This window comes from Paractinoplanes hotanensis (assembly GCF_023717965.1).
Classification (GTDB): domain Bacteria; phylum Actinomycetota; class Actinomycetes; order Mycobacteriales; family Micromonosporaceae; genus Actinoplanes; species Actinoplanes polyasparticus.
The window spans coordinates 114,560-172,104 of record NZ_JAMQOL010000023.1 but is presented as its reverse complement, the minus strand read 5'-3'; the positions used below and the strand labels follow the sequence as shown (position 1 = coordinate 172,104).

Annotated in this window: 49 protein-coding genes and 1 pseudogene (2 of these 50 running past the window's edge); 10 read left to right on the top strand and 40 right to left on the bottom strand. The window is 71.2% G+C overall.

Annotation, left to right across the window (positions count from 1 at the left end; genetic code table 11):
* From LXN57_RS19075 to iolC, 11 genes are all read right to left on the bottom strand, one after another.
* Positions 1-260, bottom strand: partial view of a sugar phosphate isomerase/epimerase family protein gene (locus LXN57_RS19075; protein WP_251799525.1) — the 5' end (the start) only. Its footprint begins 604 nt before the window's first position; the window shows 260 of its 864 coding nt (coding positions 1-260); its start codon is at positions 258-260; its stop codon lies beyond the left edge, outside the window.
* Between the two features lie 79 nt (positions 261-339).
* Positions 340-1,356, bottom strand: coding sequence for a Gfo/Idh/MocA family protein (locus LXN57_RS19070; protein ID WP_251799524.1), 1,017 nt, complete (start codon positions 1,354-1,356; stop codon positions 340-342).
* Positions 1,357-1,361: 5 nt separating this feature from the next.
* On the bottom strand, positions 1,362-2,177 hold the full coding sequence (locus LXN57_RS19065) for an ATP-binding cassette domain-containing protein (RefSeq protein WP_251799523.1): 816 nt from the start codon (positions 2,175-2,177) through the stop codon (positions 1,362-1,364).
* A 3-nt stretch (positions 2,178-2,180) separates the two neighbouring features.
* Entirely contained in the window at positions 2,181-3,248 is a 1,068-nt protein-coding gene (locus LXN57_RS19060; RefSeq protein WP_251799522.1) for an ABC transporter permease, read from the bottom strand.
* A gap of 13 nt (positions 3,249-3,261) precedes the next feature.
* Positions 3,262-4,254 (bottom strand): sugar ABC transporter substrate-binding protein, encoded by a 993-nt coding sequence (locus LXN57_RS19055; RefSeq protein WP_221381061.1) that lies wholly within the window; start codon positions 4,252-4,254, stop codon positions 3,262-3,264.
* On the bottom strand, positions 4,251-5,195 hold the full coding sequence (locus tag LXN57_RS19050) for a TIM barrel protein (RefSeq protein WP_251799521.1): 945 nt from the start codon (positions 5,193-5,195) through the stop codon (positions 4,251-4,253). The genes LXN57_RS19055 and LXN57_RS19050 overlap by 4 nt, the downstream gene beginning before the upstream one ends.
* 12 nt (positions 5,196-5,207) lie before the next feature.
* Positions 5,208-6,704, bottom strand: a complete 1,497-nt coding sequence (locus LXN57_RS19045) for a CoA-acylating methylmalonate-semialdehyde dehydrogenase (protein ID WP_251799520.1) — start codon at positions 6,702-6,704, stop codon at positions 5,208-5,210.
* An 8-nt stretch (positions 6,705-6,712) separates the two neighbouring features.
* Complete coding sequence (gene iolD / locus LXN57_RS19040; RefSeq protein WP_251799519.1) at positions 6,713-8,566, bottom strand: 3D-(3,5/4)-trihydroxycyclohexane-1,2-dione acylhydrolase (decyclizing); 1,854 nt, start codon at positions 8,564-8,566, stop codon at positions 6,713-6,715.
* A complete protein-coding gene (gene iolB, locus LXN57_RS19035) occupies positions 8,563-9,453 on the bottom strand; it encodes a 5-deoxy-glucuronate isomerase (RefSeq protein WP_251799518.1) in 891 nt (296 codons plus the stop codon). Before iolB ends, iolD begins: the two co-directional genes overlap by 4 nt.
* Positions 9,450-10,307, bottom strand: coding sequence for a Cgl0159 family (beta/alpha)8-fold protein (locus LXN57_RS19030; RefSeq protein WP_251799517.1), 858 nt, complete (start codon positions 10,305-10,307; stop codon positions 9,450-9,452). Before LXN57_RS19030 ends, iolB begins: the two co-directional genes overlap by 4 nt.
* Positions 10,300-11,226 (bottom strand): 5-dehydro-2-deoxygluconokinase, encoded by a 927-nt coding sequence (iolC, locus tag LXN57_RS19025; protein ID WP_251799516.1) that lies wholly within the window; start codon positions 11,224-11,226, stop codon positions 10,300-10,302. The genes LXN57_RS19030 and iolC overlap by 8 nt, the downstream gene beginning before the upstream one ends.
* Before the next feature lie 230 nt (positions 11,227-11,456).
* On the opposite strand from iolC, the gene LXN57_RS19020 reads away from it, so the two are divergent.
* Together LXN57_RS19020 and LXN57_RS47925 are read left to right on the top strand one after the other, a co-directional pair.
* Positions 11,457-12,212 carry a GntR family transcriptional regulator gene (locus LXN57_RS19020; protein ID WP_251799515.1) on the top strand — a complete coding sequence of 252 codons (756 nt, stop codon included), beginning with the start codon at positions 11,457-11,459 and terminating at the stop codon, positions 12,210-12,212.
* Positions 12,213-12,387: 175 nt separating this feature from the next.
* Positions 12,388-14,157, top strand: coding sequence for a serine/threonine-protein kinase (locus LXN57_RS47925; protein WP_285904639.1), 1,770 nt, complete (start codon positions 12,388-12,390; stop codon positions 14,155-14,157).
* Between the two features lie 49 nt (positions 14,158-14,206).
* Here LXN57_RS47925 and LXN57_RS19010 read toward each other — a convergent pair whose 3' ends face one another.
* The 3 genes from LXN57_RS19010 to LXN57_RS19000 are packed head-to-tail and all read right to left on the bottom strand — an operon-like array spanning position 14,207 to position 17,030.
* Positions 14,207-14,809, bottom strand: coding sequence for a GNAT family N-acetyltransferase (locus tag LXN57_RS19010; protein ID WP_251799514.1), 603 nt, complete (start codon positions 14,807-14,809; stop codon positions 14,207-14,209).
* The gene (locus LXN57_RS19005; protein WP_251799513.1) at positions 14,806-16,329 is read right to left on the bottom strand and encodes an APC family permease; all 1,524 of its coding nucleotides are present in this window, start codon (positions 16,327-16,329) and stop codon (positions 14,806-14,808) included. The genes LXN57_RS19010 and LXN57_RS19005 overlap by 4 nt, the downstream gene beginning before the upstream one ends.
* Before the next feature lie 50 nt (positions 16,330-16,379).
* Complete coding sequence (locus LXN57_RS19000) at positions 16,380-17,030, bottom strand: GOLPH3/VPS74 family protein (RefSeq protein ID WP_221381070.1); 651 nt, start codon at positions 17,028-17,030, stop codon at positions 16,380-16,382.
* Between the two features lie 543 nt (positions 17,031-17,573).
* On the opposite strand from LXN57_RS19000, the gene LXN57_RS18995 reads away from it, so the two are divergent.
* The gene (locus tag LXN57_RS18995; protein ID WP_251799512.1) at positions 17,574-18,575 is read left to right on the top strand and encodes a TerC family protein; all 1,002 of its coding nucleotides are present in this window, start codon (positions 17,574-17,576) and stop codon (positions 18,573-18,575) included.
* Between the two features lie 58 nt (positions 18,576-18,633).
* Here the strand turns inward: LXN57_RS18995 and LXN57_RS18990 are convergent, their stop codons facing one another.
* The 3 genes from LXN57_RS18990 to LXN57_RS18980 form a co-directional block, all read right to left on the bottom strand.
* A complete protein-coding gene (locus tag LXN57_RS18990) occupies positions 18,634-18,891 on the bottom strand; it encodes a hypothetical protein (protein ID WP_251799511.1) in 258 nt (85 codons plus the stop codon).
* A gap of 170 nt (positions 18,892-19,061) precedes the next feature.
* Positions 19,062-21,794, bottom strand: a complete 2,733-nt coding sequence (locus LXN57_RS18985; RefSeq protein WP_251799510.1) for a helix-turn-helix transcriptional regulator — start codon at positions 21,792-21,794, stop codon at positions 19,062-19,064.
* A gap of 115 nt (positions 21,795-21,909) precedes the next feature.
* On the bottom strand, positions 21,910-22,104 hold the full coding sequence (locus tag LXN57_RS18980) for a hypothetical protein (protein ID WP_251799509.1): 195 nt from the start codon (positions 22,102-22,104) through the stop codon (positions 21,910-21,912).
* 91 nt (positions 22,105-22,195) lie between these two features.
* Here LXN57_RS18980 and LXN57_RS18975 point away from each other — a divergent pair, with 91 nt between their 5' ends.
* Positions 22,196-22,579 (top strand): hypothetical protein, encoded by a 384-nt coding sequence (locus LXN57_RS18975; RefSeq protein WP_251799508.1) that lies wholly within the window; start codon positions 22,196-22,198, stop codon positions 22,577-22,579.
* Between the two features lie 139 nt (positions 22,580-22,718).
* Here LXN57_RS18975 and LXN57_RS18970 read toward each other — a convergent pair whose 3' ends face one another.
* The 7 genes and pseudogenes from LXN57_RS18970 to LXN57_RS18940 all read right to left on the bottom strand — a co-directional run bounded on the left by LXN57_RS18970 (position 22,719) and on the right by LXN57_RS18940 (position 30,016).
* Positions 22,719-23,246, bottom strand: coding sequence for a hypothetical protein (locus LXN57_RS18970; RefSeq protein ID WP_251799507.1), 528 nt, complete (start codon positions 23,244-23,246; stop codon positions 22,719-22,721).
* 9 nt (positions 23,247-23,255) lie between these two features.
* Positions 23,256-24,443 (bottom strand): ABC transporter permease, encoded by a 1,188-nt coding sequence (locus LXN57_RS18965; protein ID WP_251799506.1) that lies wholly within the window; start codon positions 24,441-24,443, stop codon positions 23,256-23,258.
* Positions 24,440-25,144 (bottom strand): ABC transporter ATP-binding protein, encoded by a 705-nt coding sequence (locus LXN57_RS18960; RefSeq protein WP_251799505.1) that lies wholly within the window; start codon positions 25,142-25,144, stop codon positions 24,440-24,442. Before LXN57_RS18960 ends, LXN57_RS18965 begins: the two co-directional genes overlap by 4 nt.
* Entirely contained in the window at positions 25,141-26,307 is a 1,167-nt protein-coding gene (locus tag LXN57_RS18955) for an efflux RND transporter periplasmic adaptor subunit (RefSeq protein ID WP_251799504.1), read from the bottom strand. Before LXN57_RS18955 ends, LXN57_RS18960 begins: the two co-directional genes overlap by 4 nt.
* Positions 26,279-27,870: pseudogene (locus LXN57_RS18950) on the bottom strand (sensor histidine kinase); the annotation flags it as partial. The gene LXN57_RS18955 and the pseudogene LXN57_RS18950, both read right to left, overlap by 29 nt.
* 1 nt (position 27,871) lies before the next feature.
* Positions 27,872-28,597: a response regulator transcription factor gene (locus LXN57_RS18945; RefSeq protein ID WP_251799575.1), complete on the bottom strand. Its 726-nt coding sequence runs from the start codon at positions 28,595-28,597 to the stop codon at positions 27,872-27,874.
* A 63-nt stretch (positions 28,598-28,660) separates the two neighbouring features.
* The gene (locus LXN57_RS18940; protein WP_251799502.1) at positions 28,661-30,016 is read right to left on the bottom strand and encodes an efflux RND transporter periplasmic adaptor subunit; all 1,356 of its coding nucleotides are present in this window, start codon (positions 30,014-30,016) and stop codon (positions 28,661-28,663) included.
* Positions 30,017-30,200: 184 nt separating this feature from the next.
* Here LXN57_RS18940 and LXN57_RS18935 point away from each other — a divergent pair, with 184 nt between their 5' ends.
* Complete coding sequence (locus LXN57_RS18935; RefSeq protein ID WP_251799501.1) at positions 30,201-30,794, top strand: hypothetical protein; 594 nt, start codon at positions 30,201-30,203, stop codon at positions 30,792-30,794.
* Positions 30,795-30,856: 62 nt separating this feature from the next.
* On the opposite strand, the gene LXN57_RS18930 is transcribed toward LXN57_RS18935, so the two are convergent.
* Both LXN57_RS18930 and LXN57_RS18925 read right to left on the bottom strand, forming a co-directional pair.
* Positions 30,857-31,333, bottom strand: coding sequence for a hypothetical protein (locus LXN57_RS18930; protein ID WP_251799500.1), 477 nt, complete (start codon positions 31,331-31,333; stop codon positions 30,857-30,859).
* A 93-nt stretch (positions 31,334-31,426) separates the two neighbouring features.
* Positions 31,427-32,422, bottom strand: coding sequence for a LacI family DNA-binding transcriptional regulator (locus tag LXN57_RS18925; RefSeq protein WP_251799499.1), 996 nt, complete (start codon positions 32,420-32,422; stop codon positions 31,427-31,429).
* A 33-nt stretch (positions 32,423-32,455) separates the two neighbouring features.
* On the opposite strand from LXN57_RS18925, the gene LXN57_RS18920 reads away from it, so the two are divergent.
* Both LXN57_RS18920 and LXN57_RS18915 read left to right on the top strand, forming a co-directional pair.
* A complete protein-coding gene (locus tag LXN57_RS18920; protein ID WP_251799498.1) occupies positions 32,456-34,834 on the top strand; it encodes a beta-glucosidase family protein in 2,379 nt (792 codons plus the stop codon).
* Positions 34,835-34,899: 65 nt separating this feature from the next.
* Entirely contained in the window at positions 34,900-35,562 is a 663-nt protein-coding gene (locus LXN57_RS18915) for an FHA domain-containing protein (RefSeq protein WP_251799497.1), read from the top strand.
* A gap of 6 nt (positions 35,563-35,568) precedes the next feature.
* Here LXN57_RS18915 and LXN57_RS18910 read toward each other — a convergent pair whose 3' ends face one another.
* From LXN57_RS18910 to LXN57_RS18900, 3 genes are all read right to left on the bottom strand, one after another.
* Positions 35,569-35,814 carry a hypothetical protein gene (locus tag LXN57_RS18910; RefSeq protein WP_251799496.1) on the bottom strand — a complete coding sequence of 82 codons (246 nt, stop codon included), beginning with the start codon at positions 35,812-35,814 and terminating at the stop codon, positions 35,569-35,571.
* Between the two features lie 68 nt (positions 35,815-35,882).
* Positions 35,883-37,265 carry an MFS transporter gene (locus LXN57_RS18905; protein ID WP_251799495.1) on the bottom strand — a complete coding sequence of 461 codons (1,383 nt, stop codon included), beginning with the start codon at positions 37,263-37,265 and terminating at the stop codon, positions 35,883-35,885.
* A 26-nt stretch (positions 37,266-37,291) separates the two neighbouring features.
* Positions 37,292-39,085: a LamG-like jellyroll fold domain-containing protein gene (locus LXN57_RS18900; RefSeq protein ID WP_251799494.1), complete on the bottom strand. Its 1,794-nt coding sequence runs from the start codon at positions 39,083-39,085 to the stop codon at positions 37,292-37,294.
* A 95-nt stretch (positions 39,086-39,180) separates the two neighbouring features.
* Between LXN57_RS18900 and LXN57_RS18895 the strand changes: the two genes are divergently transcribed.
* Positions 39,181-40,557: a serine/threonine-protein kinase gene (locus tag LXN57_RS18895; protein ID WP_251799493.1), complete on the top strand. Its 1,377-nt coding sequence runs from the start codon at positions 39,181-39,183 to the stop codon at positions 40,555-40,557.
* Here the strand turns inward: LXN57_RS18895 and LXN57_RS18890 are convergent.
* The 6 genes from LXN57_RS18890 to pgi all read right to left on the bottom strand — a co-directional run bounded on the left by LXN57_RS18890 (position 40,554) and on the right by pgi (position 47,510).
* Entirely contained in the window at positions 40,554-41,120 is a 567-nt protein-coding gene (locus LXN57_RS18890; protein WP_251799492.1) for a histidine phosphatase family protein, read from the bottom strand. The genes LXN57_RS18895 and LXN57_RS18890 overlap by 4 nt on opposite strands.
* A gap of 63 nt (positions 41,121-41,183) precedes the next feature.
* Positions 41,184-41,792 carry an FMN reductase gene (locus LXN57_RS18885; protein ID WP_251799491.1) on the bottom strand — a complete coding sequence of 203 codons (609 nt, stop codon included), beginning with the start codon at positions 41,790-41,792 and terminating at the stop codon, positions 41,184-41,186.
* A complete protein-coding gene (locus LXN57_RS18880; RefSeq protein WP_251799490.1) occupies positions 41,789-42,883 on the bottom strand; it encodes an LLM class flavin-dependent oxidoreductase in 1,095 nt (364 codons plus the stop codon). The genes LXN57_RS18885 and LXN57_RS18880 overlap by 4 nt, the downstream gene beginning before the upstream one ends.
* A gap of 463 nt (positions 42,884-43,346) precedes the next feature.
* Positions 43,347-44,681 (bottom strand): glycosyl hydrolase family 18 protein, encoded by a 1,335-nt coding sequence (locus LXN57_RS18875; RefSeq protein WP_251799489.1) that lies wholly within the window; start codon positions 44,679-44,681, stop codon positions 43,347-43,349.
* Between the two features lie 64 nt (positions 44,682-44,745).
* The gene (locus LXN57_RS18870) at positions 44,746-45,846 is read right to left on the bottom strand and encodes a winged helix DNA-binding domain-containing protein (protein ID WP_251799488.1); all 1,101 of its coding nucleotides are present in this window, start codon (positions 45,844-45,846) and stop codon (positions 44,746-44,748) included.
* 32 nt (positions 45,847-45,878) lie between these two features.
* On the bottom strand, positions 45,879-47,510 hold the full coding sequence (gene pgi / locus LXN57_RS18865) for a glucose-6-phosphate isomerase (protein ID WP_251799487.1): 1,632 nt from the start codon (positions 47,508-47,510) through the stop codon (positions 45,879-45,881).
* Between the two features lie 280 nt (positions 47,511-47,790).
* On the opposite strand from pgi, the gene LXN57_RS18860 reads away from it, so the two are divergent.
* Positions 47,791-49,827, top strand: a complete 2,037-nt coding sequence (locus tag LXN57_RS18860; RefSeq protein ID WP_251799486.1) for a glycosyltransferase family 39 protein — start codon at positions 47,791-47,793, stop codon at positions 49,825-49,827.
* A gap of 241 nt (positions 49,828-50,068) precedes the next feature.
* On the opposite strand, the gene LXN57_RS18855 is transcribed toward LXN57_RS18860, so the two are convergent.
* The 3 genes from LXN57_RS18855 to LXN57_RS18850 all read right to left on the bottom strand — a co-directional run bounded on the left by LXN57_RS18855 (position 50,069) and on the right by LXN57_RS18850 (position 54,489).
* A complete protein-coding gene (locus LXN57_RS18855) occupies positions 50,069-52,645 on the bottom strand; it encodes a putative bifunctional diguanylate cyclase/phosphodiesterase (protein ID WP_251799485.1) in 2,577 nt (858 codons plus the stop codon).
* A 114-nt stretch (positions 52,646-52,759) separates the two neighbouring features.
* Positions 52,760-52,885: a hypothetical protein gene (locus LXN57_RS47920; protein ID WP_285904638.1), complete on the bottom strand. Its 126-nt coding sequence runs from the start codon at positions 52,883-52,885 to the stop codon at positions 52,760-52,762.
* Positions 52,886-52,965: 80 nt separating this feature from the next.
* Positions 52,966-54,489: a CBM96 family carbohydrate-binding protein gene (locus tag LXN57_RS18850; protein WP_251799484.1), complete on the bottom strand. Its 1,524-nt coding sequence runs from the start codon at positions 54,487-54,489 to the stop codon at positions 52,966-52,968.
* Between the two features lie 161 nt (positions 54,490-54,650).
* Between LXN57_RS18850 and LXN57_RS18845 the strand changes: the two genes are divergently transcribed.
* Positions 54,651-55,829, top strand: coding sequence for a dipeptidase (locus LXN57_RS18845; RefSeq protein WP_251799483.1), 1,179 nt, complete (start codon positions 54,651-54,653; stop codon positions 55,827-55,829).
* A 147-nt stretch (positions 55,830-55,976) separates the two neighbouring features.
* On the opposite strand, the gene LXN57_RS18840 is transcribed toward LXN57_RS18845, so the two are convergent.
* Positions 55,977-56,633 carry a response regulator gene (locus tag LXN57_RS18840; protein WP_285904637.1) on the bottom strand — a complete coding sequence of 219 codons (657 nt, stop codon included), beginning with the start codon at positions 56,631-56,633 and terminating at the stop codon, positions 55,977-55,979.
* Positions 56,630-57,545 carry the 3' portion of a sensor histidine kinase gene (locus tag LXN57_RS18835; RefSeq protein ID WP_251799482.1) on the bottom strand. Its footprint extends 353 nt past the window's final position, so 916 of the gene's 1,269 nt are visible here — the last part of the coding sequence; its start codon lies off the right edge, out of view — the gene reads right to left on this strand; the stop codon is at positions 56,630-56,632. The genes LXN57_RS18840 and LXN57_RS18835 overlap by 4 nt, the downstream gene beginning before the upstream one ends.

The window sequence follows — 57,545 nt, the reverse complement described above, 5'->3', positions numbered from 1 at the left end:
ACCGCCGCCTGCCGCTCGTCCTCGTCGGGGCCGGACCATCGGTAGAGCGGCAGCACCGACGCGACGGTGACCTCGGCGGCGGCGAGCTCCTTGCGGAAGGCTGCCACGCCGGCCTTGTCCACGCGCGGGTGCAGGAAGAACGGCAGGAAGTCGTCGCGCGGCGAGAGCTCGATGTGGCGGTAGCCCAGCTCGGCGACCACGCGCGGCAACTCGAGCAGCGGTGTCCGGCGCAGCATGTACGGGTCGAGAGCGATCTTCATGCCGCCTCATCCCGATCGAGAAGCACGCCAGTCCGATCCAGGAGCACGCCGGTGTGCTGCGGGGAAACGAGAGCCCGGCTCATGCGGCTACCTCCATCCCGTACAGCTTCGGGCGCTCCGCCAGAACCACCGGCACTCGTTCCCCGCTCCGCAGGGCGAGCACCCCGGCGTCGGAAACCACGGCGGCGGCGTACCCGTCCCAAGCGCTCGGGCCCACCGGCCGGCCGCCGGACCGCAGCGCGTCGATCCACTCCTGGAACTCCACGTCGTACGCCGCCAGGAACCGTTCGCGCCAGTCGGCCGGCACCGGGTCGGCGGACAGACCGGCCCGCCGCACGTGCACGGGACTCAGGGAACCCAGGGCGGCCGTCCCCTCCTCTCCCACGATCTCGCCGCGGATGTCGTAGCCGTACCGGATGTTGACCGACGTCTCCACGTCGACCAGCACCCCGGAGGAGAGCTCGAACAGCAGCATCAACGGGTCCTGCAGGTCACCGCCGAGACTGCTGCGGCGCGGCGTCAGCACCCGGACCGCCGTGATCTCGTCGTCGAACATCCAGCGGACCATGTCGATCTCGTGCACCGCGGTGTCGGTGATCGCCATTTCCTTCTCGTAGAAGCCGGGCACGCTCGCGTTGCGGTGGGCACAGTGCATCATCAGCGGCGCCCCGATCTGACCCGTCCCGAGCACCGACTTCAACGCCCGGTACGACGCGTCGTACCGCCGCATGTAACCGACCTGCACGAGCCGGCTGCCGTGGGCCGCCTCCGCCTCGAGGATGCGCAGGCACGCCTCCTGGGTGGTGGCGAGCGGCTTCTCGCAGAAGACCGGCTTGCCCGCCGCGATCGCGGCCAGCACGTACTGCTCGTGGGTGGGCCCCCACGAGCAGACCACGACCGCGTCCACCCCGGATGAAGCGATCAGCTCCTCGCCGGTCGCGAAGACGGTGGCCCCGATGCGCTCGCCAGTTCTAAAGGCAACTGCCGGGTCGACGTCGGCCACGGCCGTCACCCGAACCCCGGCCAGCACCGACGTCATGCGCCGGATGTGGTCCTGCCCGATCATGCCGGTGCCGATGACTCCGACCTGCAGCATCCGCATCACCGCTTCAGTTCGTGGGACAACTCGGTGAGCTCGTCGCCGCCGGCCATCTGCCGGGTCAGCTCGTCCAGGCTGACCTGGCTGCGGTTCTTGTCGAGCGCGGTCGCGCCCAGCTTGAGGATCACGAAGTGGTCGCCGACCAGGTAGGCGTGGTGCGGGTTGTGCGTGATGAAGACGACGCCCAGCCCGGCGTCGCGGGCCGCGGCCACATACTTGAGCACCACGCCCGACTGCTTGACGCCGAGAGCCGCGGTGGGCTCGTCGAGGATCAGCACGCGCGCGCCGAAATACACCGCCCGGGCGATCGCCACGCACTGGCGCTGGCCGCCGGACAGCGTACCGATGGGCTGGTTGATGTCCTTGACGACGATGCCCATCTTGCGCAGCTCGGCGTCGGCGATCTCCTTCATCTTCTTGATCTTCAGTCCGGCCAGCGGGTACTTGCCCGCGGTCAGCTCGGAGCCGAGGAAGAAGTTGCGCCACACCTCCATCAGCGACACCACCGCCAGGTCCTGATAGACGGTGGCGATGCCGTGGGAGAGCGCCTCGCGCGGCGACGAGAAGGAGACCTCCTTGCCGTCGACCCGCAGGCTGCCGTCGTTGTGCGGGTGCAGGCCCGACATGATCTTGATCAGGGTGGACTTGCCGGCGCCGTTGTCGCCGAGCACGCAGGTCACCTCGCCCGCGTTGACACGCAGGTTGATGCCGCGCAGGGCACGGATCGCGCCGTACGACTTGCCGACGTCGGTCATCTCGATGAGCGGCTCGCCACGGTTGAGGTCCCGGTCGGCGTGCGAGGCCAGGGTGTCCGTCATCGCCTAACCCACCTTCCTGGTGGTGGACATCTTCTTGACGTAGAGGTTGACCAGCACCGCGAGCAGCAGCATGACGCCGAGGAAGGCCTTGAACCAGTTCGGGTCCCAGCCCGCGTAGATGATGCCCAGGCTGGTCATGCCGAAGATGAACGCGCCGATCGCGACGCCCACCGCGTTGCCGAAGCCGCCGGTGAGCAGCGTGCCGCCCACCACCGCGGCGATGATGTAGAGGAACTCGTTGCCGACGCCGCCGCCGGCCTGCAGCGTGTTGAACCGGAAGAGCTGGTGCATGCCGACGAACCAGCCCAGGAACGACACCGCCATGAAAAGGCCGATTTTCGTACGGACCACCGGCACCCCGACGGCCCGGGCACTGTCCGGGTTGCCGCCCACCGCGAAGATCCAGTTGCCGACCCGGGCGCGTTGCAGGGTCCAGGCCGCGAGAGCGACGAACAGGATCCACCAGAGCACCGACGTCCAGACGGTCACCGGGCCGACCTTGAAGCTCGACGCGAAGATCTTCCCGAGGGAGTCGAACCCGTCGATGTTGCTGATGTCGGGCGACGACACGGTGCCGGTGACCAGCTTCGTGACGCCGAGGTTGGCCCCCTGCAACACGAAGAACGTGCCCAGGGTGATCAGGAAGCTGGGGATGCCGGTCCGCATCACCAGGTAGCCGTTGAGGAAGCCGATCAGCAGGCAGAAGACCAGCGACAGCGCCGCGCCGAGCCACAGGTTCACCCCGTAGTACCAGCAGAACATCGAGGCGAACAGGCCGGCCGTGTAGACGATGACGCCGGCCGACAGGTCGAACTCGCCGCCGATCATCAGCAGGCCGACGCCGACCGCGACGATGCCGATCACCGAGGCCTGATAGAGCACGGTGAAGAACGACTCGGCGGAGCGGAACGACGGCGCGAGGGCCAGGAAGAAGATGAAGATGATGATCGCCGCGACCAGGGCGCCGATCTCGGGCCGGGCCATCAGACGGCTGGCCAGCCCGGGCCGGACACGGCCGGGCGGTTCGGATGAGGGAGCGGGCGCCGGCGCCGCCTCGACTGTCTGACTCATGACGACACCCCCGTCAGCGTGTGTTGTTCTTGGTGAACGGAATGATCTTGTCGATGTTCTCGCTGTCGACGAAGGACGGGCCGGTCAGCACCGCCTTGCCACCGCCGATGTCGTTGCCGTTCTTGAGGTTCAGGTAGAGCGACGTGACGGCCATGTAGCCCTGGACGTACGGCTGCTGGTCGATCGAGAACAGGATGTTGCCGTTCTTGATCTCCGTCGCGGCCTGCTCGTTGAGGTCGAAGGTGACCAGCTTGGCCTCGCTGCCGGCCTGCTCCTTGGCCTTGATCGCGTCGAGCGCCTGCGGGGCGCCGAGCGTGACGATGGCGTCGATCGACTTGTCCTGCGCGAGCTTGGCCTGCAGGGTCGAGGTCACGGCGGCGTCGTCGGCCCCGTTGACCTGGATGTTCTCGGTGCCGGCGACGGCCGACTTCACGCCCGCGCACCGCGCCTCGAGCGCCACCGAACCGGTCTGCTGAATCACGCAGAGCGGGTGCTTGGCGCCCTGCTGGGCGAGCCGCTGACCGGCGGTCGTGCCGGCGAGGGTCTCGTCCGAGCCGAAGTACATCAGCGCGCCCAGCTTCTGGTACTGGTCGAGGCCGGAGTTGAAGCCCACCACCGGGATGCCCGCGTCGGTCGCCGCCTTGACCGAGCCGGCCAGCGCGTCCGGGGTGACCAGCGTGGTGGCGATGCCGTTCACCTTGGAGTCGACCGCGTTCTGGATCAGCACGGCCTGCTTGGGCGCCTCGGGGTCGTTCGAGTACTTGAGGGTGACGCCCGTGTCCTTCGCGGCCTGGTTCGCGCCGTTCTTGACCTTGTCCCAGAACGTGTCGCCGGGCGTCTCGTGCGTGATGAAGGCGATCGTGTAGCCCGAGCTCCCGGCCGCGTTGCCGCCGCCGGCGTCGGTATCTTCCTCTTTCGCGCGGCCGCCACCGCTGCATGCCGTGGCGGCGACCAGCACCGCCGCCGACGCGGCGAGTATCCGGAAGGTGCGTGTCCGAACGGTCATATCTTCTCTCCTGTGGCTGGACGGGGATCGGCGGCGGCCCGGGAGTGGAGGCCGACGGAGTTCAGGTAGGTGCGGGTGCGCTGCGCGATCGGCAGCGGCACGTCGAACTCGACCGGGTACATGTCCTGCTCGACGACGACGAACAGCTCCGCGTCGAGTTCGCTCAGCGCGCCGAGGACGGCGGGAATGTCGGGCTCGCCGGCCGGGGGTTCGACGCTCGCGCCCTGGGCCACGGCCCGGCCGAACGCCAGGTCCTCCTTGACCGCGCGCTCGGCGATCACGGGGTCCATCTGCTTGATGTGCACGTAGCCGATGCGGTCGGGGTAGGCCCGGATGATGCCCGGCACGTCGGCCCGGCGGTAGGCCAGATGTCCGGTGTCGAGGCAGAGCGACACGTACCGGGGATCGGTGTCCTGCAGGAAGCGCTCGGTCTGCGTCTGCGTCTCGACCTGGTAGTCCGCGTGCGGGTGGAAGCGCATGTGGACGCCGTACTCCTCGAGGAGCACGCGGCCGAGCGTGTTGCTGTTGCCGACGAGCGCGCGCCACGCGTCCGGTTCGAGCTCGGCCGGCTCGAGGTAGGCGTTGGTCACGTCGTCGCGGTAGCCCGGCACCGGCACGAACACCACGTTCTTCCCGCCGACCGCGGCCGTCAGCTCGGCGACCTTCCGTGTCTCGGCGAGCACCGTGTCGAAGTCCTTGTGCGGCCCGCCCGCGCCGGCCACCGTGCCCCCGGCCACGGACAGGCCGCGGGCGGCCAGCTCGTCGGTCAGCTGGGCCGGATCCGTGGGCAGATAGCCGTACGGCCCGAGCTCCAGCCACGAGTAGCCCGAGGCCACCATCTCGTCGAGGAAGCGGTTCCAGGGCGTCTGCCGGGGGTCGTCGGCGAACCAGACACCCCACGAGTCGGGGCAGCTGCCCAGTTGCAGGTGACGAATCTCCATTAGCAGGACCAATCAGCTCGCGGTGGGGAATTGCAGGGACGCGTCGTACGCGTGGGAGACGTGCGGCCACCGGGAGGTGACGACCTTGGCGCGGGTGTAGAACGAGACGCCCTCGGGCCCGTGCACGTGCTTGTCGCCGAACAGCGAGTCCTTCCAGCCGCCGAAGGAGTAGTAGGCCATCGGCACCGGGACGGGCACGTTGATGCCGATCATCCCGACCTTGACGCCCCGCTGGAACCGGCGCGCCGCCTCGCCGCTGCTGGTGAAGATCGCGGTCCCGTTCCCGTACGGATTGCTGTTGATCAGCTCGATGGCCGCGTCCACGGTGTCGGTCCGCACGACCGAGAGCACCGGCCCGAAGATCTCCTCCCGGTAGACCTCCATCGACGGTTCCACCTGGTCGATGACGGTCGGCCCGACGAAGAAGCCGTCCTCGAAGCCGGGCACGGTCAGCCCGCGTCCGTCGACCGTGACCTTCGCCCCTTCCCGTTCACCGCTGTCGATCAGGCCCTCGATGCGCTGCTTGGCCGCCGCCGTGACGACCGGGCCCATCTCGCTCGCCGCGTCCCGGCCGTTGCCGACCACCACCTCGCCCGCCTTGCGGTTGACCAGGTCGACCAGCGCGTCGCCGGCGCCCCCGACGGCCACCGCGGCCGAGATCGCCATGCACCGCTCCCCCGCCGACCCGAACGCCGCCGCGGCCAGGTGACCCGCCGCGAACTCGAGGTCGGCGTCGGGCAGGATGATGGCGTGGTTCTTGGCGCCGCCCAGCGCCTGCACCCGCTTGCCGTGCGCGTTGCCCTGCTCGTAGATGTAGCGGGCGATCGGCGTGGAGCCCACAAAGGACACCGCGGCCACGTCCGGGTGGTGCAGCAGCGCGTCGACGGCTGACTTGTCGCCGTGCACGACGTTGAACACGCCGTCCGGCAGTCCGGCCTCCTTCAGCAGCCCGGCCACGTAGTTCGAGGCCGACGGGTCGCGCTCGCTCGGCTTGAGCACGAACGTGTTGCCGCAGGCGATGGCGACCGGGTACATCCACATCGGCACCATGGCCGGGAAGTTGAACGGCGTGATGCCCACGCACACCCCGAGCGGCTCGCGGAAGCTGAACACGTCCACGCCGGTCGACGCCTGGTCGCTGTACTCGCCCTTGAGCAGTTGCGGGATGCCGCAGGCGAACTCGATCACCTCGAGGCCGCGCTGCACCTCGCCCGCCGCATCCGAGAGCACCTTGCCGTGCTCGTCCGAAATGATCTCGGCGAGCTCCTTGACCCGGGCGTTGACCAGCTCGCGGAAGTTGAACATGACCTTCGTACGCCGGCTGAGCGAGGCCTGGCCCCAGCTCTCGAACGCCGCACGGGCCGCGCCCACGGCGGCCTCCACGTCGGCCGAGGTGGCGAGCACGACGTCGTGCTGCTGCCGGCCGGTGGCCGGGTTGAAGACGGGACCGGTCCGGTTGCCGGAGCCGGCGGTGAACTCGCCGCCGATCCAGTGCTCGATGGTTGCCATGACAGTCCTTACAGATAGGGGCGTTGGAGACGCTTGGCGGCCTCGTACGCCGCGTGCGCCTCCTGAGTCGAAGACAGAGCGGACACCTGCGGCACCGGCACGTCCCACCACGATTCGGAGGACGGCACCGGGGCCAGGGGGTCGGTCTCGATGTGCACGACGGTGAGGCGGTCGGCCTCCCGCGCGCGTTTCAGGCCGTCGGCCAGGTCGGCGATCGTGCGGCAGCGGATGACGGTCGCGCCGAGGCTCTCGGCGTTGGCGGCCAGGTCGACGGGCAGGTGGGCGCCGTCGTAGTCGCCGTTGGCGCTGCGGTAGCGGTAGCTGGTACCGAAGCGCTGCGAGCCCAGCGACTCCGAGAGCGCGCCGATCGAGGCGAACCCGTGGTTCTGGATCAGGACGACGACGAGCTTGATGCCCTCGGCGACGGCGGTGACGATCTCCTGCGCCATCATCAGGTACGAGCCGTCGCCGACCATCGCGAAGACCTCGCGGCTCGGGTCGGCCAGCTTGATGCCGAGCGCGCCGGCGATCTCGAAGCCCATGCACGAGAAGCCGTACTCGACGTGATACTGCTTCGGGTCCCGCGCCCGCCACAGCATCTGCAGGTCGCCCGGCAGGCTCCCGGCCGCCTGCACCACGACGTCGCGTGCTCCGCACGCCTCGTTCACGGCCCCGATCACCTCGGTCTGGGCGGGCAGGGGTCCATGTCCCAGGTGGTACGCGTGGTCGACGGTGGCCTGCCACGTCACGACATCAGCCTCGAAGTCCGTCTCGAAGCGCCGGCCGTCGAGCGCCGCGAGCAGCGCCGACAGGCCGGACCGGGCGTCGGCCACGATCGGGTACGCCGACTCCTTGGCGGCGTCGAACGCGGCCACGTTGATGTTGATGAACGCGACGTCCGGATGCTGGAACGCCGTACGCGAAGCAGTGGTGAAGTCGCTGTAGCGCGTGCCGACGCCGATGATCACGTCGGCGTCGCGGGCCAGGCGGTTGGCCACCGGGGTGCCGGTCGAGCCGACGCCGCCCACCGAGTTCGGGTGGTCCCAGCTCAGGGCGCCCTTGCCGGCCTGGGTGTCGGCCACCGGGATGCCGGTCGCGCGGGCGAACTGGTCGAGCTCGCCCGTGGCCTCGGAGTACACGGCGCCGCCGCCTGCGATGATCAACGGTCGGCGGGCGCTTCTGAGCACGGCCGCCGCGCGCGAGACGAAGGCCGGCTCGGCCAACGGGCGCGCCACGTGCCAGACGCGCCTGTCGAACAGGGCGTCCGGGAAGTCGTACGCCTCGGCCTGAAGATCCTGCGGCAGGCAGACGGTGACCGCGCCGGTCTCGGCCGGGTCGGTCAGCACCCGCATCGCGCCCAGCAAGGCCGACGGCAGCTGCTCGGGGCGCCACACGCGATCGAAGAAGCGGGACAGCGGACGGAACGCGTCGTTGACCGAGACGTCGTAGCCGCCCGGATCCTCCAGCTCCTGCAGCACGGGCGAGGCGGCGCGGGTGGCGAAGATGTCGGACGGCAGCAGCAGCACGGGCAGCCGGTTGACCGTCGCCAGGGCGGCGCCCGTCAGCATGTTCGTCGAGCCGGGCCCGATCGAGGCCGTGCACGCGTAGGTCGACAGGCGGTTGCTCATCCGCGCGAAACCGGCCGCGGTGTGCACCATCGCCTGCTCGTTGCGGGCCAGCCGGTACGGCAGGTCGGCCTCGCCGGTGCGCTGGGCCTGCAACAGTGCCTGACCGAGGCCGGCCACGTTGCCGTGCCCGAAGATGCCCAGGCAGCCCGCGACCGCCCGGCGCTCGACGCCGTCCCGCTCGGTCCACTGGTTGGCCAGGAACCGCACCACGGCCTGACCGACGGTGAGTCTCACGAACGCGTCCTCTCGTTGCGGGAAGTCAGCGGCAGTCGCGGGTCCACGGGCACGCCGTTCCAGGAGGCCCGCACCCAGCCGTGCGCCGGGTCATCCCGTACGAGCCATTCGCGTTCGCCGGGACCGGCCATCACGTTGAGGTAGTAGAGGTCGTAGCCGGGCGCGGCCATCGAGGGGCCGTGCCAGCCGTACGGGATGAGCACGACGTCGCCCGTACGCACCTCGGCGCACACCTCGATCGGGCGGTCGGCATGCCCGTACACCCGCTGGTAGGCGCTGCCCGCGGTGCCCGACGGCGCGGCGGCGACCTCGAAGTAGTAGATCTCCTCCAGCGCGGACTCGCGCTCGCCCTGCTCGTCGTGCTTGTGCGGCGGATAGGACGACCAGTTGCCGCCCGGCGTCAGCACCTCGCAGGCGATCAGCCGGTCGGCCTCGAACCGCTCCGGCGTGCAGAAGTTGTTGACCTGCCGGCTGGCCTGCCCGGCCCCGCGCAGCTCGACCGCGACGTCCTCGGCCGCGCCGTAGCGGAACGGCAACCGCCGGGTCGCGCGCGCGGCGGGCAGCGCGAACCGCCCGCCGTTGGGCGCCCGCACGGTGACGGTGGAGTCGCGCGGCAGATAGGCGAAGTCGGTCACCCGGGTGAAGACCGAGCGCCGGCCGGTGAGCGTCATCCGCTCGTCGTCGCAGGTCACGTCGCAGCCGCCGGAGAGCGGCAGCACCAGCATCTCGTCGTCGCCGGTCGTGAACCTCGCGCGCGAACCCACCGCCAGGTCGAGGATGCGCAGCCCGCTGTAGCTCCAGCCGGCGTTCTCGGGCGTCACCACCACGTCGAACGGCCTCTCGGCGGTGCTGCCGTGCGGCATGACCGGGTTGACTCGGGTGCTCACAGCAGGCTCACCGCCCGGTCGACCGCGTCCGTCACGGAGCCGCTCGCCGGGTAGAGCAGGGAACGGCCGATCACCAACCCCTGCACGGTCGGCAGGTCGAGAGCCTTCCGCCATTCCGCGTACGCGGCCTCGCCCTCCCCGCCGAGGATGAGCGCCGGCAGCGTCGTCGACGCCATGACCTTGTCCATCTCGCGGACGACCGGCACCTTGAGCCACGTGTAGGCCGAGGTCGTGCCCAGCCCGGCCGCGACCGTCATCGCGCGGATCATCGCCTCGGCCGTCAGCTCGTTGCGGACCCGGCCGTCGACGCGGTGCGAGATGAACGGCTCGACCATCGCCATCCGCCGCCGGGCGGCCAGTTCGCTGACCGCCGCGCCGCACGACTGGAGCGTCGCCACGGTGCCGGCGTCGTCCGGGTCGATGCGCAGCAACATCTTGCCGCCCTCGAAACCGGCCGTGGCGATGCTCTCGGCGTCGTACGCGGTGAACCGGTCGTCGATCTCGAACGACGTGCCGGCCAGCCCGCCCCGGTTCATCGAGCCGATCACGACCTTCTCGTCCAGGGCACCCAGCAGCAGCAGGTCCTCCAGGATGTCGGGGGTGCCGAGGACGCCGTTGACGCCCGGCCGGGCCAGCGCCGTGCGGATGCGGTCGAGCAGATCGACCCGGTTGGCCATGGCCAGGGGGTCGTCGCCGGCGCGCAGGGCGCCGCGGGCCGGGTGGTCGGCAGCGATGATCATCAGCTTGCCGTGCGGCCCGAACAGGTTCGTCGGCCGGCGCCGGGCCGACGCGGCGGCGGCGATGGCGGCCGGGCGGCGGGTGCGGATGTCGAGGAGGTCGTCGAGGTCAGGCATGCTTGGCCTCCCCTAGCAGGTCGCGGACTTCGGTCTCGGTCGGCATGGCGTCGGCGCACGACAGTCGTGAGGCGACGATGGCGCCGGCGGCGTTGGCGAAACGCATCGTCGTCTCGAGCTCCCAGCCGGCGAGCAAGCCGTGGCAGAGGGCTCCGCCGAAGGCGTCCCCCGCCCCCAGGCCGTTGACGACCTCGACGGGAACCGGCGGGACCTCGACCTGGGTGGTGGTGTCGGAGGCCAGGACGCCGGCCGGGCCCTGCTTGATCACCGCCAGCTCGATGCCGGCGTCGTGCAGCGCCGCGGCTGCCTCTTTCGGATGGCGCTGATCGACCGCCGTGTTCGCCTCGTCCAGGTTGCCCACGGCGACCGTCGCGTACGGCAGCGCCTGGGCGTACCAGTAGCGGGCCTCCTCGCGGGACTGCCAGAACATCGGGCGGTAGTCGAGATCGAAGACGGTGATGCCGGACTTGTTGCGATGCCGGAGGGCGTTCAGGGTGGCCGTGCGCGACGGCTCCTGGGACAAGCCGGTGCCGGTGACCCAGAAGATGCCGGCGTCGTGGATCGCGTCGTAGTCCAGTTCCGACGGGTGGATCTCGAGGTCGGGCGCCTTGGGGAACCGGTAGAAGTAGAGCGGGAAGTCGTCCGGCGGGAAGATCTCGCAGAACGTCACCGGCGTCGGCAGGCTGTCGACCGCGGTGACGTAGCGGTCGTCGACCCCGAAGCCGCGCAGCGCGTCGTGCAGGAACTCGCCGAACGGGTCGTCCCCGGTCCGCGTGATCACCGCGGACCGCCGGCCGTAACTCGCCGCGGCCACGGCGACGTTGGCGGCGCTGCCGCCGAGGAACTTGGCAAAGGTGCGAACCTCCCGCAACGAGGCGCCGATCTGCTGCGGGTACAGGTCGACGCCTATGCGTCCCATTGTCAATACCTCGTCGCCGGGCATGCGTCAGCCTCCGGACCGTGTCTCGTTGGCGCGATGGGGGCACGCTGCCGCGTACCCGATGCCGTGCTCGTTACGGCGCAGTGAAAAGAGGGTGATAGCCGCCGGTAGTCACTGGGCGACTCTAGGTTTGCTGCCTTCGATGTAATAACTTGGAGCCGCGTACGTCAATACTTTGTCATGACAAACTCCAGGAGCGAGGATTCGCGGTGGCGTCCGAACTGCAGGGTCGCGTCCGTCCGCTCGAGGTGGACCGGACCAGTCCCGTACCTCTGTATTTCCAGGTCGCGACGCGGCTGCAAGAGTTGATCGAGAAGGGCGAGATCGGCGTCGGCGCCCGCATCGAGAACGAGGTCGACCTGGCCGAACGTCTCGGCGTCTCGCGCCCCACCACCCGCCGCGCCATCCAATATCTCGTCGAGCGGGGCATGCTGATCCGCAAGCGCGGCGTCGGCACCCAGGTGGTCCACCCCAAGGTCCGCCGCCCGGTCGAACTCTCCAGCCTCTACGACGACCTGGTAGCCGGCGACCGGGCGCCTCGCACCGAGGTGCTGCGCCTCGAGGTGCTGCCCGCCCCCGACCCGATCGCCAACGCGCTCGAGATCGCCCCCGGCACCGACGTCACCTGGATCGAACGCCTGCGCTACGCCGGCGGCGAGCCCCTGGCCCTGATGCACAACGCCATCCCGCTCGACGTCCTGCCGCTGACCCGCGACGACCTGGCCGCCCACGGCCTCTACGAACTGCTGCGCCGCAACGGCCTGACCCCCCGCATAGCCACCCAGGTGATCGGCGCCCGCTCAGCCACCCCCGCCGAGGCCCGGACCCTGGACGAGAAGCGCGGCGCCTCCCTGCTGACGATGACCCGCACCGCCTGGGACGCCGGCGGCCGCGCCCTCGAGTACGGCAGCCACGTCTACCGGGCCAGCCGCTACAGCTTCGAACTCAACCTGAGCGCGGGCTGACGCCGAGGTCATTGAGGGGTGAACGAACCACGCCGGGACGTGGTGACGGGCGGGCAGCCGGAGTCGCTTCCAGTGAGAGAACGGGCGGCCCGGTGTTGCTTGTGGAGGAATCGATCGGGACCATCGGCGGCGCGATTCGGGTCAAACAGTCCCCATAGGAAGGTTTCGACTTCACGTGCAGTCTTTCCCCTCCATGACCGGCAGCCCGCCCGGCGAGGCCGCCACCGCCGACCTCAGTGGGCGTTGCGTCGGCAACTCGTACGTCCTGGTCTGCCCGGTCGGGCACGGCGCCACCGGCACGGTGTGGCGCGGCATCGATCGGAGCACCGGCGCCGACGTGGCGATCAAGCTGTTGCACGAAGGGCTGCTGCGCCAGCCGAAGCTGGTCATCCGCTTCGTGCAGGAGCGGACGATCCTGATGATGATGCGGCACGAGAACATCGTCGGCGTGCGGGACCTGTTCAGCGCCGGCGGCTCGCTCGCGCTGGTCATGGATTACGTCGCCGGTGGCAGCCTGCGGACCCACCTGCGCGCCGAGGGCACCCTCGCGCCGGCCGACGCCGCCGACCTGCTCGCCCAGGTGGCCGCCGCGCTGGCCCAGGCGCACGAGCTCGGCGTCGTCCACCGGGACGTCAAGCCCGACAACATCCTGCTGCAGCAGAACGACGGCCGCCTCGAGGTGCGCCTCACCGACTTCGGCATCGCCCGCGTGCTCGACACGGCCGGCCTCACCACCCCGCAGGCCATCGTCGGCACGCCGCACTACATGGCCCCGGAGGCGATCCAGGGCGAGGCCGTGCCCGCGTCCGACGTGTACTCGGCCGGCATCGTCCTCTTCGAACTTCTGACCGGCGCTCCCCCGTACGCCGGGGAGCCGCTCGCCGTCCTGCGGGGTCACCTCGACGAGACGCCGCAACGCCCGGACGGCGTGCCCGAGCCCGTGTGGGACCTGATCGCCTGGTGCCTGGCCAAGGACCCGGAGCAGCGCCCCACCACCGCCGAGCTGGGGGCCGAGCTGCGGGAGCTGGCCCGCGCGACCGCCGGGGTTCCGGCCCTGCCCGCCCCCGGCGACGCCACCGTGGTCACCGGCGCCACCGCGCAGTTCGGCCTGCGGGCGGTGCCCCATCCGTCCGTACGCCCGGTCTCGTCCCGCAAGCGCCCGCGTAACGGGCCGAAGTCGTGGATGTGGCGGCGCCCGTGGGCGATGGCGGCCGTGCTCGCCGGCACCGTGGCGCTCTCCGGGGTGGGTGGCTTCAACGCGTGGCACCTGCTCGACTCGGGTGACTCCCCGGCCGCCGCCTCGCCGCACACGTCGGCGTTGCCGAGCGGTGGGAGCACAGCCGGCGCCGGCCCCCGGTCCGGCGTCTCGGCGCCACCGCTGACGGCCGCGCCGCCGAGTGTGCCGGGAGGGCTCTCGCTTCCGGCGGCCGGACCGCCTGGCCTGCCGGGTGGGCCGGTCGAACCGGGAACGGGTGAGGGCGCGGGTGCGGGCCGTCCGGCCGGGCCCACGGCTGGCGCGGGGGTCTCGGCCGGGCCGGTCGGTGTGGGCGCGTCGGCGGGGCCGGGCGGCGGCCGGGTCGAGGCCAAGTTCGGGCCGTGGCGCTGCGGCGACCAGTACGAGTGGGATCTCGGCCATCCCGTGCTGGCGCGCCCGTGCCATGCGGTGGGCGGGGCTGTCCGGGTGGTCGGCCAGATGGAGGCCATGCCGGGGCTCCAGCTCGACATCTCGCTGACCCTGCGGGACGCCGCCGGGGACGAGGTGGTCGCCGGCCCGCACACCTGCAAGGGTCTGATGTTCACGGACTTCGCGCTCAAGCACAGCTGCGGCCCGGTCGACTTCCGGCCGCCGCGCGGGCGTGAGCTGGTGCTGGTGCAGACGTGGGAGTACACGCAACGACCGCTGATCCCGGGCGGCAAGGCCCGCGGACCCGTGTTCCAGTGGTGAGGGGGCGCGACCGGACGATGGCCGCGCCCCCTGCTGCCGTGCCCGGGAGCTAGACGGAGCGCCACATCCGGAAGAAGGGCGTGCCGTCGGGAAGCAGCATCTCGAACGGGTCCATGTCGGCGTAGCCGCTACGACGGTAGAGGCGCACGTTGTTCTCGTTCGTCGCCTCCAGGTACGCCGGCACCCCGGCCGCCTCGAGCTCGCTGTGCACCGTGTGCATCAGCTCGCCGCCGAGACCGTGGTGCTGGTGGTCGGGGTGGACGGCCAGGAACGCCAGGTGCCAGTGCGCCTGGTGCGGGTGGTGCTTCTCGAAGAGCTGGTCGAGCGCGATGAACCGGTCGATGTAGCCGCCCGCCAGGGCCCGCAGCCTCTCGTCGTACGCCTCCGGGTCCGGCGATTCCTTCGTGTAGTCGAACCACACGCCGGTCGCGGCCAGTCCGCTGCCGTCGGGCAGGTCGACGACGTCGACCCGGCCGTACTTCTGGGCGTGCTCGGTGAGCAGCGTGAAGAAGTCGGCCATCACCTTCAGGCGGTCCTCGACCGACGGAACGAGGTAGGCGTTCGCGTCCAGGTCGAAGAACGAGTGGCTGATCAGGTGCCCGACGGCAGGGATCTCCTCGTCACGGGCGGGGCGGATCGGAGGGAACGTCACTGGTGGCCCTTCTGGTCGTCGGTGGCGGAGAGCGCGGCGGTGAAGCCACCGGTGCCGGCGGCGGTGGAGCTGCGGGCGCCCAGGCCGATGCCGGCGTAGACCTGCGGGCGGCTGCCGCGCAGGATCAGGGCCCAGGCGATGCCGGCGAGCAGCAGGACGGCGAAGGCGAGCGGCACGACCCAGGTCGGCTTGCTGCCGGGTTCGACACCGAACAGCGTGGCGATGTTGCTCAGCGCCAGGTACGACATGATCACCAGCAGGATGGAGCCGAGCACCGGAGCGCCGAGGCGGTGCCAGAAGTCCTCGCCCTGGGGGTTCCGCACGAAGTAGCCGATGACCGCGAACGACGTCAGGGTGATCAGCAGCAGCACCCCGATGCCGCCACCGCTGCCGCCCCAGAAGAACAGGTTGACCAGCGGGTCCCAGCCGGCGACGGCGTAGACGACGATGACGAGCAGGCCGAGGGCGCTCTGCACGAGCGAGCCGTTCTTGGGCGCGCCGGTGCCGGGCACGGTGCGGCCGAACGTGCGGGGCAGCACACCTTCGCGGCCCAGCGAGAACATGTACCGGGCGATGATGTTGTGGAACGAGATCATCGCGGCGATCAGCGAGGTCAGGAACAGCGCGTAGCCGAGGTCGACCGCCCGTCCGCCGAGCTGGTCCGAGGCGACGTTGAAGAACAGGTCGGGACCCTCGGCGCCGGCCCGGCCGACGACGTCGTCCCCGGCCGCCGAGATCATCGACCAGGCCGCGAAGCCGTAGAGCACGGCGATGAGGGCGATGGCGATGTAGGTGGCCCGGGGCACCGTGCGGCGCGGGTCGCGGGACTCCTCGCTGAACACCACGGACTGTTCGAAGCCTACGAAGCCGGTGATCGCCATGGCCAGCAGGGCGCCCGAGCCGGCGCCGACCAGGCTGCCCGCGTCGATCGGGGCGGACGACGGCGTGAAGCTCGGCGAGAACAGGTCGGCGAAGCTGAACGCGACGACGACGACGATCTCGGCCACCAGCAGGGTGGCCAGCACCTTGCCGTTCACGGCCACGTCGCGTACGCCCAGGACAGCGGTCAGCGCCCAGACCACCAGGGCCAGGATCCACCACTGGATGTCCAACCCGAACCACTTGTCGAACAGCGGCGACGCGATGGCGCCGAAGCCACCGTACGCCGCGATCTGGAACATGTTGTAGGCCAGCAGCGCCACCCAGGACGCGCCGACGCCCAGCGGGCGGCCGATTCCCCGCGAGACGTACGCGTAGAAGGCGCCCGCGTTGGCGATGTGCCGGGCCATGGCCACGTACCCGACGGCGAAGATCGCGAGGACGACGGCCACGGCCACGAACGCGATCGAGATGCTGGTCAGGCCCGTGACGGCGATGCCGGTGGGCACGACACCGGCCACCACGGTGAGCGGGGCGGCAGCGGACATGACGAAGAAGACCACCGCGGCGACGCCGAGCCGGTCCTTGGCCAGCGCTGTCGACAGCTGGCTCTGCGGGGGTTTTGTTGCGGTCGAAGACACACCGATCTCCAGATAGGGGGTTGAGAAGGGGGTAGGGGTGGTGCGGGTGCTCAGGCGCGCCGGGCCATCACGGCGTCGCCCACCGCGGCCTCGGCCTGGCTGATCAGCTCGAGCAGCATGGCCGGGAGCCGGCGCTTGAGCTGGTCGAAGAGCTGGCCGCGGCCGCGGGCGTCGAGGGTGAGAAAGACATGCTGGTCGAGGCCGGTGGCGAGAATCAGGCCGGCCAGGACCAGGTCCGGGATGTCGAGCAGCTCACCGCGGCCGACGAACGTGCGGATCCGGGTGGCGGGCCACCCGGCGATCATCGAGTCGGACGGCACGAACGAGACCTTGGATCCGAACAGGCCGCGCTTCTCCTGCCGCTGCACCAGGGCGGAGCGGGCGAGACGGCGTTCGACCAGGTCGGTCGCCACGCCGGTGGCCAGGAACGAGATCCAGTCGCGGACGGCGCGATGATGCCCCTCGCGCAGCAGCTGGTCGAGGACTGCGGTGGCGGCGGGGTCGCCGGTAGGTCGGTCGTCGATGATCTGGATCTTGCCGTCCACGACGTCGACGCGGCGCCAGAGCACCAGTTCGCCGATGAGGGCGGACGCCATGCCCAGCCCCAGCGTCGCCGGGGAGAGCAGGCACTTGCCCTTGACGGAGTCATGGGCGGTGAGAAACAGGTCATCGGCGAGGGGTAGCTGTGCCGATGCGGTCACGGCACCTCTCCTCTCCACTTCGGTGTGGGGTTACCTCGGCTCTCCCCGCCCGGCGATTACCGAAAGTGATGCTCGCTGCATGTAGCCAACGTTACGGTGCGCGTCCCCCAGAACGACATCGGGTAGCATGCCAGCGTGGTCAACTGAGCGCAATGTCCTCATCAGACAAAGTTTTAGTCCGATGTGGTGGCATTGTCGATGCATCCTGCAAGATCGCCTTGAACAGGCAGTTTAGGAAGATTTCGAAGGGCTCGTAAAGCAATGTTAACGTTTTAATGCACGTCTATCTATGCATTTGGCGTACCTCGATTGAGGGCTGCCGATGACCTCGAGCGGCTATGACACAGAGTGCCCACCCGGTCGCCCATCTACGCTGAGTAATCGCACCCGGCAGTAGCCGGGCGAGCGTTGGGAAACGGGCCGCTCGCGGCTTCGTCGCCGGTAAAGTCGTAGGTAGGCGGCGGACTGCTCAGCAACCTCCCAGGGTAAGCGGAGAGGATTCATCGGTTGCCGCCCCGCTTATCGCCCGGAGGTTCCTTACCCATGCTTGAGGTCACCGCGCTCGGCTGGACGCTGACCATCGGGGTCATCGTCGCCCTGCTCGCCCTCGATCTGGCCGTCGGCGTGTTCCGGCCGCACGCCGTCGGCTTCCGCGAAGCGGCTGTCTGGTCGGTCTTCTACATCGCCGTCGCGGTCGCGTTCGGTGTGGTCTTCGGCCAGGTGGCCGGCTGGGACTTCGGCGCTCAGTACTTCGCCGGCTACATCGTCGAGAAGAGCCTGTCGGTCGACAACCTCTTCGTCTTCGTGATCATCATGAGCACGTTCGCGGTGCCCGAGAAGTACCAGCAGGAGGTGCTGACCTTCGGCATCATCATCGCGCTGGTCATGCGGGTCATCTTCATCGCCCTCGGCGCGACGCTGCTCAGCCTGTTCTCGTTCATGTTCCTGATCTTCGGCCTGCTGCTGATCTTCACGGCGATCCAGCTGTTCCGGCACCGCGACGAGGATCCCGACGTCGAGGACAACGCGCTCGTCAAGGCGACCAAGCGCTTCCTGCCGGTGACCGACGACTACATCGGCGGCAAGATGATCACGCGGGTCGACGGCCGTCGCGTGGTCACCCCGATGTTCGTGGTGCTGATCGCCATCGGCAGCTCCGACCTGCTGTTCGCGCTCGACTCCATCCCGGCCGTCTTCGGCATCACCGACGAGGCGTTCATCGTGTTCGCGGCCAACGCGTTCGCGCTGCTCGGCCTGCGTGCCCTGTTCTTCCTCGTCAAGGGCCTGCTCGACCGCCTGGTCTACCTGTCCGCGGGCCTGTCGGTCATCCTGGCCTTCATCGGCGTCAAGCTGATCCTGCACTGGCTGCACGTCGACATCAACACGTCGGTGCCCGAGATCCCCACGCCGCTCTCGCTCGTGGTCATCGTCGGGGTCCTGGCCGTCACCACGGTCGCCAGCCTCATGAAGTCGAAGAAGGACCCGGACACCAAGGCCCACGCCGGCAGCCTGCGGGCCCGGTCGGACGACCGTCAGAAACGCTGAGCGGACACGAAGAAGCCGGCCGGGGAACTCCCGGCCGGCTTGTCTGTCACGGTGGGCGTCAGCCCAGGAATCCGCCCATTCCAGCGGTCTGGCGGCTGCTGCTCTGCAGACGCGCGGTGTCCTGGCGGTAGAGGATCTCGCGGATGACCTCGGTCTCCTCGTTGCTGTGCCGCGCCAGGAGCTGGTCGAGTTCGGCGCGCTCGGACGTGGTGCGGAACGACGCGAGCTCGTCGGCGAGCCGGCGGTGGGCGACGCGCATGGTGCGGCGGTTCGCCAGCGCCGTGCGGGCGTCGCGAAGCTTGGTCGTGAACTGCATGGCCGTCTCCTTAACGGATAGTGATGGCGATAGGCCTCGTCGCCTTCCTTTACAACACTCCACGAGGCGCGCTTCATCCCCAAATCACGCAGGTAAACAGCGAGATACGGAAGTGACGGCGACCACCGCATCACTGTTGCCGGGGTCACTGTCCGTGGTGAAGTGGCTGGTCAGGCACTCTTGGTGACTTCGGACACCACAGTGGCCATCCGGGACGACAGTTGCGTCCGGGACCGCACTCCCAGCTTGCGGTAGATCCGGGTCAGGGTGGCCTCCACCGTCTTCACGCTCAGATAGAGCCGCACGGCGATCTCACGGTTGCTGGCGCCGTCGCGCACCAGGGCCGCGATGCGCAGCTCGGTCGAGGTCAGGCCCAGGTCGACCGGCGTCGTACCGGCGGCTGACGCGCCGGCCAGGGCACGTTCGGTCTGCTCGGCCCACGGCTTGGCGTCGGCCGCCAGGAAGATCGCGAGCGCGGCCCCGATGGCGAGCCGGGCGGCCGCGTACCGGCGGCGGCGACGCTCGGCGCTGCCCTGCACCAGCAGCGCGTGGGCCTGCTCGATCGGTTGCTGCAACTGCTCGAAGTGCTGCGCCGCGGACGCCGAGAGCAGCACGGCCGAGTCGGCGTGCCCGCTCTCGGAGAGCACCACCGCCGCCGCCCGGTCGAGATAGCCGACCAGCCCCGGGTTGTCGCCCAGCCGTCCGGCGGCCGTGCGCGCGGCGGCCAGGGTGGCGGCGGCCTCGGCGTGCTCGCCCAGCGCGGCCAGCCCGCCGGCCAGGTCGCCGTGCCAGCGCACGATCATCGGGTCGCCCCCGCCCGAGCCGGCCTCGAGGTCGCGCAGCCGGCGCAGTGCCGCCACCCCCTCGCGCGTCCGGCCCGCCCGCAGCTCGGCCTGACCCAGCGCGTGCAGGTTGCGCCGCCGGTAGAGGGTGTCACCCTCCTGCTCGGAGGCCCGCACACCCCGGCCCGCGAACCCGGCCGCCGCGGCCAGGCTGCCGCCGGCGAGCTCGGCGATCGCCGCCGTGTAACAGGTGGGACCGGGGCTGAGCCCGGCGCGCTGCGCGGCCCGCACGGCCTGGTGCGCGTAGTTGAGCGCCTCGCGGCAACGGCCGGCCCGGGTGGCCACCTCGGACAGGCTGCGCAGCACGCAGACCCGGGCCTCGCCGACCCTGTCCCGCCCGGCCACGTTGAGCAGGCTGAGCAGCGCCGCACGGGCCTCGTCGAGCCGGTCGTCCATCATGGCGAAGCGGGCGGCGACGTACAGCGGGCCGTAGTGCAGCCAGTCGGGCGCGGGCGTGGCCGGCAGCACGAGCGCCTCGGTCAGGGTGTCGGACCAACCGGGGTCGCCGCACAGCCGCTGGATCTGGGCCAGCACGCTCAGCGCCATCGCCTCGGTGGCCGGATCCCCGGCCCGGCGAGCGGCCAGCGCCGTACGGGCCGCCTCGTCCCCGGCCCGGTCCGGGTCGCCGGCCAGCAGGGACGCCCACGTCACCCGCAACCGCACCGGCGCCGACAGGGCCGGATCGTCGCCGGCCTCCGCGAGCGCGGCCGCGACCATCTCCCCCATCTCGGCCAGGCCCTGCCCGGCCAGGTCGATCAGCACCAGCCGGGCGTGCACCCGGTGGCCGACCGGCGCGTCGGCCGCGAGCACGGCTTCGGCCGCGCGCCCGGCGAGCGCGGCCGATCCCGCGCTGAGCCCGCTGCGCGCCGCGGCGACCAGCCAGTCCAACCGGTGGGCGGCGCACGTGTGCGGGCAGCGGTCGGCGGCCAGCAGGAACAGCTCGGCGGCGGTGCGGCCGGCTCCCCGCGCGGCACAGCGCTGGGCGGCGGCAGCCAGCGAGCGGGCGACCGCCGCGTCCGGCACCGAGCTGCGCAGGGCCCGGTGCCGGAGCGCCTCGACCTCGTCGACGGCGCCGGCGGCCAGCGCGGTGTGGGCCTCGGTGCGGTCACCGGCCGGGGCGTCCTCGGCGATGACGGTGGCCAGCAGCGGCGGGGTGAAACGGATCTGCTCGCCGTCGACCACCACCGCACCGGCCGCCGCGGCCAGGCGCAGATCCCGTACGGCGTCCTCCCGTCCCGCCCGCAGCAGGACGGCGACCGTGGGCTCGGCGGCCAGCGCGGCCATCAGGAGCGTGCGCCGGGTTTCCGCGGGCAGGGGCGCGAGCCGGTCGCGCAGCAGCTCCCGGGCCGGTTCGGGCAGTGGCGCGGGACGCCAGGCCGGGCCGGACGGCAGCGCCGCGCCCAGGGCGAGCGCCAGGAACGGGTTGCCCGCGCTGATCTCGTGCATCCGGCTGGCGGCGCGGCACGGCAGGCCCCGGGCCTCGAGCAGCCCGGTCAGGGCGTCCGCCGCCAGCGGCGGAACCTCGATCTCGACGGCGGGCGCGGGGCAGAGCCGGACGGCCCGGCGGCGGCCGGCCGGATCGGGGTGGCGCTGCGCGGCGATCACCCGGACGCGCGGACCGGGCCGGCGACGCATGGCGAACGCGATCAGCTCGGCCGACTCGGCGTCGAGCCACTGGCAGTCATCGAGCACGAGCAGCAGGGGGCGCAGGCGGGCACTGTGCGCGAGTAGCTGCGGCAGCACGAGACGCCGGACGAGCGCGGCCGCTCCCGCCCGTGGGGCCAGGCCCTGACGCAGAGCGGCTCGCTGGGCGGGTGGCAGGGCTTCGCGGGCCGCCGGCGGCAGCTGGGCCACCAGGTCGGCAATTCCCGCGTACGGAACCAGTCTCTCGCTGCGCACCGGGCGCAACCACACGACAAGCTCGCCGCGCGCAGCGGCGGCAGAAGCGGCCGCCTCGAGCAGCGCCGTCTTGCCGATGCCGGCCGGCCCGTGCAAGGCCACGCCGCCGCCCGCGACGAGGCGGCTCTCGATCGTCGCCAGAAGCTCGTCGCGCCCGAACATGTTGCCACCCCTAGGTCTGAATCGGCCTCAGCCTAGGAAGTGGCGGACACACACATCAATAGGTTCGCATATGCCAATGGGTACCTATCACCGCGGGGATGGCCCGCCGGCCGCCCTAGTCGTCGTCCCCACCGTCATCGTCGTCCCCGCCGTCATCGTCATCGCCGCCGCCACCGCCCGGGCAGCCCGAGAGGGTGAGCACAGTGGCCGCGCCGCCCGCCAGCAGCAGGGCCCGGCCGAAGAAAGCGCGCCGGTTCAGGCCCGGCTCGCCAGTTACGGAGTCGTCTCGTTCACGAGTCGCTTCGTTCATGCCCCGCATTCTGTCAGCGGGACGACGTATCCGGGAGAGGGTCGCGGGCCCTTCAGCACCGACCCGACCCGAAAACACCCGCGAGGTGACCATGCCGACCTGGATCGTCGTGCCCTGCCTGCTGCGGTTGCGAGACGAGTTCGACGACCTCGCCCCGCACCGCGACAAACGCGAGGAGGGCACGATCGGCGACGAGAACCACGACTCGACATCGGACCACACGCCCGACGAGCAGTCGCGGCACCTGAAGCACAAGGACGCCGACAACCGCAACGAGGTGCACGCCCTGGACATCGACGCCGACCTGCGCCTGCCCGGCCTTCCCGGCCGCGGCATGGAGACGGCGGTGCAGTTCCTGCTCGCCCGCTGCCGCTCCGGCGCCGAGACACGGCTGCGCTACATCATCTTCAACCGCCGCAAAGTCAGTCGCGCGCCGCGTGCCCGGATTCAAACAGCAATGGGGGTGAGCAGATAGTCGCGTGGACGGTATGCGCCCCGCACCATCACCAGTACGTGCGGCGGGACAACCGGTGTGTCACCGTCCCAGACGCTCAAAGCCTCCGTAGGCTCCAGCACGCCTCGGTGAGCTGGTCCCGGGTTGCGGTGGTGGAACGCTACTTCGTGGCGGTCACCGCGGTGGCTGTCACCGTGCCGTCGGAGCCGGTGGCGCCCTGAACCGTGACTGACTGGCCGGCCTTCACGTCGGAGAGCTTGCTCGTGGCCGCGGTCGACACGGTCGTCTTGCCGTCGGTCTTGACGGTCACCACCGAGCCGTCGGACTTCTCGATGTAGATCGTGGTGCCGTTGACGAGCTTGACCTTGCCGGTGGTCGGGGCGGCCGCGGCCGCTGTGGCCTGGCCGCCGAGGTTCGGCAGGGCGCCGGCGGCCGCGCCGTAGCCGGCCCGGTTCTGGCCGCCGGCGAAGGCGCCGGGCCGGGCGGCCGCGGGCGTGTCCGCCGTACCGTAATTCTTCTGAACCTGCAGGCCGCCGACGAAGCCGCCGGTCAGAACGACGAGCGCGCCCAGCACCACCGTGCCCTTGTTCCACCAGTGGCGCGGCGCTGCCTTGGCCAGTTCGGCGGCGAGGCCGTCGTCCCGGTCTCCGGGGGCCAGAACCACGGTGTCGTCGTTGGTCGGGGTCACAGCGGATCCTTACTCGTAGCGCAGGGCGTCGATGGGACGCAGGCGGGCGGCGCGGGCGGCGGGCAGGCCGCCGAAGAACAGACCGATCGCGATCGAGACGCTCAGGGCCAGGGCGACCGAGCTGGGGACGATCACCGGTTTGACGCCGACGATCTCGAAGCTGCTGCCGATCAGCGCGGCCACCACGCCGAGGGCGCCGCCGATCACGCTGAGCAGGGTGGCCTCGATCAGGAACTGGGTCAGGATCGTGCGTCGGGGTGCGCCCAGCGCCTTGCGGATGCCGATCTCGCGGGTCCGTTCGGTCACCGTGACCAGCATGATGTTGGTGATGCCGATGCCGCCGACGAGCAGGCTGATCGCGGCCACCGCCCCGAGCAGGGTGGTGAAGGTGTCGGCGGTCTCGGTCTGGGTCTCGAGCAGCTGCGAGGCGTTCTGGATCCGGTACGGCGTACTGGCATTGCCGGCCACGTCCAGCTGCTGGTCGAGGATCGCCGACACCTGGGACTGCACAGCGTCGACCTTGGCCGGGGTGACCGCCTCGACCAGGATCGACGTGAGCGGGCCGTAGCCGGTGAGCACCTGCCGCACGGCGGTCAGCGGGGCCACGGCGGTGTCGTTCGCGTCCTGGAAGCCGGTCGAGCTCTTCTGGTCGAGCACCCCGACCACGGTGAACAGCGCCCCGCCCACGGTGACCTGCCTGTTGATCGGGTCGGCGCCGGGGAACAGCTCCTCGGCCACCGTCTGCCCGATCACCACGACGCGCCGGCCCTGCGCCTCGTCGTCCGCGGTGAACGCCGCGCCCCGCCCGACCGGCGTGTTGGACGCGGTGAACCAGCTCGGCGTGGCGCCCACGAACGTGCTGACCTCGTGGTCGGAGCCCTCGTAGGTCACCGTGGCCGACGCGCTGACCACCGGTGACACCGATTTCACGTCGGGGGCGAGCACGGGATCGACCAGCGCGCCGGCCATCTTCTCGGTCAGCGCGGAGCCGGTGCGGCTGGTGCTCATCACGGTGATCGTGTTGGTGCCCAGCGCCTCGATGCGGTCGCTGATCGCCCGGGCCGAGCCGTTGCCGACCGCGACCAGCAGGATCACCGCGGCCACCCCGATCAGGATGCCGAGCATGGTCAGCGACGAACGCAGCTTGTTGGCCGACAGCCCGCGCAGGGCGAAGCGGACGACTTCGGAGAAGGTCATGCGACACCCACCGGGCTCTGGCGGACGTCGTGGACGATCCGGCCGTCGACGAGACGGATCAGGCGTTTGGCGCGCGCGCCGACGTCGGGCTCGTGCGTGATGATCACGATGGTGCGGCCGGCCGCGCTGAGCTGGTCGAACACCTGCAGCACGTCGTCGGTGGAGCGGGTGTCGAGGTTGCCGGTCGGCTCGTCGGCCAGCAGCAGGGCCGGCTCGGTGACCAGCGCCCGGGCCACCGCCACGCGCTGCTGCTGGCCGCCGGAGAGCTGGTTCGGTTCATGGCGGGCCCGGTCCGCGAGTCCGACCACCTCCAGGGCGGCCAGGGCGCGGCGCCGTCGTTGTTTCGGCTTGATCCCGGCGTACGCGAGGGGAAGCTCGACGTTGGCCAGGGCGCTCGTACGCGGGATGAGGTTGAACGCCTGGAAGATGAACCCGATCAGCCGGTTACGGGCCAGGGCCAGCTGCCGGTCGGCCAATTCGCTGACGTCCACGCCGTCCAGCAGGTAGGCGCCCGAGGTCGGCACGTCGAGCGCGCCCAGGATGTTCATCAGGGTCGACTTGCCCGAGCCGGACGAGCCCATGATCGCCACGTAGTCGCCGCGCCCGACGGTCATCGACACGCCGCGCAGCGCGTGCACGGTGGCCTCGCCCTCGCCGTACCGCTTGGTGAGATCTCGTACGTCGAGAACCGGCCGGCTCATCGCGGGCCCCCGCCGCCCGGCAGGCCCCCGGTTCCGCCGCCCGGGAAGCCTCCGGTCCCGCCGCCGGGGAAGCCGCCGCGGGTGCCGGTCTCCCCCGTGGTGGTGGACGTCGCCCGCAGCACGACCCGCTCCCCCGCCGACACGCCCGAGGTGATCTGGGTGGCGCTGTCGCCCTCGAGACCGATCTCGACCGGGCGGACCTCCTCGGCGGCGCCGTTCAGCACGGTCACCGAATGCCGGTTGCCGACCGTGGTGATCGCCGAGGAGCTGACCATCAGAACGTTCCGGACGCTGCCGGTGGTCACCGCGACGCTCACGGTCTGCCCGGCCTTGACACCGGCCGGCACCTTGTCGAGCGAGAGCGTGACGCCGTACGTGACGACGTCGTTGGCGGTCGTGGCGGACGGGTCGATCGCGCTGACCCGGCCCGTGGCCGACGTGCCGTCGAGCGCGTTCCATGTGATCGTGGCGGGCTGCTTCTCCTTGAGCATGGTCGCGTCGGCCTCGGCGAAGGCGGCTGTGACCTGCATCTTCGTCAGGTCCTGGAGCTCGATGAAGCCGGTGGACGAGGACGACTCCTGCTGCGCGGCCGACGCTTGGCCGCTGCTGCCGCTGGAGCCACCCCCGGAGGAACTGCCCAGCGTGCCGTTGACCGCGGTGACCGTGCCGGCCATCGGCGCCGTGAGGACGGTGCCGTCGACCACCGCCTCGGCCTCGTCCACCGCCAGTTCGGCCTGCTCGACCTCGTTGTCGGCATTGGACGTGTCGGAGCCGGCGTCCTCGGCCCGATCGACCGCGTCCCGGGCCGCGTCGAGGTCGGCGTTCGCCGCGTCCAGCGAGCGCTGCGCGTCGGCCGGGTCCACCTTCGCGAGCACCTGCCCCTTGGCGACCTTCTGACCGACCCGTACGGAAATGGAGGTGACGGTGCCGCCGGTGGCGAAACTCGCGGTCGCCGTGGCGGCGCTCTCGACCGTCCCGTCGGCGGTCACCGTCCTGGTGACTGTTCCCTCCTGCACGGCAACCGTGCGGGTCGAGGCGGCAGCGGCTGGTGTGTCGTCACCGGCGAGGGTCCGGTAGGCCCAGAAACCCCCGGCCAGCAGGACGACGCCGAGGGCGGTGTTGACCGCCACCGCGGGACGTCGCAGGGTGAGGCGCGCAGGCATGCCGGACACTGTGGCGGCCGGGGCTCGGAGGAGCTTCGGGGCAACCTGGGAGCCACCTCAGAGCACGGTTGCCGGCAGCACCACCCGGAAGGTCGCGCCCCCGCCGGGCGCCGGATCGAGTTCGACCCAGCCGCCGTGGTCGTGCACCAGCGCCGCCGCGATGGACAGGCCCAGCCCGGAACCGCCGCCCTTGCCGCGGAAACGGCTGGGGTCGGCGCGGTAGAGCCGCTCGAAGACCCGTGGGGCGTGCTCCGCGGGAATCCCGGGCCCGTTGTCGGTCACCTCGAGCACCGCGACCTCGGCGCCGACCGGCGTGACCACGCCGGAGACGACGCTGCCGGGCGCCGGGGGCCGGGCGGGCATCACCCCCACCCGTACGGTGATGCGGGCGTTCTTCGGGGTGTGCTGGAGCGCGTTGGCGACCAGGTTGGTGGCGACCTGCCGCAGCGCGTGCTCGTCGCCCAGCACCGTGGCCGGGTCGAACGTGTCGTCGTCGTCGCGCAGGCCGGACAGCAGCACCGTCCGCTCGGGCGCGCGGGCGTGCGCGTCCCGGATCGTGTCGGCCGCCACCTCGAGCAGGTCGACCGGGCGCCGGGCCAGCGGGCGCTGCTGGTCGAGCCGGGCCAGCATCAGCATGTCCTCGACCAGCACGCTCATCCGGCCCGCCTCCGACTCGATGCGGTCGAGCGCCGGGCCGGGCGTGACACCACCGCGCCGGTACAGCTCGGCGAAGCCGCGGATCGAGGTCAGCGGCGTACGCAGCTCGTGCGAGGCGTCGGCCAGGAACTGGCGCATCCGGCGCTCGGACGCGGTGCGGGCGCCGACCTCGGTCTCGATCCGGCCCAGCATCGAGTTGAGCGCCAGGCCGAGGCGGCCCGGTTCGGTGTGCGGATCCGTGTCGGCCACCCGGCCGCTCAGGTTGCCCGCCGAGATGTCGGCGGCCAGGCGTTCCATGGCGGTCAAGGGCCGCAACCCCAGCCGTACGACGAAAGCCGCGCCCAGACCGAGCAGGCCCAGCACCAGCACGCTCACGCCGACGTCGATCAGCAGCAGCTGGTCGGTCGTCTGGTCCACCTCGGCCAGCGAGACCCCGGCCACCGTGAAACCGCCGCCGCCCACGTTCGCGACGGCGATCATCCGCCACTCGGTGCTGCCGTCGCTGGAGCTGACGGTGTACGGGCCATCGGTGCTCAGCGCGCTCGTCACGGGGATCGGCGGCCGGCCGAGGTTGGCCGACGAGCTGAACTCCGGGATCAGCACGCCGTTGCCGTCGCACCGGTAGATGACCTGGTCGGGGCCGAGGTTCTTCAGCGGCTTGGCGTCGTCGGGACGGGCGTAGCGCGAGTAGCGGGCATCGGGCAGAGTCGGCGAGACGGTGTAGTCCGGCGGCGGATTGGCCAGCATGCGTGACATGCCGCGCAGCTGGTCGTCGATGCGGGCCTCCAGGTAGGAGCGGATCAGCAGCAACCCGGCGACGTTCGCGCTGAGCAGCGCGACCGCGGTGAGGACCCCCACCACGAGCACGAGACGGGAACGAAGGGTCCAGTGGCTCCAGCGCCGCATGTCAGTCGTCGCCACGCGGCAGGCGCAGCGAGTAGCCGACACCGCGGACGGTGTGGATGAGCGGCGGGCCGACCTTGTCGATCTTGCGGCGCAGGTAGTAGACGTACGACTCGACGATGCGCCCGTCGCCGCCGAAGTCGTACTTCCACACCCGGTCCAGGATCTGCGCCTTGCTGACCACCCGGCCCGCGTTGATCAGCAGGTATTTCAGCAGGTTGAACTCGGTCGGCGAGAGGTCGGCGACGCGGCCCGCCCGGCGCACCTCGTGGGCGTCCTCGTCCATCTCGAGGTCGGCGTAGCGCAGCACCCCGCCGGCCGGCGCCGCATCCGGCTCGCCCTGGGTGCGGCGCAGAATGGCGCGGATCCGCAGCACGACCTCTTCCAAGCTGAACGGCTTGGTGACGTAGTCGTCGGCGCCGGCCGAGAGGCCGGAGATGCGGTCCTCCAGGGCGTCGCGCGCGGAGAGGAACAGAACCGGCACCCGCGAGCCGGTGGCCCGCAGCCGCTTGGCCACGTCGAAGCCGTTCAGGTCGGGCAGCATCACGTCGAGGATGACGAGGTCGGGCGCGAACTCCTCGACCGCGACGAGGGCACGGTGGCCGGTCTCGACCACCCGGACGTCGAACTCGACGAGGCGCAGGGTCGCGCTGAGCAGCGCGGATATGTTGGGCTCGTCGTCGACGACCAGCACCTTGGCAGTGCGCGTCGCAGCGCGGGGTTCAGTCAGCACGTCGAAGGAGTACCAACGCCGCCTAGGAATTGCCTATGAACTTGTGTGGAGTCAGCTGTATCACCACGTGCGGGCTATCTCGTCACCCGCCGACAAGCCCTTGATGATCTCGGTGTACTGGTCGCCGCGCAGCCCGATCGTCACCTCGATCGCCGCGTTGCCCTTCCGGACGACGCCCTTATCGCCGGCCACGTCGTGAACGGCGGCGCTGGGCACGCGCAGCACCTCGCTCCTGGCGCCGGTCGTCACCCGGACCGAGGCGCTCTGGCCCACCAGCAGATCCTCGGGCTTGTCGTCGAAGGAGAGCAGCACGCCGTAGCGGACCATCGTGCCGTCGCTGGTGCCGACCGGGTCGACCTGCACGACGGACGCGTGGATCTCGGCGCCCGCCCGGTCGGCCAGAGTGACGACGGCCTTCTGCCGCACGGCCAGGCGGTCGGCGTCGGCCTCGGGGAAGTTCGCGCTGATCTGCATGTCGTAGACGTCGGCCAGCGTTATGAAGCTGTTACCGGCGGTGATCTGGCTGCCGACCTTGCCGCTCACGCTGAGGACGCGGCCCGCGATGGGCGCCTTGATCGTCGCGCCGGCCAGGGCTTCCTCGGCATTCTCGAGGGCCGTTCTGGCCTGGGTCACCCGCTGCTCGGCGCTGAGGATGGCGTCGCCGCCGCCCTGCTGCTGCGCGCCGCCCTGCTGGCTGCCGCCGCCGCTTGCGGCGCAGCTCGCACCAGCGCCGGGGTTTCCGCTCGGGTTTCCGCCGCTCCCGGACCGCCCGGGGGCCGCGGATCCGGTCGGAGCGGTGGTCCCGGTGGGCACGCCGGTCCTGGTCGGGCCCGTGGGTGTGGTCGGCGTCGCACCTGTCGTGGGCGTGGCGCTTACCGTCGGCGTGGCGCTTCGCGTCGGCGTGGGTGCGGTGCTCGTCGGCTTCGGCGTGGCGCCGAAGGTGAGCGACCGCGTCGAGGCTGTGGTGGCGGCAACCGCATACCCGGCGGCGACGTTCGAGCCGCAGCCGTCGCCGGTCGCAGCGTTCGCGGCGTTGTCCTCGGCCTCGGCGAGCGCGTCCTCCGCGTCGTCCAGCGAGTCCTGCGCGTCCCCGACCGCCTCGGCCGCGTCCGTGTCGTCGACCTTGGCCAGCACCTGACCCGCGGTGACGCTGGTCCCGGCCCGCACGGCGACACTCTCGACCGTGCCGGCGACCGAGAACCCCAGGCTGCGCGTCTGCGCCGGCTGCACCGTGCCCGTGGTCGCCACCTCGGTCGTCACCGTGCCCTTGTCCACGGCCACGATCGAGGCCGCCTCCGGTTCGCCGGTGGCATCCGCCGTCACCGCCCGCACCACCCCGAACCCGGCGAGCGCGAGCACAACGACCGCCACCGCACCCCAGATCCAGCGCCGCCGGCCGCCCAGTGCTTCACCCATGGCCGGGAAGTGTCATGTCTCCTCCTCGCCGCCGCCTCCAACCCACCTCGAAGTTCCCTCGGAGAGGGTGGACACAGGGTGCGCACACGAGGCTCCGAGGCGACTCCGAGGCTGCGCCCACCTGGCGGCGAGGTGGGGCGGCTTGGGTGTGGTGCGACATTCGCGGCCGAGGAGAGAAGGCATTGTGACCAGACCCGGTTCTCAGGTGTATCGCCGGGCGGCGGGGCTGCTCGTGGCCTCCGCCGCTGTCGTGTTCGCCGCGGCCTGCGGGGGCGCGTCGGGCTCCGACGATGCCGGTGGGGGTGACGCCACGGGCGGCGAGCGGAACAACGCCTTCGCCGCGTACACCGAATGCCTGCAGAAGAACGGCGTCACCATGACCATGCCGTCGGGCGGGCCCCGGACGCGGCCGTCGGGTGGCCCTGACGGCGCCGGCTTCCCGTCGGGGATGCCCCGGCCGGAGGGCAGCGCCGGTGCGCCGAGGCCGGAACGCAGTGGCGGCTTCCCGGGTGGGGGCATGTTCGGCAAGCCGGACGGTGTCGACGAGGCGACCTGGCAGAAGGCGCAGGAGGCGTGCTCGTCGGTGTTGCCGTCCGGACGACCCGGCGGCGGCAACGGCAACCGGGGCGACGGGCGGAACGCCGCCTACGACAACTGCCTCAAGGAGAACGGCGTCACCGACCCGTCCGCCCTGGACACCGACGACGCCACGGTGAAGAAGGCCATCGAGGCCTGCCAGGTGCTCCGGCCGGCGGCGAGTGCCGCGCCGGCCACCTGAGAATGCTCCGCGCCGGCGTTGCCCCATGCCCCCCCTGGTGGCAACGTCGGCGCGGCTCGGTGTCAGTAGCGGCGGGACTGTTCGTCGAGCCGGGACCAGCGGCCGGCACGGTCGCGGCGGCGGCAGGCGACCAGGTGGCCGGCGAGGATGGCGGGCTGGCCGCCGCGGACGCAGGCGTCGGCGCCGGCGGTCAGCACACCGGCCACCATTTCGGCCGGGGCCTCCTCGTCGACCAGAGCGACGATCATCGAGCGGCGCGGCAGGACGCGGCGGGCCGCCTCGACGTCGTGTACCTGGCCCGCGGCGATCAGCACGATCTCGTCGGCGCCGATGTCGTCGAGGCCGGCTGCCCGGCGCAGGGACCAGCCGGGCGGCAGGTGCTGGGGCAGGCCGGCCACGCGACCGGGATGGCCCAGATAGGCCACGACGGGCAGGGGGCCGGCCACGGCGGCGGGCAGGCCGGCCGGGTTGATCGGCAGGTCGGTCGCGGTCGCGGTGAAGTCGCGGTGGCCGGTGTTGCTGTTCAGCGAAACGAGCACGGCGCTCATCCCCCTTTCGGCGGGCTCTCGGTACCCCTTCACCCTTCGCCCGCCGCCTGAGTCACCCATGTGCCCCGCCTGTGGGTTCGCTGTTCAGACCGATTCGCGGGCCACCACGCGCACGATGTCGGCCGCGGGCAGCGTCGGCGCGGCCCGGCCGCTCATGGCGGCCACCACCGTGGCCGCCAGGTGGGCGCCGGCCACCGCCTGGTCGGTGGTCACCGTGGTCAGCGGCGGGTCGGACAGGCGGGCCGGCACGATGTCGTCGACGCCGATCACGGCCAGGTCGCCGGGGACGGACCGCCCGGCCCGGCGTGCGCCGGCCAGCACGGCCAGCGCCACCTCGTCGTTGTAGGCACAGACGGCCGTCACGCCGGTCGCCTGCCACCGCCGTACGGCCTCGGAAGCGGCCGCCGGGTCGAGCGGAACCGTCAGCCCGACCGGCGTCGGCAGGCGGAGCGCGGCGCACGCGGCGCGGACGCCGGCCAGCCGCGGTTCGGCGAAGAACCGTAGCCGGGGGTCGTCGGGATAGGCGTAGCCGAGCCGCGTGTGCCCGGCCCGGGCGAGGTGCTCGGCCTGCCGGCGCCCGACGAGCTCTTGCGGCACGGCGAGCTCGCGCCCCCGGTCGCGGCGCGACAGGGCCACCACCAGCGTGACCCCGGCCGAGCGCATGGCCGCCGTCTCGGCTTCCGAGAAGCCGGTGTACGCGATGACAGCGGCGGGGGTGATCGCCTTCCACAGCTCGGACATCGGGCGGTCCTCGCGGTTTCCGGGATGCACGACGAGGGTGAGGCCGTGCCGGGCCAGCGCGGCCGACAGGTGGCGCAGGCTGGAGCCCACCTCGGGGCCGATCGGCCAGTCGGGCAGCAGGCACAGCACCACGTCGGAGCGGCCGGTGCGCAGGGTGCGCGCGGCGGCCGACGGCGAGTAGCCGAGCTGGGCGGCGGCGTCGCGCACCCGGTCGCGGGTGCCGGGCGAGATGGTCTGGCGCGGCGTGTCGTTGAGGACATAGCTGACCGTCGCGCGGGACACTCCGGCCAGCTTGGCGACGTCCGCGCTGGTGACTCGTTTGGTGGTGGAGTCGGCCATGACAACCAAACTTACACGTGTAACCATGAGGACATGACGTCCGACCTCGCCGCCCTCGTCAAGTCGCTCGACCTTCCGGCCAAGGTACGCCTGCTCACCGGCGCTTCGGCATTTACGCTCGCCGATGAGCCGTCGATCGAGCTGCACGAGATGCGCTTCTCCGACGGCCCCACCGGCGTACGCGGCCTGAAGTTCACCGGCGGCCGGGTGGTCACCCTGTTCCCCAACGCGACGCTGCTGGCCTCGGCCTGGGACGAGCAGAGCGCGTACGAGGTCGGGCAGCTCCTCGCCGAGGAGGCGATGGCGCAGCGGATCCACGTCGTGCTCGGCCCGACGATCAACCTGCACCGCACGGCGCTGGGCGGGCGGCTCTTCGAGGCGTACTCGGAAGATCCCCTGCTCACCGGCAGGCTGGCCGCCGCCTACGTGCGCGGCCTGCAGGACAGCGGCGTCGGCGCGTGCCTCAAGCACCTGGTCGCCAACGAGAGCGAGACCGAGCGCAACACCGTCAACTCGGTCGTCGACGGCAAGACGCTGCACGAGCTCTACCTGCTGCCGTTCGAGATCGCGATCGAGGACGCCGGCGCGTGGTCGGTCATGGGCGCGTACAACGACGTCAACGGCGTGGCCTCGACCGAGAACCACCACATCAACAACGAGGTGGTCAAGGGCGCCTGGGGCTACCCGGGCCTGATCATGTCGGATTGGTTCGCCACCAAGACCGTGGCGCCGGCCGCGAACGGCGGGCTCGACCTGGTCATGCCGGGGCCGGACGGGCCGTGGGGCGACGCGCTGACCGCCGCGGTGCGGGCGGGCGAGGTCGACGAGGCGGTGATCGACGACCACGTGACGCGGCTGCTGCGGCTGGCCGAGCGGGTGGGCGCGCTCGGCGCCCCCCGCGAGTACCCGGCCGACCTTCCCGTTCCCACTTCCCGCGTACGGCGGGAGCAGTTGACCCGATTGGCCGCGCGCGGCATCACCGTGCTCAAGAACGACCGCGACCTGCTGCCGCTGGACCGGTCGGCCCGGGTCGCGCTGATCGGGCGGCACGCGGTCGAGACGATCACCATGGGCGGCGGCTCGGCCGGCGTGAACCCGCCGTACCAGGTCAGCGTGGCCGAGGGGCTGAGCGCGCTGCTCGGCGACCGGGTCACCGCGGTCGACGGCGTGGCCGTGCGGACGCAGCCCGTGCCGGCCCGGGACGGCTTCCTGACCGCGCCCTCGAACGGGCAGCCGGGCATCGACGTCATCCTCTACGACGCCGCGGGCGGCGAGCTCGAGCGGCGCTACTGCGCGCAGGCCAAGACGATGATCGGCATGGACGACGACGGCTTCACCGGAACCGTCGCCGCGGCCCGCCTGGTGGCCGACGTGCACAGCGACGGGCCGGCCGAACTGGGCGTGATGGGTGTCGGCGACTGGACTTTGTCCGACGGGACGTCGTTCCCGCTGCGCGCCTCGGGCAGCGGCATCGGCGAGGAGGTGCTCACCCCGCCCACCCGCACGTTCGTCCCGTCGACGGCGCCGGACCGCCTCGAGGCCGAGGTGACGATCGACGGCATGGGGCTGTACGGGCTGATCGGCAACGCGGCGTCGCGCGAGACGGTCGACGTGATCGACGACGCCGTGCGGGCGGCCGCGGGCGCCGACGTGGCCGTGGTCGTGGTCGGCCTCACCGAGGAGCAGGAGACGGAATCGGTCGACAAGACCACTCTGCGGCTGCCCGGCGCCCAGGACGCGCTGGTCGAAGCGGTGGCCGGAGCGGCCCGGCGTACGGTCGTGGTCGTCAACGCGGCCACGCCGGTGCTCATGCCGTGGCTGCCCCGGGTCGACGCCGTGCTGTGGGCCGGGCTGCCCGGTCAGGAGGGCGGGCACGCCGTGGCCGCGGCCCTGCTGGGCGACATCGAACCGGCCGGCCGGCTGGTCACCACGTTCCCGGCGGCCGACGGGGCGGCCCCGGCGTGGTCGGTGACGCCGGTCGACGGCCGGCTCGAGTACGGCGAGGGCACCTTCATCGGCTACCGCGGCCACTTCGCGGGCCGGGCCCCCGAGCCGGCGTTCTGGCTGGGACACGGGCTCGGCTACGGCGAGTGGGAGTACAGCGACGTGCGGCTGGTGACCGGCGACGCGCCGTCGATCACGGTGACCGTGAAGAACGTCGGGCGGCACGAGAGCCGCGAGGTCGTGCAGGTCTACCTGCGGCCGGTGGAGCCGGACGAGCCCGTACGCCTGGTCGGCTGGACCGCCGTGACCGTCGAGCCCGGCAAGTCGGCCCGGGTGACCGTCCACACCGACCGCCGGCTGTGGCGCCGGTGGGACACCACGGCGCAAACCTGGTCGGACCGGCTGGCCGACGGCGGCAAGTTCCTCGTGGCCCGGGGCCTGGGAGACATCCGCGCGACAGTCTCCTGATCGTGGCGGCGTCCGCCTGGCATACTCGTCAGCTGCCGTGACGTACGACCCGTCTGGATGACGCCGTGACCGCTGCGCCCGAACGTGTGGGGCTCGAGAGGCTCGAGCCCTCCGGAGCGGTGCGCCCGGACGACATCCTGGACGCGATGCGCCGCGAGGCCGAGCGGCACAAGGCGCTGCTGGCGGGCGGCCGCACGATGGTGCCCAACCACTACACGGTCGGCCTCTCCGCCTACGACCACCGGCGATGGGCCCCGCACGCCGCCCGGCTGGCGCAGGAGCTGGCCACCCACCAGGCGGCGCTGATCGCCGAGCAGGCCTGGATCGTCTACGGCGACATCTCGGTCGAGGTCTTCCAGGGCGACGACCTCGACACCGGCACGTTCCGGGTGGCCGCGCTGCTCGAACCCGACCCGCCGCCCCCGCGCCCCGCGCCGGCCCCCGACGACGCGGTCGTGACGCTGGTCAGCGCCGAGGGTCAGGCCTGGGGCCTGCCGTCGGGGCTGACCGTGCTCGGCCGCGACCGCGAGGCCGGCGTGCGCCTGCGCGACCCCGGCGTCTCCCGCCGTCACCTGATCATCGAGGTCCACGACGACCGGATCACCCTGACCGACCTGGGCTCGCACAACGGCACCCGGGTCAACGGCCACCCCATCGCCACCGTCGACCTGCGCCCCGGCGACACGATCGAGATCGGCGGCACGGTCCTCACGCTGCGCCTCCGCTGAGCGGCCTCACCCTCGCTCCCCCACGTTCTCCACCAGGCTGAAGCGGTAGAGGTCGCGCCGGATCAGGGCCGGATCGACCGCCCACAACGTTCTGCGCGCTCGACGGTTCCGGGACGACACCGCCGGCCGCGCGCGGCGCCCAGGCCGGCGGAATCGGATCTGCCGGGGACACAGGCCGTCGTGGCCGGGTTCGATCCACGTTTCCCCGCGTTCCCGGTACGGCCTCCCGCCGGCCGGGTCGATGTCGATCATCCAGCTCTCCTGGTAGATCAACTGCCCGGCCCGCGGCCGGTACGGCGTGGCGTTCCCGGCCGCGGCGATCAGGACGTCGAGCGGCCGGCTACGACGTTTCCGGCGGTTCTCGGGAGGCGGAAGGCTTCCACGGCGGGGATCGCCAGGAGGATGGCCAGGGCCAGGAAGGCGATCCGGAAACGGGGCTCGGCGCCGTCGGTGACGGTGGCTCCCAGGCGTACGAGGAGGGCGCCCACGGCGACCCCGAGGCCGGCGCCCAGTTCCTGGATGGTTGACATCAGGGTGTTGGCGCTGGTCATGCGGGTGGGTGGGACGTCGGCGAAGGCGACCGTGTTGTAGGTGCTGAAGCCGATCGAGCGGAAGACGCCGCTCAGCGCCAGCACGAGCAGGACCAGGGGCAACGGCGTCGACCCGGTCAGGGTGGCCAGGGCCAGCAGGCAGGCGGCGGAGGCGACGACGGCGCCGCACATGACCGGGCGCATGCCGAAGCGGCGCATCAGGGGCGTTGTCAGTGGCTTGATGCCGATGTTGCCGGCGAACAGGGCGATCACCACCAGGCCGGCCTGGGCCGCGGTCCAGCCGAAGCCGAGCTGGAAGAACAGGGGCAGCAGGAACGGGATCGCGTTGATGACGGCGCGGAAGACGGAGCCGCCCAGGGCGGTCGCCCGGTAGGTGCGTACGCGCAGGATGCTCAGGTCGACCAGGGGTTTCGGGGTGCGCCGCAGGTAGCGGACGGTGACGATCAGGGTTGCGGCCGCTGCCACCAGCAGGGCTGTCGCCAGGGGCCAGCGGGGGTGCTGTTCGGCCACGCCTTCCAGGCCGGCGATCAGGGCGGCTGTGCCCGCGGCGACCAGCAGGAAGCCACGCCAGTCAAGGCGGCCGGGGCCGTCGGAACGGACGTCGGGAAACAGGCGGCGGGCCACGACCAGGGCGGCCAGGCCGAGCGGGATGTTGACGAGGAAAATCAGGCGCCAGGACGCGTACGTGCTCAGGACACCGCCGAGAGCGGGCGCGAGCAACGGGGCTGTGAGCGCCGGCCAGGTCAGGTACGCGATGGCGCGTACCAGATCTGCTTTGGCCGTTGTCCTGATCACCACCAGGCGGCCGACCGGCACCATGAGGGCGCCGCCGACGCCCTGCAGCATCCGGGTGCCCACCAGCATCGGCAGGTTGACCGCGAGGGCACAACCCGCCGAGGCCAGCGTGAACACGACGATCGCGACGGTGAAGACGCGGCGGGCGCCGAACCGCTCGGTCAGCCAGCCGCTGATCGGGATGAACACGGCCAGGGTGAGCAGGTAGGCCGTGATCGCCACGTTCACCGTGACCGGCTGCACCCCGAGGTCCTCGGCGATGTGCGGCGCCGCCGGGGCGATCACCGTCGCGTCGAGGACCTCCATGAAGAAGGCGCCCGCCACCAGCAGCGCGAGGCCCCGGGCCTTCCTGTCCATCCCCCGATCATCGGCCTGCCCCAAGATCAGCGGAAGTGGCCGCCGGGCAGGAACTGCTCCGGGCGCAGGGCCCGTCCGGTGATCCGCACATCGCCGATCCAGCCGTAGAAGCCCTGCCCGTACTTCAGGTCGAACGACGTCGCGCCGATCACGAAGGGCCGGCCGAGCGTGGCGATGCCGCGCGCGGGCTGGGTGGGGTTGCGGGCGATCTTCGAGCCGTTGACGTGGACGACCGAGCGCCGGCCGTCGTTGACGACCGCCAGGTGCTGCCAGACGCCGGTCGGCAGGGCGTGGCTCCACGAGGTCGGGTTGTGGTCGCCGATCTCGGAGTAGAGCACGTACTGCAGGAAGCGCTCACCCGAGACGTTCAGGCTGCACGTCGGCTCCAGATCGGACCAGCCGCTGTGCTTGCCCGCGTCGCCGGCCCGGCCCTCCCAGCTGAGGATGCCCATCCAGGCGTGGTCGCCCTCGAACGGCTCGGGCAGCTTGACGAACGCCTCGATCGTGTAGCCGTCGAGGAACTTGGCCGTGGTGATCGGGGCGCCGGCCGCGGTCTGCAGGGTGGCGCCGCGGTCGGGGCCCTTGCCGCCGTCGAAGCGCAGGCTGGCGTGGGCGGGGGCGCCGGGGTGGTGCTCGGCCGAGACGGTGAGCGTCTGGTCGGTGCTGTTCGCGAGACGCCGTACGGTGAGATGGTTGCCGCGACCGCTGAGGTCCCTGATCGTGGCGCCGTCGGCGACCGACTGGCCCTTCTCGTCGAACCGCCAGTAGGCGGCGGTGTGCCGGTCGACCACCTGGGCGGCCGGCCGCGGAGCGGGCTGGGCCTGCGGGAAGCGCGCGCCGAAGTCGAAGTCGAGGCTGAACCGGTCGACGTCGCTGGTCAGCTCGATCGTCTCGGCCTCGAGCGGGGTGCGCCGGGCGGGGTCGCGGGCGAGGAACCACGGCGCGAACGTCTCGACGTCGATGCGGTTGCGCACCAGGTCGAAGCGGTAGAGCCGGATCATGCCGGCGCCGCCGTAGTACCTGTCCTGGTAGTTCGTGATGTGGACGTGCACGTCGTGGCCGGCGTCGTTCTTCAGGACCGTGCGGCCGGGCGGCCAGTAGTGCCCGTTGAGCGTCAGGAAGATCCGGTCGTTGCCCTTGATGAGCTGGTCCCAGAGCCGTTGGCCGTTGCCCGACAGGTATGCCAGCCCCCCGTCGTCCGCGTAGGCGAGGTCATGGGTCGTGACGATCGTCGGAACTTGGTGCTTGGTGAGCGTTTCGCGCGCCCAGGCCAGGCCGCTGTCCGAGATGCGCCAATCGAGCGCCAGAATCAGCCACTTCCGGCCCGCCGCTTCGAGCAGATGGGCGCTGTTGTAGCCGTCCTTCGAGGCGCCCAGGAACGTCTTCGACCGGCGCTGGCGCTGCGGCCCGAAGGTCGACAGGTACGCGCTGGGCCCGCGCTGGTCGTCCTTGGAGCCGTCGATGTCGTGGTTGCCGGCCAGCACACTGTACGGCAGCTTGCCGTCGATCCTGGAGAACGTCTGCCCGGCCAGCACGATCTCCTGCTCGGTGCCGTGCTCGGTGACGTCGCCCAGGTGGGTCAGGAAGGCGATGTTGTCCTCGGCGCGCTGCTCCAGCAGGTAGCCGAACGTCTCGCGCAGGGGCGCGGGGTCGGCGCTGTCGGCGTCGAACAGGTACTGGGTGTCGGGCAGCACCGCGATCGCGAAGCGGGGACTGCTGCTGTCGAACTTGTTGGCCGGCGTGGCGTGCGCGGGCGCGGCCGTGACGAGTGTCGCGGCGGGCGCGGCGACGGCTGCCCGCAGAAGATTCCTTCGTTCCACGCAGCTCAATATCGCGGCCGCACGGCAACATCAGGCGGCGTCGATGCGAAGCCTTCGTGATCTTCCGGGGTCGCACCGGCCTAAGCTTTGCGGTCATGCTGCAGATCGGGTTCAGGCTCGGCGACCGCTATCGGCTGGTGGACCGGATCGGCGCCGGCGGCATGGGCGAGGTGTGGCGGGGCGTAGACGAAGTGCTCGGGCGTCCGGTCGCGGTGAAGGCGATGCTGCCCGCGGTCGCCGGCGACCCCGAGTTCGCCCGGCGGTTCCTGGCCGAGGCGACCGCGATGGCCCGGGTCAACCATCCGGCGGTGACGTCGATCCACGACTACGGCCGCAGCCATGACGTCACCTATCTGGTGATGGAGTTCGTCGAGGGCGAGTCGCTGGCTCAGGCGCTGGCCCGGTCGGGACGGATGACACCCGAGGCGACCATGCGGGTGATCGCGCAGGCCGCCGACGGTCTGCAGGCCATCCACGACCAGGGCCTCGTGCACCGCGACATCAAGCCGGCCAACCTGATGATTCGCCGCGACGGGGCCGTGCTGATCACGGATTTCGGCATTGCCCGGCACGACGACGCGAGCCGGTTGACCGCCTCCGGCGCGATTCTGGGCACCCCCAGTTACCTCTCGCCCGAGCAGGTGCTGGGTCAGCCGGCCACGGCCCGCAGCGACGTCTACTCGCTCGGGCTGACCGCGTACGAATGCCTGGCCGGGCAACGGCCGTTCGAGGGCGACAACCCGTACGCGGTGGCCCTGCAACGCATCCAGTCGGCGCCGCGCACCATCGGGGTCCAACTGCCGGCCCCGATCCTGGCCGTGGTCGAGCGGGCCCTGGCCACCGACCCGGCACACCGCTGGCCGACCGCGGCGGCCCTGGCCGACGCCGCCCGCGCCGCCACCGGACCGGGTGCCGTCTCCTCCGCGCGACAGCCCGCCCCGGCCCGTCGGCGCCGCGGACGGATGCTGCTCGCGGCGCTGGCCGTCCTCCTGGTGCTCGGCGGGCTGGCCGGGTGGGGCGTGAGCAGGCGCGGCGGCGACACCGACGTGGCTTCACCCGGCGCCACTGCCGGAGCGGGCGCGACCCCGGGCGGGCCGTTCCGCTCGTGCGGCACCGGGTTCTGCCCGCTCGAGCCGATCTGCTGGGGCGGGGTGACGGCGATCAGCGGCAAGGCCCACCCGCCGTCGCGGATGGATTGCGCCGAGGAGCACACCTGGGAGACGTTCGTCGCGCTCACGATGCCCGACGGCGCCGCGGCGGCCCGCCAGGACTCCCTGATGGGCCGCGAGCAGATCGCCGACGCCTGCTCCGCGGCCGTGATGGCGTCGCGCAGCAAGGACCCCGGCGCCACCCGGTCTTGGCGGCGGGATGCCTGGCCGATCGCCCTGCCCGAGGGCAGCGCTCCGCTGCTGCACTGCATCGCCGCGCCGGCCCTCGGCGACACCACCGGTGGGGCCTTCCAACTGGGCTAGGGAGCGTTCCAGACGTCGATCGCGGTGCGCCCGTGGTCGAAGCCGAGAATCGAGAGCGTCGCCGTGCCCAGCTTCAGCCGGCCACCACCTTCGGCCGGCATCCCGATCCAGCGGGCCCCGACGACGCGCAGCGCGTGACCGTGCCCGATCAGCGCCACGTCACCCTGGTCCAGCAACGGACGGACCTTTTCCAGTACGCGGTCGATCCGCTCGGCGATCTGGGCCGGCGACTCCCCGCCGGTGGCGCCGTCGCGGAACAGCCACCAGTCCGGATCCGTCTCGTGGATCTCGGCCGAGGTGATGCCCTCGTACTCGCCGTAGTTCCACTCGACCAGGTCCTCGGTGGTCTCGGTGACCTGGAGGCCGGCCAGCTCGGCGGTGCGCAGGGCACGGCGGCGAGGGCTGGAGACGACGGCCACGAACTTGCGGTCCTTGACCCGGGGCGCGATCGCCCGGGCCTGGCGCTCGCCCTCCTCGGTCAGGTCGAGATCGGTGTACGACGTGTGACGGCCGTTGGCGCTCCACTCGGTCTGCCCGTGCCGGATCAGCACGATCTCGCCCATGGTGACTCCTTCGTCGGTTCGACTCTTTGTACCCCGCCGGAGCCCGCCAAGGCAGGGAAGGCCCTACTTCAGCAGATCGTCGAAACTGACCGTCAACGCGAAGGGGTCGGCCACCGTGGCCGGCTCGCGGCGGTCGATCTCGGTGGCGAGCTCGGTCGCGCCGCGAACGATGCGGGTCTGCAGGAAGCCGTCGGACGAGTCGGCGCCCCAGTCGTCGCCGGCCGCGAAGACCGAGGTGGGCACGACGACCGCCCGCAGGTAGCCGAACAGCGGGCGCAGAGCGTGCTCGAGCGCCAGCGAGTGGCGGGCCGTCCCGGCCGTCGCGGCGATCAGCACCGGCTTGTCGGCCAGCGCGTCCTTGTCGACGACGTCGAAGAACGACTTGAACAGACCGCTGTAACTGGCGGTGAAGATCGGCGACACGGCGATCAGGCCGTCGGCGCCGGCCACCGCGTCCAGGGCGTCCTTCAGCGCCACCGGCGGGAAGCCGGTGAGCAGGTGGTTCATGATGTCGTGGGCCAGGTCGCGCAGCTCGATCGTGCGGACGTGGAGCTCGATGCCGCGCTCGGCGGCGGCGGTGACCGCCGCCGCGGAGAGCTGGTCGGCGAGCAGGCGGGTCGACGACGGCTGGCTCAGGCCGGCCGAGACGACGACCAGGGTGCGCTGCTTCATGCGGAGACCTCCTCCTTGGCCTGCTTCTTCGCGAGCAGGGAGGCGTGGGTGGGCGCGTCCGGCACGTGGGCCGGCTTGAGGGCGGCGAACTCCTTGCGCAGCACCGGCACGACCTCTTCGCCGAGGATGTCGAGCTGCTCGAGGACCGTCTTGAGCGGCAGGCCGGCGTGGTCCATCAGGAACAGCTGGCGCTGGTAGTCGCCCACGTAGTCGCGGAAGCCGAGCGTACGGTCGATGACCTGCTGCGGGCTGCCGACGGTGAGCGGCGTCTCGCGGGTGAAGTCCTCCATCGACGGGCCGTGGCCGTAGACCGGGGCGTTGTCGAAGTAGGGCCGGAACTCCTTGACCGCGTCCTGGCTGTTCTTCCGCATGAACACCTGGCCGCCGAGGCCGACGATGGCCTGGTCGGGGTCGCCGTGGCCGTAGTGGGCGAACCGCCGGCGGTAGAGCTCGATCATGCGCTGGGTGTGCGACGCCGGCCAGAAGATGTGGTTGGCGAAGAAGCCGTCACCGTAGAAGGCGGCCTGCTCGGCGATCTCGGGGCTGCGGATCGAGCCGTGCCAGACGAACGGCGGCACCTCGTCGAGCGGGCGCGGCGTCGAGGTGAAGGACTGCAGCGGCGTACGGTACTTGCCCTGCCAGTCGACAACGTGCTCCCGCCACAGCTTGTGCAGCAGCGAGTAGTTCTCGATGGCCAGCGGGATCCCGGCCCGGATGTCCTTGCCGAACCACGGGTAGACCGGACCGGTGTTGCCGCGCCCCATCATCAGGTCGACGCGCCCGCCGGACAGATGCTGCAGCATGGCGTAGTCCTCGGCGATCTTCACCGGGTCGTTGGTGGTGATCAGCGTGGTGGCCGTGCTGAGCAGCAGCTTCTCGGTCTGCGCGGCGATGTAGGCGAGCGTCGTGGTCGGCGAGGACGAGAAGAACGGCTCGTTGTGGTGCTCACCGAGCGCGAAGACGTCGAGGCCGGCCTCTTCCGCGTGCTTGGCGATGGTCACGATGTTCTTGATGCGCTCGGCCTCGGACGGCGTGTGCCCGGTGGTCGGGTCGGTGGTGATGTCGCTGACGCTGAAGATTCCGAACTGCATGACCGCTCCCTCTCCGCCGGGACCTGACGCGTCCCGTTGACTGCCCTGCACAACCACCACTGCGGCCGAAGTATTTCAAAACTTAAGGACACCCGCTGCGGCGGTCGTCACACCGGCCCATCGATGCGGCATGAGCTCCTTCGACCAGGCGCCCGGCTTCGTGGACGACGGGGAATTCTGGACGAGCGAGCTGGGACTTCGCCATCTGGACCGGCAGCGGCAGGCCATCGCGCGCAAGGTGCGGATTCGCCGGCTGTTCCTGCCGGCCGGCGACGCGGACGATCCCGTGACGCTTCAAACGTTGCGCCGGTGTCCAACCCGCGACTGGCAGCGAAGCGGCGGCAACGCTTCGAGGACCTGTGGGCTGCGTCCGCGGAACCCGAGAAGGGCGTGGCGGCTGCGCGGCGGATGCTGCGGGACAGCAGTCCGGACCGGTGACGTCGCACCGGTCCGGACTCGGTCGTCAGCGGCCCTGGAGGCGCTTCACGTTGTCGCCGAAGGTCCAGCCCTTGGAGCCGTCCCAGTTGATCGACCAGGTCATCAGGCCCTTGATGGCGGGGACACTGTTGTAGGCCTGGGTGACCAGGGCCGGGGTCAGGTAGCCACCGCCCGAGCCGGGCTGGGCCGGCAGGCCGGGGACCTGCTTGTCGTACGGGATGCGGATGGTGACGCCCTGGACGGTCAGGCCGTTGTTGAGGCACTGGGTCTGGACGGTGAAGCCCTGGACGGTGCCGGCGCCGTAGCTGTCGCCGCTGCAGCCGTACATCGAGCCGTTGTAGTACTGCATGTTGAGCCACCACAGGCGGCCGTTGTCGAGGTACTTCTTGATGATCGGCAGGTACGAGCCCCAGATCGAGCCGTACGTGACGCTGCCGCCGGTGACGTACGCGGTCTCGGGTGCCATGGTCAGGCCGAAGTTGGACGGCATGGCGGCGAGCACGCCGTCGATGATGCGAATCAGGTTGGCCTGCGAGGTCGACAGCTGGTTGATGTTGCCGCTGCCGGTCAGGCCGGTCTCGATGTCGATGTCGATGCCGTCGAAGTTGTACTGGCGCAGGATCGGCACGATCGTCGAGACGAACCGGTCGGCGACGGCCGCCGAACTGAGGTCGACACCCGCGGTGGCCCCGCCGATCGACATCAGGACCGTGGCGCCCTGGGCCTTGGCCGCGCAGATCTCGGCGGCGGTCGGCACCTTCACACCGGAGTCCATGCCGTTCTCCCACAGCACCGTGCCATCGGAGCGGATCACCGGGAACGCCGCCATCAGGACGTTGTAGCCGTGCTGGGTGATCCGGCTGTCGTTGATCGGGATCCAGCCCATTCCCGGGTGCACGCCGTTGGACGCGCCGTCCCAGTTCTCCCAGTAGCCCTGCAGCACCTTGCCGGCGGGCTTGCCGCGGACGGCGCAACCGACGGGCGGCGGAGTCGTGGTGGGCGGAGTCGTGGTGGGCGGAGTCGTCGTGGGCGGCGGGGTGGTCGTGGGCGGGGGCGTCGTGGTCGGCGCTGGGGTGGTGGGGCCGCCCGTACACGCGCCGAGGTCGCGCCACAGGGTCGGGGTGGCGGCCGGGTTCCAGCCCGTCCCGGCCCAGGCGGTGTGGGTGACGAGCGCCTGGTAGAGGCGGGCGCTGTAGGTGACCTGCTGGCCCACGGTGTAGGTCGGGCCCTCGCTCCAGACCGTGCCCGAGCAGGCCACCGCGGCGGAGGCGACGCTCCCGCCGGTCACGGCGACGGCGAACCCGCCGGCGGCCACTCCCAGCGCTGCGGCCAGCGCCAGCAATCGACGACGAACACCCATGGCGACTCCCTCGATGCGTGTGTGACCTCGGTTACGCACATCATGGAGTTCATCGGTATGAATATCAAGGGTTCTTAACAGTCAGCGGCAACTCCAGGTAGGCGGCATAGAACGCCAGGGCCTCGGCGGCGTCGGAATAATCTCGCTTGGTGAAGGATGTCAATGGCTCGACGGTCACGGTGACGCCCTTGCGGGTCAGCGCGCGGGTCCAGGTGGCGCGCACCCGGCCGCCCTGCACCAGCGTCGAGCGGAAGACGCCGTTGCCACCGGGAACGATGGCGTCGACGTCGTCCGTCATGAGCGACCGGTCTTTGTAGCCGAGCATGTATTCGTCGAAACCCGGCAGCGCCAGCCACTCGCCCGGCCCGAGATCGGGCGCGACGGCTGCCACGAGCATCTCGACGCCGTCCACCTCGACCGGCTGCAGGGCATCGCCGGCGACCGCGACGCCCGTGCGGCAGTCGGTCGCCGTCAGGCCCGTCCAGCCCACGAAATCCTTGCGGGTCGCCGGGCCGTGGCTGCGGAAGTAGCGCAGCGCGATGATGCCTAGCGCCTCGTCCCGCGAGGGGCGGTGGGGCGCGGGGACCCACTCGTCGAGCAGCACGAACGTCTGTTCCTTGCCGACGTGGGGCGCGATCGCCGTGACGCCGCGCTGAGACGCGTACCAGAGGAGGTGGTAGCCGCGCTGGCCGGTGACCTCGACACCGCCGTCGGCCATCGCGGTCATGCACTCGGAGCGGGTGAGCCGGCCGCCGCCCTTGAGCGCCGCCCCCAGGACGTCGACCGCGCGGTCGACCGTCGCCTCGTCGAGGCCCAGCGTGTCACGACGTTTGGCCGCGCCGGCCAGCGCGCGGACGCCCATGAGGTCGAGCATCCAGTGGGCGTCGGCGGCCGGGACGAAGTGGACGGTGCCACGCATGGGCCAGGTGCGCAGGACGGATCGGTCTTCGAGCGCCTCGTTGACCTGGGCCAGGGTCACGCCGGGCAGACGGCACCCCAGCGACCACAGGGCGCTGTTCACATCTTGCGCCTGCATCGCGCCGAACCAGTCGACAATGCCGGCGACGTCGCCCGGGGTGTTGCTGGCCGGGGTGTTGCCGCCCAGCCTGTTGCCGCGCAGCAACAGGCTGGTCATCCGCAGGCCCAGGGCCGTCGTGGCATCCATACGACGACCCTAGGGCCCGGGTGCGACAGAAATCAGCGGCCGCGCTGCGACCGGTACAGCTCGATCAGGTTGTTGGTCGACGAGTCGTCGTCGGTGGCCGGCGCGGACGACGAGGTCAGCTTGGGCGCCAGCTCATTCGCCATCACCTTGCCGAGCTCGACACCCCACTGGTCGAACGAGTTGATCTGCCAGATCGTGCCCTGGGTGAACGTGATGTGCTCGTAGAGGGCGATGAGCTGGCCGAGCACCGCCGGGGTCAGCGACTCCGCGATGATCGTCGTGGTCGGGTGGTTGCCCTGCATCACCCGGTGCGGCGCGATCTCGGGCGCCGTGCCCTCGGCGAGCACCTGCTCGAGCGTACGGCCGAAAGCGAGCGCACCGGTCTGAGCGAAGAAGTTCGACATGAACAGGTCGTGCATCTCGCCGATGTCGTGGTTGGGCTTGCTGAACCCGATGAAGTCGGCCGGGATCAGCTTGGTGCCCTGGTGGATCAGCTGGTAGAACGCATGCTGGCCGTTGGTGCCGGGCTCGCCCCAGAAGACCTCGCCGGTCTGGAACGTCACCGGCGAACCGTCGAGGCGCACCGACTTCCCGTTGCTCTCCATGGTCAGCTGCTGCAGGTACGCCGCGAAGCGGTGCAGGTATTGCGAGTACGGCAGGATCGCGTGCGACTGCGCGCCGAGGAACGTGTCGTACCAGACGTTGAGCAGGCCGAGCAGCGCCGGCACGTTCGATTCGAGCGGCTGCGTGCGGAAGTGCTCGTCGACGGTGTGGTAGCCGGCGAGCATGTCGGCGAACTGCTCCTTGCCGATCGCGATCATGACGGACAGGCCGACCGCGGAGGGCAGCGAGTAGCGGCCGCCCACCCAGTCCCAGAAGCCGAACATGTTCGCGGTGTCGATGCCGAAGTCGGCCACCCGCTGGGCGTTGGTGCTGACGGCCACGAAGTGCTTGGCGACCGCCGCCTGGTCACCGCCCAGGCCCTCGAGCAGCCAGTTGCGGGCCTCGGTCGCGTTGGTCAGCGTCTCCTGTGTGCCGAAGGTCTTGGAGACCACGACGAACAGCGTGGACGCGGGATCCAGGTCGTGCGTCTTCTCGTACAGGTCGGTGGGGTCGATGTTCGAGATGAAGCGGCACTCGATCTCGGGCGTCTTGAAGGCCTTCAGCGCCTCGTACGCCATGACCGGGCCCAGATCCGAGCCGCCGATCCCGATGTTGACCACCGTCTTGATGCGCTGCCCGGTGTGGCCTACCCACTCGCCGGAGCGGACCTTGTCGCTGAACGCGCCCATGCGCCTCAGCACCTCGTGCACGTCGGCCACGACATCCTGCCCGTCGACCACGAGCTGGGCGTCGCGGGGCAGGCGCAGCGCGGTGTGCAGGACGGCACGGTCCTCAGTGACGTTGATGTGCTCGCCGGCGAACATGGCAGCCGTGCGCTCCCGCAGCTTTGCCCGCTCGGCCAGCGCCAGCAGCGCGCTCAGCACCTCGTCGGTCACCAGGTTCTTGCTGTAGTCGACCGTCAGATCGGCCAGCTGCGCGGTGAGGCGCTCGCCGCGGTTCGGATCGCTGCCGAAGAGGTCGCGCAGGTGCACACCCGCGAACTTCTCGGCGTGGCCCTGCAGCGTCTGCCATTCGGTGCTGTCGGAAACGTGATCGCTCATTGTCCTAGTCTCTTCCTCGAACCCGGACTCTCGGCCTAATCCTGGCACGAAACGTGTCAGGGCGACGGCGACGCAGTGGAGATCACCGGGCGGACGACGTATTCCATGGCGGGCATCACCTTCTGGGGATCCTCCCCCGCCGTCCGCAGCGCCACACGGAAACACGCGATCCCGGCCTGCGACCGCCGGCAGCTACAAGACGACGTTCGCGGCCGGCCTCATAGATCACGCACAGCCACGGCACAGAGCGGGCGTAGGGGCACGCCCGAGCCTTACCGTCATGACGACGTTGATGGAACGCCCCGCGGCCGCCTCACCACCCCGGCACGAGGCGCCGAAGACCCGCCGAGATCCCCGCTGGCCGGTCGTGGTGCTGCTGCTCGGCGCTGCGGTGCTCTATCTCTGGGACCTGAGCGCGTCGGGCTGGGGCAACAGCTTCTATGCGGCCGCCGCGCAGGCCGGAGCGCAGAGCTGGAAGGCATGGCTGTTCGGCTCGCTCGACGCCGGCAACGCCATCACCGTCGACAAACCGCCCGCCGCGCTGTGGGTGATGGGGCTGTCCGCGCGCATCTTCGGCGTGAACAGCTGGGCGATCCTGGCCCCGCAGGCGCTCATGGGCGTGGCCGCCGTCTGGTTCCTCTACGCGGGGGTCAAGCGCTGGTTCGGTACGACGGCCGGGCTGACCGCCGGGGCGGCGCTCGCGGTGACCCCGGTGGCGGTGCTGATGTTCCGCTACGACAACCCCGACGCGCTGCTCGTGCTGCTCATGACAGCCGGCGCCTACACGACCGTCCGCGCGGTCGAGAAGGCGTCGTGGAAGTGGCTCGCGCTCACCGGCATGCTGCTCGGCCTCGGCTTCCTGACCAAGATGATGCAGGCGTTCCTGGTGCTGCCCGGGTTCGCGCTGGTCTATCTGATCGCCGCGCCGGCCGGGCTCGGCCGGCGCCTCCGCGACCTGCTGGTGGCCGGCCTGGCGCTCGTCGTCTCGGCCGGGTGGTACGTCGCGCTGGTGTCGCTGTGGCCGGCGTCGTCCCGGCCGTTCATCGCCGGTTCGACGAACAACACGCTGTGGGAGCTGGCGCTCGGCTACAACGGCCTGGGCCGCATCCTGGGCGGCTCGGGCAACGGCGGCGGTGGAAACGCCTCTTTCGGCGGCTCCACCGGAATCGGCCGCCTCTTCGGATCGTCCATGGGCCTGGAGATCTCGTGGCTGCTGCCGGCTGCCCTGATCGCGCTGGTGGCCGTGCTCGCCGCCACGTGGACGAGCCCGCGCACCGACCGGGCCCGAGCCGCGATGGTCATGTGGGGTGGCTGGGTGCTGGTCACGGGCCTGACGTTCTCGTACATGAGCGGCACGATCCACCCGTACTACACGGTGGCGCTGGCCCCCGGCATCGCGGCGCTGGTCGCCATCGGCGGCCGGGTGCTGTGGCTCCACCGCGACCGGCTGTGGGCCCGCGCGCTGCTGGCGGCGATGATCGCGGCGACCGCGGTGTGGGGCTGGGTGCTGCTGGGCCGCACCGACTGGCTGCCCGCTCTGCGGTGGGCCTCGCTCGGGCTGGGGGTGATGCTCGCGCTGGTGCTGCTGGTTCCCGGCCTGCGGCTGCGGCGCCTGGCGGTGGCACTTCTGGCTGCGGCCATCCTGTCGGCCGGCGCGGGCGGCGCGGCCTACGCGGCGGCGACCGTCCCGGTGCCGCACACAGGCTCGATCCCCTCGTCCGGCCCCGCGGGCCTGTCCAGCGACGGCATGGGCGGCGGCTTCAACCGCACCGGCGGCGGCCCCGGCTTCTCTTCCACCCCCGGCGGCACCGGCACGGACTCGTCCGCGGACTCCGGCACGGCCGGCGCCGACCCGTCGGGCACCGGGTCGACAGGCGCCACCGGGTCGAAGACCGACGGTTCCACAGCGGGCGGCCCGCCGAGCGGCGGCGGGATGGGCGGCGGCACGAGCGCCAACAACAGCGAACTGACCGCCCTCCTGGTAGCCAGCACCACCAAGTGGTCCGCAGCCATCAGCGGCGCGACCTCGGCCGCCGACCTCGAACTGGCCAGCGGCACCTCGGTGATCGCCCTGGGCGGTTGGAACGGCAGCGACCCCTCCCCCACGCTGGCCCAGTTCCAGTCCTACGTGGCCGCCGGCCAGATCCACTACTACATCTCCAGCGGAGGCATGGGCAGTGGCGGCGGCATGGGCAGTGGCGGCGCAGGCGGTGAGTCCACCCAGGCCGGCCAGATCGCCAGCTGGGTCGCCGACAACTACACAGCGACGACCGTAGGCAGCACCACCGTCTACGACCTGACCCCACCAGCAGGCTGACCAGCAACCCAGCAACGCCCCGGATTCAGGAGGAGTCCCCGCGCCCAGCCGACGCGGGGACTCCTCCGGTCAGCGGGCGTCCTGGCGACACGACAGTGTCCCGCCAGACACCAGTCGCTATATCGTCCTAGGAGGCTAGCTTAATTGCCTCCCGCGTGCCTCATGACGCCGTGCGAAGATCGGCGGCCGGCAGACGGCCCGCATGCGGGCGCTGAGCCCCGCGCAGCTCGGAGCTGTACCGCTATCGGGTCGCGGCCGTGGACAGAGCCGGAAGTCCGGACTCCAGCAGACGGGTGGCCTCGACCGCCGGGACCGGGCGGGACAGGAAGTAGCCCTGGCCCAAGTCGCAGTTCATCTCGCGCAGGGCGGCGACCTGGGCCGCGTTCTCGATGCCCTCGGCCACTGTGCGCATGCCGAACCGCTGCCCGAGCCGGACGATCGTGCGCACCAGCGTCTCGTCCTCGGCGTCGCCGCTGCCCAGGCGGTCCACGAACGACCGGTCGATCTTCAGGACGTCCATCGGGAACCGGCGCAGGTAGGCCAGCGACGAATATCCCGTACCGAAGTCGTCCATCGCCAGCAGCACGCCCAGAGCCTTCAGGCTGACGATGCGGGCGAGGTTCTCGTCGGTGTCGGTGAGCAGCACGCTCTCGGTCATCTCGAGGCACAGCTGGTCGGCCGGCATGCCGGTCTCGGCGAGCACCTCGGCCACCGTGGCGGCCAGGTCGCCCGCCTCGAACTGGCGCACCGAGACGTTCACCGCCATCTTGAGCGGGCGGCCCCAGGCCACCGCCTGGCGGCACGCCTCGGCCAGCACCCAGCGGCCCAGCGGCACGATCAGGCCGGTCGACTCGGCCACGCCGATGAAGTCGAGGGGCGGCACCATGCCGCGCTCCGGGTGGTTCCAGCGGACCAGGGCCTCGAAGCCGACGATCGTGCCGTCGGCCAGGTCGACCGTGGGCTGGTAGTGCAGCACCAGCTCGTCGCGTTCGAGGGCCAGGCGCAGGTCGTCGGCGAGCGACAACCGCTGCATGAGCGCGTCGTGCATGTTCGGGTGGTAGGCCGCGTACACGCCGCCGCCGGCATCCTTGGCCCGATACATGGCCAGGTCGGCGTTGCGTTGCAGCTGTTCGACGTCGCCGGCGTCGGCGGCCGAGGCGATGCCGATGCCGGCGCCCACATGCAGTCCGCGGCCGTCGACGGAGAACGGCTCGTCGAGGTGTTCGAGGATCCGGGTGGCGAGCGCCTCGGCGTCGGCACGCGCGTCGGGCGACACGACGATCACGGCGAACTCGTCGCCGCCCAGGCGGGCGACCGTGTGCGGCGCCGGCACCGCGCGCAGCAGCCTGGCCGCGACCTGCACCAGCAGCTGGTCGCCGGCCGCGTGCCCGAGGCTGTCGTTGACCTCCTTGAAGCCGTCGAGGTCGAGGAAGAGCACCGACACGTGCTCGGGGCTCGGCTGCCCGCCGACCGCCGTGGCGAGCCGCTCGCGGAACAGCGCGCGGTTCTCGAGCCCGGTGAGCGCGTCGTGGTAGGCGTCGTGGCGCAGCTGGTCCTGCAGCTGCCGGGCCTCGCTGATGTCCCTGGTGTTGAAGACGAGACCGCGGATGTACGGGTCGTCGAGCTTGTTGGTGATGATCATTTCCGACAGGCGGCGGGTGCCGTCCTCGTGCGGCAGCCGCACCTCGATGGCGGTCATGCCGTCGGGCCGGCCGATCACGTCGTCGATGGCTGCCTGGATCTGCGGCGCCGCCTTGCGCCCGACGACGTCGAGGAGGCGGTGGCCGACGAGCGTCGACACCGGGAACCCGAAGATCCGTTCGACCGACGAGCTCTGGTAACGGACGGTCGAGTCGGCCTCGAGGATGGCCAGCGACTCGGAGCTCTGCTCGACGAGCGCCCGGAAGCGCTGCTCCCGGGTGGCCAGTTCGGCCGTACGGCTGATGACCCTGCCCTCAAGCTTGCGGGCGAGCTGCTTGTTGTCGCGGTACAGCAGCACGCCGCGCACCACGATCAGCAGGATGCAGACCAGGCGGCACCAGGTGCCGACCGGCGTGGCCTGTCCGCCCTGGGTCATCCAGAGCCCACCCACCACGAGGGTCAGGACCACCACGACGTGCGGAAGGACTAGGCCCACCGACCACCGGCCCGCCCGCGCCTGGTCGTCGGGCGCGTAGGTGGCGAGCGGATTGCGCACCGCGCGCACGGTGGCGAGCAGGATCAGCGCGAGTCCGGCGCACCAGCCGGCGTCGGCCAGGGCAGGCCCGACGCCGGCCATGACCGCGCTGTCGGCCACGGCCATCGTCAGCAGACCGAAGCAGACCGGCGCGAGCGCTCGCGAGCCCGGGTAGTGCGCGCTCCACCGCGACAGGGCGGCGAGCGCGACCGTGGCCAGCAGGACGTCGGCCACCGGCCGCACGACGGCGTCGGCCCGCCCGGCCGCCAGGGCCGGCTGGATCACGACGTTGTACGAGGTCACGAAGAGCGAGAAGCCGATGAGCATCGAGTCGATCGCGCTGCGCACCCGGGTCAGCCGGCTGGCGCCCTTCGGCGACGGAATGGCGAACAGGCACAGCGCCGCCAGACCCACGAACACCAGCCGCCCCGGGCCGAACAGACTGGCCAGGATGCCGGCGCCCAGGCTGATCCAGGCCAGCCGTACGCCGCCCGATCGGCGCCGCGACACGACGACGCAGGCCAGGGCGAGCACGGTCGTGACGAGGACGGTCAGCACCGCGATCACGGCCGGCGGCGCCGTCAGGCCCAGCACGACAGCGGTGACCAGAATGACTACGGGAAGCGTGGCGCCGGACGTCATCAGTTCCTCTCCCCGACAGGCATGACCGCAGAATCGGAATCCGCAGCCATCAGTTGAGAAAATGACTGCGGCGGCCCCCCGAGGGAGAGCCGCCGCAGCGCGGAAGAAGTCGGATCACTTCTTCTTCTTGTTCTTCTTGTCCTTTTTCTTGTCCTTCTTGGACTTCTTGGCCATGGTGGACCTCCCGTCGAAGTCGTCGGCGCCGCAGCCGGCGCTCGCGTCAACGATAGGGAAATTCACCCCGCTCGGAAGGCCAACGCGGAGGATCAGCACGTGTCAGGAGGCACGCGGACCGTCCTGGGAAACGCTGGTAACTCCGGTCAGCCCAGCTTCACCTTGAAGATCGGGTCGGCCGCCAGCTTCTTGAAGGCAGCCAGCGCCGTGGCGGTGCTGTTGATGCTGATGTCGCGGTCGCCCTCGTCGTCCCGCTTGGTGTCGAAGTAGACGATCGCCTTGATGGCGCTGCGCTTGGCCAGCTCGGGCCGGACGCTGTTGAAGACCGGGGCCTTGTCGGCGATCTTGCCGACGCGGTGGTAGGCGCCCCACTCGGCCACCATGATCGGCTTGGCGGCGTGCTTGGTGACGGCCCAGTCGTAGAAGTTGGTACCGCCGCCGGTCGGCGCCCGGTCGAGCAGGTCGTTGAACTTGCCGTAGTGGTAGTAGCCGGGCTCGGCGCTCACGTACGAGTCGAGGCCCATCCAGTCGACGACGTCATCGCCCGGGTAGAGGTCCTTCCACCAGCTCTGCGCCATCCACTTCTCGTTGCCCATGTAGGCCATGACGTTGACGACGTTCGTGACGCCCTGAGCCTTCAGACGCAGGATCGTGTGACGGTACATGGCGGCGAAGTCCTTGGCCTCGAAGCCGGAGCCGGTCTTGGCCACGACGTCGTTCTCGGGCTCGTGGTTGAGGACGAGGAAGAACTTCTTGCCGTACGCCTTGGCGCGCGCGGCGAACGCGTCGATGCGCTTGTTCTGCTGGCCCTGGGCGACCTTGGCCCAGGTCGAGCCGTACGCGATCTTCCAGTTCGTCAGCAGCACGCGCGGGTTGGCCGCCTCGGCGGTCATCGCGATCTCGGACTTGGTCGGGAAGATCTCGTCGCCCTTGTGGTACGTGTGGAAGATCGTCGAGGTGCGGCCGCTGAGCTTCTCCCAGTCCCGCAGCGCCTGGTCGCGCGGCGTGGTGGTGAAGCCACCGGCCGCGGCGCCCCAGAGCACGCCACACGAGGGAACAAGCTTGGCGTCGGTCACACAGTTGCCGTTGTTCACCGGCGCCGAGGGCACGGGCGGCGACACATCGCCCTGCGTGGTGACTTCGAGGACCGGGGCGCCGGTGGTGGCCTCGGCCGAGTGGAAACGGACGGCGGCGCCGGTCGAGGACAGGGCGAACGCGTACGTGCCGGGGCCCTTGACGACCTTGCCGAGGTCGACGCTGAGGGTCGCGCCGGGCACGGCCGACATCAGCACCGAGCCGAGGGCCGGAGCGTTGGCGGCGGTCAGCTTGCGCTCGGTCCAGCTCGTGGCGGCCACCTGGCGCACGACGACCTTGCTGGCCGTCGAGGCCTGCGTGGTCAGCTTGAGGCGCGCGCCGGCGACCTTGGTGCCGGCCGGGACGGCGAACTTGAGGAACGAGGCCTTGGTCTCCTTGCCGGAGACGCCGGCGACCAGCTTGGTCTCGGCGCCGAAGACGACGCCGGCGCGGGCGCTCGAGACGTACGCGTCGTCGCCCGCCGAGATCTTCAGGGTCGCCGCCGCGGCGTCAGCCGGGCTCGCGGCGGTGACACCGGCGGCACCCGCCAGCACCGCGGTCAGAACCGAGTACTTCTTCAGCTTGGATCGACGCACTGTCCCACTCCCCCGCTCTGTCCGGCCGTTGTCGGCCGGGCATGAGAAGAGATTGCGGGTCGTCCGGTGCGCGTCCAGTGCCCGATCCGGTGCGGTCAGGTTGCGCGGGCCGTTTCCCTCAAGTCTTGCTTTTGGGCGCTGTCACGGGGTAGCCAGGCAGCATGGAACTGATCATCGACGGGCACAACGACCTGCCCATGCAGCTGCGTGGGCGCTACGGATACCGCGTGGACGGGCTCGACGAGCCGCGCCCCGAGCTGCAGACAGACATCCCGCGGCTACGCGCGGGCGGGGTCGGCGGCCAGTTCTGGTCGGTCTACGTGCCGGGTGATCTGAGCGAGCCCGAGGCGGTCGTGGCGACCATGGAGCAGGTCGACGCGGTCTACCGGATGGTCGCCGCCTACCCGGACGACTTCGCCATCGCCTGCAGCGCCGACGACGTCGAGCGGGCCATCGCGGCCGGAAAGATCGCCTCGCTGATCGGGATCGAGGGCGGGCACAGCCTGGCCACCTCGCTCGGCGTGCTGCGGGCCTTCGCCCGGCTGGGCGTCCGCTACGTCACGCTGACCCACAACGAGAACCTGTCGTGGGCCGACTCCGCCGCGCGCGAGCCGCAGGTCGGCGGCCTCAACGACGAAGGGCGTGCGGTCGTCCGCGAGATGCAGCGCATCGGCGTGCTGGTCGACCTGTCGCACGTGGCGCCGGCGACCATGCACGCCGCGCTCGACACGGCGTTCGCTCCCGTCATCTTCAGTCACTCCGGCGTCCGCGCCCTGCACGACCACCCGCGCAATGTTCCGGACGACGTGCTCGTGCGGCTGCGCGACAACGGCGGCGTGATCCAGCTGACCTTCGTCGCGCCGTTCCTGTCGGCCGACTACCGGGCCTGGTGGGCCGCCGCGGACGAACAGTGGCAGCGCCTCGGCCCGCCGCCGCGCCCCGCCGACTGGCCGCGCGCGCCGCGCCCGGGCGAGGATCTGTCGACGCTGCCCGCATGGCCCGGCCCGGATCGCGTGGTGGAACCCGAATTCGCGTCGTGGCTCGCGGCCAACCCGCGCCCGCCGGTCACCGTGGCCCACGTCGCCGACCATGTGGAGCACGCCCGCGACGTGGCCGGTATCGATCACGTCGGACTGGGCGGCGACTACGACGGCACGGCCGACCTGCCCGAGGGAATGGGCGACGTGTCGGGCTACCCGCTGCTGATGACGGAGCTCTCCGGCCGCGGGTGGTCGGACGAGGAGCTGGGCAAGCTGGCCGGCGGCAACATTCTGCGGGTGCTCCGCGAGTCGGAACGTCTGGCCGAGGAACCGCTCTGGCCCCTGTCACCTGCGCGATAAGGGCGGCCGGCGCTTTGTCGCCAACGCGCTCTGCCCGGTACGACGCTTCCCGGCGCAGCACTGCCCGGCACGGCAGTGCCCGGCACGACGCTTCCCGGCGCGGCAGTGCCCGGCACGACGCTTCCCGGCGCGGCAGTGCCCGGCGCGTCAGGCCCGACCGGCGTCGTGCACCAGGATGGCGACCTGGACACGGTTGTTCAGTTCCAGCTTGATCAGCAGGCGGGAGACATGGGCCTTCACGGTGGCGATCGACATGTGCAGCTTCGTGGCGATCTCGGCGTTGGAGCTGCCCTGGGCGAGCGCGAGCGCCACATCGCGTTCGCGCTCGCTGAGCTGGTCGAGCCGCTCGGCCGCCCGGCTGCGGGACGGCGGAGCCGGGGCAGCCACGTGCGCGATGAGCTGGCGGGTCACCGTGGGCGACAGCATCGCCTCGCCCGCCGCGACCCGGCGGACGGCCCGCAGGATGTCGGCCGGCGGCGTGTCCTTGAGCAGGAAGCCGCTGGCCCCGGCCCGCAACGCTCGCAGGACGTATTCGTCGGCGTCGAAGGTGGTCAGCACGATCACCTCGGGCGCGCCGGGCCGGCTGCGCAGCGTCTCGGTGGCGGCCAGCCCGTCGACGCGGGGCATGCGGATGTCCATCAGCACGATGTCGGGCTGGTGCTGGGACACCGCGCCGGGCACCTCGGCCCCGTCGGCCGCCTCGCCGACGACCGCCACGTCGGGCGCCGCCGACAGGATCATGCTGAGCCCGGCCCGCACCAGCGCGTCGTCGTCGACCAGGAGCACCCGCACCGGCTCGCTCACGCGGCTGCCCCCGCCCGCTCGGCCGTCTTCTTGTCCGGCGGCCACGGCAGCCAGGCCGACAGCACGAACTCGTTCTGCGGGGTGCGGCCGTGGCTGAGCCGGCCGCCGGCCAGCAGCGCCCGCTCGGTGAGACCGACCAGCCCGGTGCCGGTGCCGGGGATCGCCCCGGACGGACCGCCGATGGGCCACGGGTTGCGGATGTCGATGGCCAGGCCGTCGGCCGGCGAACCGGCGACGGCGACCCGCACCGAGGTGCCCGGCGCGTGCTTGCGGGCGTTGGTCAGCCCCTCCTGCACGATGCGGTAGGCCGCGCGACCCGTGCCGTCGGGAACGGCGGCGGGCTCGATGCGGACGTCGAGGTTGACCTTGACGCCGGCCGAGCGCGATTCCTCGGCCAGCGCGGGCAGCGCGCCCAGGGTGGGCTGCGGCGGCTCGGGAGCGCCGTCGGACCGGTCGGCGCGCAGCACCCCGATCACCTCGCGCAGGTCCTGCAGGGCCTGATGGGCGCTGGCCCGGATGACGCCGGCGGCCTTCGCGACCTCGCCGGGCGTGGCGTCCGGCTTGATCTCGAGCGCGCCCGCGTGCAGGCTCAGCAGCGAGATGCGGTGGGCGAGCACGTCGTGCATCTCGCGCGCGATGCGGGTGCGCTCGACCGAGCGGGCCTGCGCGACCCGCAGCTGCTGCTCGGACTCGGCGCGCTCGGCCCGGTCGCGCAGCGACACCACGAGCTGCCGCCGCGAGCGGATCACCATGCCCCACAGGCACACGATGATGATGAAAGCCGCTCCCCAGCCCACCGTCTGCCCGTAGGGGCGCCCGTCCTCGGGGCGCAGGAGCGGAAAGAGCGCGTTGCTCACCAGCCCGGCCAGCGCGAAGGCGGCGAGCACGCCGAATCGGCGGTGGACGGCGACG

Bases quoted from the DNA above. Each gene is read 5' to 3' on its own strand.
- LXN57_RS19070 (WP_251799524.1), bottom strand. From the start codon at position 1,356: ATGCTGCAGGTCGGAGTCATCGGCACCGGCATGATCGGGCAGGACCAC.
- LXN57_RS19065 (WP_251799523.1), bottom strand. From the start codon at position 2,177: ATGACGGACACCCTGGCCTCGCACGCCGACCGGGACCTCAACCGTGGC.
- LXN57_RS19060 (WP_251799522.1), bottom strand. From the start codon at position 3,248: ATGAGTCAGACAGTCGAGGCGGCGCCGGCGCCCGCTCCCTCATCCGAA.
- LXN57_RS19055 (WP_221381061.1), bottom strand. From the start codon at position 4,254: ATGACCGTTCGGACACGCACCTTCCGGATACTCGCCGCGTCGGCGGCG.
- LXN57_RS19050 (WP_251799521.1), bottom strand. From the start codon at position 5,195: ATGGAGATTCGTCACCTGCAACTGGGCAGCTGCCCCGACTCGTGGGGT.
- LXN57_RS19045 (WP_251799520.1), bottom strand. From the start codon at position 6,704: ATGGCAACCATCGAGCACTGGATCGGCGGCGAGTTCACCGCCGGCTCC.
- LXN57_RS19030 (WP_251799517.1), bottom strand. From the start codon at position 10,307: ATGCCTGACCTCGACGACCTCCTCGACATCCGCACCCGCCGCCCGGCC.
- iolC (WP_251799516.1), bottom strand. From the start codon at position 11,226: ATGGGACGCATAGGCGTCGACCTGTACCCGCAGCAGATCGGCGCCTCG.
- LXN57_RS18995 (WP_251799512.1), top strand. From the start codon at position 17,574: ATGCTTGAGGTCACCGCGCTCGGCTGGACGCTGACCATCGGGGTCATC.
- LXN57_RS18990 (WP_251799511.1), bottom strand. From the start codon at position 18,891: ATGCAGTTCACGACCAAGCTTCGCGACGCCCGCACGGCGCTGGCGAAC.
- LXN57_RS18985 (WP_251799510.1), bottom strand. From the start codon at position 21,794: ATGTTCGGGCGCGACGAGCTTCTGGCGACGATCGAGAGCCGCCTCGTC.
- LXN57_RS18980 (WP_251799509.1), bottom strand. From the start codon at position 22,104: ATGAACGAAGCGACTCGTGAACGAGACGACTCCGTAACTGGCGAGCCG.
- LXN57_RS18975 (WP_251799508.1), top strand. From the start codon at position 22,196: ATGCCGACCTGGATCGTCGTGCCCTGCCTGCTGCGGTTGCGAGACGAG.
- LXN57_RS18965 (WP_251799506.1), bottom strand. From the start codon at position 24,443: ATGACCTTCTCCGAAGTCGTCCGCTTCGCCCTGCGCGGGCTGTCGGCC.
- LXN57_RS18960 (WP_251799505.1), bottom strand. From the start codon at position 25,144: ATGAGCCGGCCGGTTCTCGACGTACGAGATCTCACCAAGCGGTACGGC.
- LXN57_RS18955 (WP_251799504.1), bottom strand. From the start codon at position 26,307: ATGCCTGCGCGCCTCACCCTGCGACGTCCCGCGGTGGCGGTCAACACC.
- LXN57_RS18940 (WP_251799502.1), bottom strand. From the start codon at position 30,016: ATGGGTGAAGCACTGGGCGGCCGGCGGCGCTGGATCTGGGGTGCGGTG.
- LXN57_RS18925 (WP_251799499.1), bottom strand. From the start codon at position 32,422: ATGGCCGACTCCACCACCAAACGAGTCACCAGCGCGGACGTCGCCAAG.
- LXN57_RS18920 (WP_251799498.1), top strand. From the start codon at position 32,456: ATGACGTCCGACCTCGCCGCCCTCGTCAAGTCGCTCGACCTTCCGGCC.
- LXN57_RS18910 (WP_251799496.1), bottom strand. From the start codon at position 35,814: ATGATCGACATCGACCCGGCCGGCGGGAGGCCGTACCGGGAACGCGGG.
- LXN57_RS18905 (WP_251799495.1), bottom strand. From the start codon at position 37,265: ATGGACAGGAAGGCCCGGGGCCTCGCGCTGCTGGTGGCGGGCGCCTTC.
- LXN57_RS18895 (WP_251799493.1), top strand. From the start codon at position 39,181: ATGCTGCAGATCGGGTTCAGGCTCGGCGACCGCTATCGGCTGGTGGAC.
- LXN57_RS18890 (WP_251799492.1), bottom strand. From the start codon at position 41,120: ATGGGCGAGATCGTGCTGATCCGGCACGGGCAGACCGAGTGGAGCGCC.
- LXN57_RS18885 (WP_251799491.1), bottom strand. From the start codon at position 41,792: ATGAAGCAGCGCACCCTGGTCGTCGTCTCGGCCGGCCTGAGCCAGCCG.
- LXN57_RS18880 (WP_251799490.1), bottom strand. From the start codon at position 42,883: ATGCAGTTCGGAATCTTCAGCGTCAGCGACATCACCACCGACCCGACC.
- LXN57_RS18875 (WP_251799489.1), bottom strand. From the start codon at position 44,681: ATGGGTGTTCGTCGTCGATTGCTGGCGCTGGCCGCAGCGCTGGGAGTG.
- LXN57_RS18870 (WP_251799488.1), bottom strand. From the start codon at position 45,846: ATGGATGCCACGACGGCCCTGGGCCTGCGGATGACCAGCCTGTTGCTG.
- pgi (WP_251799487.1), bottom strand. From the start codon at position 47,510: ATGAGCGATCACGTTTCCGACAGCACCGAATGGCAGACGCTGCAGGGC.
- LXN57_RS18860 (WP_251799486.1), top strand. From the start codon at position 47,791: ATGACGACGTTGATGGAACGCCCCGCGGCCGCCTCACCACCCCGGCAC.
- LXN57_RS18855 (WP_251799485.1), bottom strand. From the start codon at position 52,645: ATGACGTCCGGCGCCACGCTTCCCGTAGTCATTCTGGTCACCGCTGTC.
- LXN57_RS18845 (WP_251799483.1), top strand. From the start codon at position 54,651: ATGGAACTGATCATCGACGGGCACAACGACCTGCCCATGCAGCTGCGT.